The 56,330-nt window shown below is 72.4% G+C and carries 49 protein-coding genes, 1 tRNA gene, 1 pseudogene and 1 riboswitch (1 of these 52 running past the window's edge); of the genes and pseudogenes, 28 read left to right on the forward strand and 23 right to left on the reverse strand.

Going from position 1 to position 56,330, the window contains the following annotated elements:
- Window positions 1-308: 308 nt before the first annotated feature.
- The 10 genes from IF55_RS28295 (at window position 309) to IF55_RS28340 (ending at window position 12,386) form a co-directional block, all read left to right on the forward strand.
- Window positions 309-731 (forward strand): DUF6479 family protein, encoded by a 423-nt coding sequence (locus tag IF55_RS28295; protein WP_030892080.1) that lies wholly within the window; start codon window positions 309-311, stop codon window positions 729-731.
- 107 nt (window positions 732-838) lie between these two features.
- The gene (locus IF55_RS28300; protein WP_078645415.1) at window positions 839-2,290 is read left to right on the forward strand and encodes a cytochrome P450 family protein; all 1,452 of its coding nucleotides are present in this window, start codon (window positions 839-841) and stop codon (window positions 2,288-2,290) included.
- A gap of 82 nt (window positions 2,291-2,372) precedes the next feature.
- A complete protein-coding gene (locus tag IF55_RS41265; RefSeq protein WP_078645372.1) occupies window positions 2,373-3,584 on the forward strand; it encodes a LysM peptidoglycan-binding domain-containing protein in 1,212 nt (403 codons plus the stop codon).
- Between the two features lie 261 nt (window positions 3,585-3,845).
- Window positions 3,846-4,022, forward strand: a riboswitch (cyclic di-AMP (ydaO/yuaA leader).
- Window positions 4,023-4,024: 2 nt separating this feature from the next.
- Window positions 4,025-4,744, forward strand: coding sequence for a LysM peptidoglycan-binding domain-containing protein (locus IF55_RS28310; protein WP_030892070.1), 720 nt, complete (start codon window positions 4,025-4,027; stop codon window positions 4,742-4,744).
- A gap of 381 nt (window positions 4,745-5,125) precedes the next feature.
- Window positions 5,126-6,406 (forward strand): phosphopyruvate hydratase, encoded by a 1,281-nt coding sequence (gene eno, locus IF55_RS28315; RefSeq protein ID WP_030892065.1) that lies wholly within the window; start codon window positions 5,126-5,128, stop codon window positions 6,404-6,406.
- A gap of 157 nt (window positions 6,407-6,563) precedes the next feature.
- The gene (locus tag IF55_RS28320) at window positions 6,564-7,019 is read left to right on the forward strand and encodes an FtsB family cell division protein (protein WP_030892063.1); all 456 of its coding nucleotides are present in this window, start codon (window positions 6,564-6,566) and stop codon (window positions 7,017-7,019) included.
- A 332-nt stretch (window positions 7,020-7,351) separates the two neighbouring features.
- Complete coding sequence (locus IF55_RS28325; RefSeq protein WP_169767281.1) at window positions 7,352-7,987, forward strand: DUF501 domain-containing protein; 636 nt, start codon at window positions 7,352-7,354, stop codon at window positions 7,985-7,987.
- The gene (locus IF55_RS28330; RefSeq protein WP_030892057.1) at window positions 7,984-8,910 is read left to right on the forward strand and encodes a Ppx/GppA phosphatase family protein; all 927 of its coding nucleotides are present in this window, start codon (window positions 7,984-7,986) and stop codon (window positions 8,908-8,910) included. The genes IF55_RS28325 and IF55_RS28330 overlap by 4 nt, the downstream gene beginning before the upstream one ends.
- Before the next feature lie 464 nt (window positions 8,911-9,374).
- A complete protein-coding gene (locus tag IF55_RS28335; protein WP_030892053.1) occupies window positions 9,375-10,796 on the forward strand; it encodes an NAD(P)/FAD-dependent oxidoreductase in 1,422 nt (473 codons plus the stop codon).
- Between the two features lie 276 nt (window positions 10,797-11,072).
- Window positions 11,073-12,386, forward strand: a complete 1,314-nt coding sequence (locus tag IF55_RS28340; protein WP_030892050.1) for an SAM-dependent methyltransferase — start codon at window positions 11,073-11,075, stop codon at window positions 12,384-12,386.
- 79 nt (window positions 12,387-12,465) lie between these two features.
- On the opposite strand, the gene IF55_RS28345 is transcribed toward IF55_RS28340, so the two are convergent.
- Together IF55_RS28345 and IF55_RS28350 are read right to left on the reverse strand one after the other, a co-directional pair.
- Window positions 12,466-15,015 (reverse strand): ABC transporter permease, encoded by a 2,550-nt coding sequence (locus IF55_RS28345; RefSeq protein WP_030892049.1) that lies wholly within the window; start codon window positions 15,013-15,015, stop codon window positions 12,466-12,468.
- A gap of 151 nt (window positions 15,016-15,166) precedes the next feature.
- Complete coding sequence (locus tag IF55_RS28350) at window positions 15,167-15,949, reverse strand: ABC transporter ATP-binding protein (protein ID WP_030892046.1); 783 nt, start codon at window positions 15,947-15,949, stop codon at window positions 15,167-15,169.
- 422 nt (window positions 15,950-16,371) lie between these two features.
- On the opposite strand from IF55_RS28350, the gene IF55_RS28355 reads away from it, so the two are divergent.
- Both IF55_RS28355 and IF55_RS28360 read left to right on the forward strand, forming a co-directional pair.
- Window positions 16,372-16,453 (forward strand) — tRNA-Leu (locus IF55_RS28355).
- Between the two features lie 299 nt (window positions 16,454-16,752).
- On the forward strand, window positions 16,753-17,115 hold the full coding sequence (locus IF55_RS28360) for an MmcQ/YjbR family DNA-binding protein (RefSeq protein ID WP_030892043.1): 363 nt from the start codon (window positions 16,753-16,755) through the stop codon (window positions 17,113-17,115).
- Between the two features lie 30 nt (window positions 17,116-17,145).
- Here the strand turns inward: IF55_RS28360 and IF55_RS28365 are convergent, their stop codons facing one another.
- The 5 genes and pseudogenes from IF55_RS28365 to IF55_RS28380 all read right to left on the reverse strand — a co-directional run bounded on the left by IF55_RS28365 (window position 17,146) and on the right by IF55_RS28380 (window position 21,217).
- Window positions 17,146-17,787 (reverse strand): O-methyltransferase, encoded by a 642-nt coding sequence (locus IF55_RS28365; RefSeq protein WP_048832632.1) that lies wholly within the window; start codon window positions 17,785-17,787, stop codon window positions 17,146-17,148.
- A gap of 121 nt (window positions 17,788-17,908) precedes the next feature.
- A complete protein-coding gene (locus IF55_RS28370) occupies window positions 17,909-18,904 on the reverse strand; it encodes an FAD-dependent monooxygenase (protein WP_342668352.1) in 996 nt (331 codons plus the stop codon).
- Window positions 18,905-19,000: 96 nt separating this feature from the next.
- Window positions 19,001-19,144 (reverse strand): annotated as a pseudogene (locus IF55_RS41370) (NAD(P)-binding protein); the annotation flags it as partial.
- Window positions 19,145-19,278: 134 nt separating this feature from the next.
- Entirely contained in the window at window positions 19,279-19,956 is a 678-nt protein-coding gene (locus IF55_RS28375; RefSeq protein WP_030892038.1) for an ArsR/SmtB family transcription factor, read from the reverse strand.
- Between the two features lie 7 nt (window positions 19,957-19,963).
- On the reverse strand, window positions 19,964-21,217 hold the full coding sequence (locus tag IF55_RS28380) for an MFS transporter (RefSeq protein WP_157854595.1): 1,254 nt from the start codon (window positions 21,215-21,217) through the stop codon (window positions 19,964-19,966).
- Between the two features lie 458 nt (window positions 21,218-21,675).
- Here IF55_RS28380 and IF55_RS28385 point away from each other — a divergent pair, with 458 nt between their 5' ends.
- Window positions 21,676-22,350, forward strand: a complete 675-nt coding sequence (locus tag IF55_RS28385; protein WP_048832636.1) for a LuxR C-terminal-related transcriptional regulator — start codon at window positions 21,676-21,678, stop codon at window positions 22,348-22,350.
- A gap of 127 nt (window positions 22,351-22,477) precedes the next feature.
- Here the strand turns inward: IF55_RS28385 and IF55_RS28390 are convergent, their stop codons facing one another.
- The 6 genes from IF55_RS28390 to asnB are packed head-to-tail and all read right to left on the reverse strand — an operon-like array spanning window position 22,478 to window position 29,814.
- Entirely contained in the window at window positions 22,478-23,212 is a 735-nt protein-coding gene (locus IF55_RS28390) for a class I SAM-dependent methyltransferase (RefSeq protein WP_030892030.1), read from the reverse strand.
- Window positions 23,213-23,270: 58 nt separating this feature from the next.
- A complete protein-coding gene (locus tag IF55_RS28395) occupies window positions 23,271-24,425 on the reverse strand; it encodes an FAD-dependent monooxygenase (RefSeq protein ID WP_048832638.1) in 1,155 nt (384 codons plus the stop codon).
- Window positions 24,418-25,809 (reverse strand): dihydroorotase, encoded by a 1,392-nt coding sequence (locus IF55_RS28400; RefSeq protein WP_037967204.1) that lies wholly within the window; start codon window positions 25,807-25,809, stop codon window positions 24,418-24,420. The genes IF55_RS28395 and IF55_RS28400 overlap by 8 nt, the downstream gene beginning before the upstream one ends.
- On the reverse strand, window positions 25,797-26,984 hold the full coding sequence (locus IF55_RS28405) for an acyl-CoA dehydrogenase family protein (RefSeq protein ID WP_030892020.1): 1,188 nt from the start codon (window positions 26,982-26,984) through the stop codon (window positions 25,797-25,799). The genes IF55_RS28400 and IF55_RS28405 overlap by 13 nt, the downstream gene beginning before the upstream one ends.
- On the reverse strand, window positions 26,963-28,009 hold the full coding sequence (locus IF55_RS28410; RefSeq protein WP_030892018.1) for a PrpF domain-containing protein: 1,047 nt from the start codon (window positions 28,007-28,009) through the stop codon (window positions 26,963-26,965). The genes IF55_RS28405 and IF55_RS28410 overlap by 22 nt, the downstream gene beginning before the upstream one ends.
- Complete coding sequence (gene asnB / locus IF55_RS28415; RefSeq protein WP_030892015.1) at window positions 28,006-29,814, reverse strand: asparagine synthase (glutamine-hydrolyzing); 1,809 nt, start codon at window positions 29,812-29,814, stop codon at window positions 28,006-28,008. The genes IF55_RS28410 and asnB overlap by 4 nt, the downstream gene beginning before the upstream one ends.
- 337 nt (window positions 29,815-30,151) lie before the next feature.
- Between asnB and IF55_RS28420 the strand changes: the two genes are divergently transcribed.
- The 3 genes from IF55_RS28420 to IF55_RS28430 all read left to right on the forward strand — a co-directional run bounded on the left by IF55_RS28420 (window position 30,152) and on the right by IF55_RS28430 (window position 32,408).
- A complete protein-coding gene (locus IF55_RS28420; RefSeq protein ID WP_030892013.1) occupies window positions 30,152-31,174 on the forward strand; it encodes a ParB/RepB/Spo0J family partition protein in 1,023 nt (340 codons plus the stop codon).
- 107 nt (window positions 31,175-31,281) lie between these two features.
- Entirely contained in the window at window positions 31,282-31,467 is a 186-nt protein-coding gene (locus IF55_RS28425) for a tautomerase family protein (RefSeq protein ID WP_030892011.1), read from the forward strand.
- A 95-nt stretch (window positions 31,468-31,562) separates the two neighbouring features.
- Complete coding sequence (locus IF55_RS28430) at window positions 31,563-32,408, forward strand: class I SAM-dependent methyltransferase (protein ID WP_030892009.1); 846 nt, start codon at window positions 31,563-31,565, stop codon at window positions 32,406-32,408.
- A gap of 59 nt (window positions 32,409-32,467) precedes the next feature.
- Here the strand turns inward: IF55_RS28430 and IF55_RS28435 are convergent, their stop codons facing one another.
- The gene (locus IF55_RS28435; RefSeq protein WP_030892007.1) at window positions 32,468-33,325 is read right to left on the reverse strand and encodes a class I SAM-dependent methyltransferase; all 858 of its coding nucleotides are present in this window, start codon (window positions 33,323-33,325) and stop codon (window positions 32,468-32,470) included.
- A gap of 298 nt (window positions 33,326-33,623) precedes the next feature.
- Here IF55_RS28435 and IF55_RS28440 point away from each other — a divergent pair, with 298 nt between their 5' ends.
- A complete protein-coding gene (locus tag IF55_RS28440) occupies window positions 33,624-34,856 on the forward strand; it encodes a cytochrome P450 (protein WP_048832641.1) in 1,233 nt (410 codons plus the stop codon).
- Between the two features lie 80 nt (window positions 34,857-34,936).
- Here IF55_RS28440 and IF55_RS28445 read toward each other — a convergent pair whose 3' ends face one another.
- Window positions 34,937-35,968 (reverse strand): class I SAM-dependent methyltransferase, encoded by a 1,032-nt coding sequence (locus tag IF55_RS28445; protein ID WP_169767283.1) that lies wholly within the window; start codon window positions 35,966-35,968, stop codon window positions 34,937-34,939.
- A 249-nt stretch (window positions 35,969-36,217) separates the two neighbouring features.
- Here IF55_RS28445 and IF55_RS28450 point away from each other — a divergent pair, with 249 nt between their 5' ends.
- From IF55_RS28450 to IF55_RS28480, 7 genes are all read left to right on the forward strand, one after another.
- Window positions 36,218-36,391: a ribbon-helix-helix domain-containing protein gene (locus IF55_RS28450; RefSeq protein WP_037967197.1), complete on the forward strand. Its 174-nt coding sequence runs from the start codon at window positions 36,218-36,220 to the stop codon at window positions 36,389-36,391.
- Window positions 36,392-36,404: 13 nt separating this feature from the next.
- Window positions 36,405-36,749 (forward strand): glyoxalase/bleomycin resistance/dioxygenase family protein, encoded by a 345-nt coding sequence (locus tag IF55_RS28455; RefSeq protein WP_030891999.1) that lies wholly within the window; start codon window positions 36,405-36,407, stop codon window positions 36,747-36,749.
- Window positions 36,750-37,093: 344 nt separating this feature from the next.
- Window positions 37,094-38,578 carry an MFS transporter gene (locus IF55_RS28460; protein WP_245661473.1) on the forward strand — a complete coding sequence of 495 codons (1,485 nt, stop codon included), beginning with the start codon at window positions 37,094-37,096 and terminating at the stop codon, window positions 38,576-38,578.
- 127 nt (window positions 38,579-38,705) lie between these two features.
- The gene (locus IF55_RS28465) at window positions 38,706-39,323 is read left to right on the forward strand and encodes a response regulator (protein ID WP_157854591.1); all 618 of its coding nucleotides are present in this window, start codon (window positions 38,706-38,708) and stop codon (window positions 39,321-39,323) included.
- Window positions 39,324-39,502: 179 nt separating this feature from the next.
- Window positions 39,503-40,300: an FAD-binding oxidoreductase gene (locus IF55_RS28470; RefSeq protein WP_051776246.1), complete on the forward strand. Its 798-nt coding sequence runs from the start codon at window positions 39,503-39,505 to the stop codon at window positions 40,298-40,300.
- Between the two features lie 228 nt (window positions 40,301-40,528).
- Window positions 40,529-41,257, forward strand: coding sequence for an O-methyltransferase (locus IF55_RS28475; RefSeq protein WP_245661475.1), 729 nt, complete (start codon window positions 40,529-40,531; stop codon window positions 41,255-41,257).
- A gap of 73 nt (window positions 41,258-41,330) precedes the next feature.
- Entirely contained in the window at window positions 41,331-42,176 is an 846-nt protein-coding gene (locus IF55_RS28480; RefSeq protein WP_030891988.1) for a class I SAM-dependent methyltransferase, read from the forward strand.
- Window positions 42,177-42,298: 122 nt separating this feature from the next.
- Here IF55_RS28480 and IF55_RS28485 read toward each other — a convergent pair whose 3' ends face one another.
- The 8 genes from IF55_RS28485 to IF55_RS40160 all read right to left on the reverse strand — a co-directional run bounded on the left by IF55_RS28485 (window position 42,299) and on the right by IF55_RS40160 (window position 51,006).
- Window positions 42,299-42,763, reverse strand: a complete 465-nt coding sequence (locus IF55_RS28485) for a VOC family protein (protein ID WP_030891985.1) — start codon at window positions 42,761-42,763, stop codon at window positions 42,299-42,301.
- 37 nt (window positions 42,764-42,800) lie between these two features.
- Complete coding sequence (locus IF55_RS28490) at window positions 42,801-43,868, reverse strand: pyridoxal phosphate-dependent aminotransferase (RefSeq protein WP_030891982.1); 1,068 nt, start codon at window positions 43,866-43,868, stop codon at window positions 42,801-42,803.
- Between the two features lie 46 nt (window positions 43,869-43,914).
- A complete protein-coding gene (locus IF55_RS28495) occupies window positions 43,915-44,310 on the reverse strand; it encodes a cupin domain-containing protein (protein ID WP_030891980.1) in 396 nt (131 codons plus the stop codon).
- On the reverse strand, window positions 44,307-45,350 hold the full coding sequence (locus tag IF55_RS28500) for an SAM-dependent methyltransferase (RefSeq protein WP_030891978.1): 1,044 nt from the start codon (window positions 45,348-45,350) through the stop codon (window positions 44,307-44,309). Before IF55_RS28500 ends, IF55_RS28495 begins: the two co-directional genes overlap by 4 nt.
- A 138-nt stretch (window positions 45,351-45,488) precedes the next feature.
- Window positions 45,489-46,613, reverse strand: coding sequence for an NAD(P)/FAD-dependent oxidoreductase (locus IF55_RS28505; RefSeq protein ID WP_048832647.1), 1,125 nt, complete (start codon window positions 46,611-46,613; stop codon window positions 45,489-45,491).
- Window positions 46,606-47,565, reverse strand: coding sequence for a cucumopine synthase-related protein (locus IF55_RS28510; RefSeq protein ID WP_048832648.1), 960 nt, complete (start codon window positions 47,563-47,565; stop codon window positions 46,606-46,608). The genes IF55_RS28505 and IF55_RS28510 overlap by 8 nt, the downstream gene beginning before the upstream one ends.
- Before the next feature lie 226 nt (window positions 47,566-47,791).
- On the reverse strand, window positions 47,792-48,913 hold the full coding sequence (locus IF55_RS28515; RefSeq protein ID WP_078645382.1) for an NAD(P)/FAD-dependent oxidoreductase: 1,122 nt from the start codon (window positions 48,911-48,913) through the stop codon (window positions 47,792-47,794).
- A 71-nt stretch (window positions 48,914-48,984) separates the two neighbouring features.
- Window positions 48,985-51,006 carry an IS701 family transposase gene (locus IF55_RS40160; protein WP_048832650.1) on the reverse strand — a complete coding sequence of 674 codons (2,022 nt, stop codon included), beginning with the start codon at window positions 51,004-51,006 and terminating at the stop codon, window positions 48,985-48,987.
- A gap of 800 nt (window positions 51,007-51,806) precedes the next feature.
- On the opposite strand from IF55_RS40160, the gene IF55_RS28525 reads away from it, so the two are divergent.
- From IF55_RS28525 to IF55_RS28540, 4 genes are all read left to right on the forward strand, one after another.
- Entirely contained in the window at window positions 51,807-52,994 is a 1,188-nt protein-coding gene (locus IF55_RS28525; RefSeq protein WP_398245085.1) for a 3-deoxy-7-phosphoheptulonate synthase, read from the forward strand.
- A gap of 112 nt (window positions 52,995-53,106) precedes the next feature.
- A complete protein-coding gene (locus IF55_RS28530) occupies window positions 53,107-53,877 on the forward strand; it encodes a 2,3-dihydro-2,3-dihydroxybenzoate dehydrogenase (protein ID WP_030891962.1) in 771 nt (256 codons plus the stop codon).
- Between the two features lie 27 nt (window positions 53,878-53,904).
- Entirely contained in the window at window positions 53,905-54,528 is a 624-nt protein-coding gene (locus IF55_RS28535; RefSeq protein WP_030891960.1) for an isochorismatase family protein, read from the forward strand.
- On the forward strand, window positions 54,525-56,330 hold the 5' portion of the coding sequence (locus tag IF55_RS28540) for an anthranilate synthase family protein (RefSeq protein WP_030891958.1). The gene runs 141 nt beyond the window's last position; the window shows 1,806 of its 1,947 coding nt (coding positions 1-1,806); its start codon is at window positions 54,525-54,527; the stop codon falls past the right edge of the window. Before IF55_RS28535 ends, IF55_RS28540 begins: the two co-directional genes overlap by 4 nt.

Here is a 56,330-nt window from a genome sequence, read left to right on the forward strand (position 1 = left end):
GCCCCGGCCCGAGCGAGATCCCGCCCGACTGAGCCCCGCGGGCCCACCCGGCACCCGCCCCGGCTGAGCCCCGGCCCGACCGGGCCCCCACCCGACTGGGCCACCCCCTCGGTCGGGGCCCCGCCCCGAGCGAGACCTTGCCGACCGGGGCCGGTTTGGCGTCTGGGGTCGGCCCCCGTTCTGGTCGGGGGCGGGGGTGGTGTCGGTTTGGGGGTGGGGCTTTGGGGGGGGTGGTTCACTCGGACGTCCGTACACCCGTTCGGCGTAGGGGGCGACATGTCTGGGCGATCGGGGGGTACCCCAGTGCCATGCACTCAGAGATTTTCTATCTCGCCGCCGACAACGGGTTGCGGGGCGGTATCGCTCCGCTGGCCGTCGGGATCGTCGTCGTGGCCCTGTTGATCGGGGCCGTCGCTTACGGGCGCAGGCGGCGGGAGCGTGAGCCCGCGCCGCCGCAGGAGCCGCAGGAGCGTGCTGGTTCGTGGCAGACGCCGGAGGAGCAGAGCGGGCCCGTACCTTCTGATCATGGTCCCGGCCATGATGGGGAGCGGGACGCGCTCGGTTACGTCAAGGAGGGGCGGGCCTCTGATGAGCTGGCTCCGGACGGGCACCGCTATCTGCCGCACGAGCTGACGGACCCGGACAGCCACAGCGACCCGGAGCAGAAGCCGCGTAAGTGGAACGAAGGGGGAAGCGGCGGCTTCGGCAGCGGAGGCGGCGGGCATACGTAGGCAACACCTCAGGCCGGTCCTGGCGGGTCGGGCGCCGGTCCTCGGGCGGGGCCCAGGGAGCGGGCGCGCTCCTATAGCGTCGTGGGGTGCACGACAAGAACGCCGCCATGCCAGCCGACGGCCCCGCGCCAGCCGACGCCTCCGCCTCCGCGCCAGTCGACGCCTCCGCCTCCGGGTCAGTCGACGCCTCCGCCTCCGCGCCAGTCGACGCTCCCGTCTCCGCCCCAGCCGCGCCGGCCGGCCCCGCCACGCGTGGGGCGGACGAGGCGGTAGAGGCGGGAGAGGCGGTCGAAGGTTCTGGGCCCGTTCCCGCGTTGTTCGGGTGGGAGTTCGCCGCTGATCCCTATCCCGCGTACGCGTGGCTGCGGGAGAACGCGCCGGTGCGGCGTACCGAGCTGCCCAGCGGGGTCGAGGCATGGCTGGTGACGCGGTACGCGGACGCGCGGCAGGCGCTGGCCGACGGGCGGTTGTCGAAGAACCCCGTGCACCACTCCGAGGCCGCGCACGGGAAGGGCAAGATCGGCATTCCGGGGGAGCGCAGTGCCAACCTGATGACGCATCTGCTGAACATCGACCCGCCGGACCACACGCGGCTGCGGCGGCTGGTCTCGAAGGCGTTCACGCCGCGCCGGGTGGCGGAGTTCGCGCCGCGCGTACAAGAGCTGACGGACGGCCTCATCGACGGCTTCTGTGAGAAGGGGACGGCGGACCTCATCCACGAGTTCGCCTTTCCGCTCCCCATCTACGCGATCTGCGATCTGCTGGGAGTCCCCCGCGAGGACCAGGACGACCTCAGGGACTGGGCCGGCATGATGATCCGGCACGGGCAGGGGCCGCGCGGCGGGGTCGCCAGGGCGGTGAAGAAGATCCGCGGGTATCTCGCGGACCTCATCCACCGGAAGCGGCTGGGCGACGGCGACGATCTGATCTCCGGTCTCGTCCGCGCCTCCGACCACGGCGAGCACCTCACCGAGGAAGAGGTCGTGGCGATGTGCTTCGTGCTCCTGTTCGCCGGTTTCGAGACGACCATCAACCTGATCGGCAACGGTACGTACGCGCTGCTGCGCAATCCCGGCCAGCGGGAGCGGTTGCAGCGGGCCCTGGCGGCGGGGGACGAGACGCTGCTCACCACCGGCATCGAGGAGCTGCTGCGGTACGACGGGCCGGTGGAGCTGGCGACCTGGCGGTTCGCCACCGAGCCGATCACCCTGGGTGGGCAGCGGATCGGCACGGGCGACCCCGTGCTCGTCGTGCTGGCGGCCGCCGACCGCGACCCGGAGCGGTTCGCCGACCCGGACACCCTCGATCTGTCGCGCGGTGACAATCAGCACCTCGGGTACGGGCACGGCATCCACTACTGCATCGGCGCGCCGCTCGCCCGGCTGGAGGGCCGGGCCGCCCTCGCGACGCTGCTGCGCCGCCTGCCCGACCTGCGCCTCGCGGCACAACCGGAGGAGTTGCGGTGGCGCGGCGGCCTCATCATGCGCGGACTGCGCACGCTGCCTGTGGAGTTCACGGCCAGAAGTGACGAAGAGTCAAGCTACGTGACCTGCACGTGACCTCGGCTACATCGGCTTGTGACTGCCTGGGCGCGTCGCTATCTTCAACCGACAACTCAGCCGCCACACGAGAGGCAACCGCATGCGCACCGGGAACGGTCGACACCGCCGCCCCCGTCAGGTACCGGCCATCGTCGTAGCGGCGGGGGTGACGGGCGCCGGGATCGCCATGCCGCTGCTCGCGGCCACCGGTGCGAACGCGGCGGACACCGCCACCTGGGACCGCGTCGCCCAGTGCGAGAGCGGCGGGACGTGGAGCGCCAACACCGGCAACGACTTCTACGGCGGGCTCCAGATCTCGCAGCAGACGTGGGACCTGTACGGGGGGCGGGCGTACGCGCCGCGGCCCGACCTGGCCAGCCGAAGCCAGCAGATAGCCGTGGCCCAGAAGATCCTGGACGGTCAGGGCACCAATACCTGGTCGGGGTGTGCGGTCAGTTCGGGCCTCACGCGCGGCAGCGCGGCCCCGGGCGTCGACCCGGGCAGTACACAGGCCCCGCCCTCGGGGTCCTCCTCCCAGTCGCCCACGCCCTCGCACTCCGCCGAGCCGTCCCAGAGACCGTCGGATCGCGACCGTACGACGGATTCGAAGTCCGATCCGAAGTCAGGTCCGAAGTCAGATTCGGAGACGGGTTCGGAGACGGGTTCGAAGTCGGATGCGAAGAAGGGCGAGTCCGGGAAGGAGAACTCCGGAAAGGGCGACCCCGGCAGGGGCGGGTCGAGCGCCACGTCCGGCCAGGAGGGCACCGGCAACAAGAGCCCAGGCTCCAACGGCTCTGGCGGTGCCCACGGCTCCGGCTCGGCCGAGAGTCCCGCGGCCGGTGGGAGCCCCTCCAGCGACCCCACAGACCCCGTCACGGGCTCCTCGGCGTCCGGTGGGGGCCGGCACCGCGGCAGCGCGGATGAGGGGGAGCGCGGAAGTAAGGGGACTGGAGAGTCCACCGGGGGCACGGGAACCACAGGAGCCTCAGGAGCTACTGGGGCTCAGGGGAGTGGGGAGAGCGGCGGGAGCGGAGGCTCCGGTTCCGCGCAGGGCGGCGACAGCGGCACCGGGCGGAGCGGCGGCGGGCGGCATGCCTCGCGGGGCGGGGAGGCGCGGAGCGGAGATGCGTCCCGTACGTCCCAACAGGCCGCCCACGACTACACGGTGCGGTCGGGCGACAGCCTGTCAGTGATCGCGGAGGAGCACTCCGTCTCCGGCGGGTGGACCACGCTCTACGAACGCAACCACGGCACCGTAGGAAGCGACCCGGATCTCATTTTCCCTGGTCAGAAACTTGATCTCGGGAAGTGAGAGCGACGGTACGGGCGGTATGTCCGTTCCGAGGGAAAGTGAGACATGGGTCTCGTTGACAGTCTCGTGATCTCCCGTTGTCCGATCTCTCCCTACCGTCTCTCACCTGCGGAAATGCGCTGTTTCTGTGGGTAAGGAGGGGCAACTGCCGCCAGGAGGGGGGGTTTGAACCCTCCTGGGCAGTGTGTTTAACGTCTTCACCGCTCACCACCGTGAGCACCACGATCGCCACGCCGAATCCTGCCGGCGGTCGCTGGAATCGTCGCGAAAGCGCCGTAGGCAGGAGCGGGGGAACCAAGGTAGGCCGCCGGAACGGCCCGTCGACATCGACGGACCGGAACGGCTAGGGGTGAAGCCCCGTGTGCTCCGGCACACGAGGCCGGGCAGCTCACAGCCCGAACCCGACAGCTCACCTCGTAGGCGTCGGTGAGGAAACCAACATGCTTATCTCCAAGGGCAAGCACCGCCGTCCGTCCAAGGCCGTCCGCGTCGCCACGCTCGCCGGCGTCGCCGGTGCCGCGGTTGCCGTCCCGCTGATGGGCGCCACCTCCGCCTCCGCCGCCTCCGTCTCCACCTGGGACAAGGTCGCGCAGTGCGAGTCCGGCGGCAACTGGTCGATCAACACCGGCAACGGCTACTACGGCGGCCTGCAGTTCAACAATTCGAGCTGGGCCGCGGCCGGCGGCACCAAGTACGCCCCGCGCGCCGACCTGGCCACCAAGGGCCAGCAGATCGCCACCGCCGAGAAGCTGCTCGCCATGCAGGGCCCGGGCGCCTGGTCCTGCGCCGGCGCGGGCAACCTGTCCGCGGGCGGCCCCTCCGCCAACGTCAGCACCGGCGGTTCCTCGCACAGCAGCGGCTCGCAGCACGCCGACCGCAGCCAGCGCCAGGCCGCGCCGAAGCAGCAGGCCCCGAAGCACTACGCGCCGAAGAAGCAGGCCCCCAAGCAGGCCGCGCCCAAGGCCGCGCCGCAGCCCGTCGCGCCGAAGTCCATCCAGAAGGGCGACGGCGAGTACAAGGTCAAGTCCGGCGACACCCTCGGCAAGATCGCCAAGGAGCACGGCGTCAAGGGCGGCTGGCAGAAGCTGTACAACCTGAACAAGGGCATCGTCTCCGACGCCAACCTGATCTACCCGGGTCAGCAGCTCCACCTGAGCTGATCCGGCTCCCCGGGACGGCTTCATCACCGTCCCCGTCTCTCCGCTCATGAGAGACCGCCCCGCTGCGGCGCGCTATCCCCCCCGATCGCGCCGGAGCGGGGCACTCGCATGTCCGGGGGCGTACGCGCGGGGCGGCGCCGCCTGCCGCGTAGGACGGAGGGGCGGCTCGTGTCGCGTATGACGGGGCGTCGGTTCGTGGCGCCTCTGTCATGTCCAGTTCCCGCCCCCGTTCCCCGTGGGGCGAAAACGACCGCCATTCGTCCGCTGATCTGGCTCTTTAACCCATATTTCCGCCCAGAGTCCGGGCTGCGCGCGGGCGGAGGCCCCCCGGCCCGTTAGGCTCGGGGTGCAGAAACCAGTCACCCCATGAAGGAGACACTCGTGCCGTCCATCGACGTCGTCGTAGCTCGCGAGATCCTCGACTCGCGAGGCAACCCCACGGTCGAGGTCGAGGTCGGCCTCGACGACGGCTCCACGGGCCGTGCCGCCGTGCCGTCCGGCGCCTCCACCGGTGCCTTCGAGGCCCTGGAGCTGCGCGACGGCGACCGCAACCGCTACCAGGGCAAGGGCGTCGAGAAGGCCGTCCTCGCCGTCATCGAGCAGATCGGCCCGGAGCTCGTCGGCTACGACGCCACCGAGCAGCGCCTGATCGACCAGGCGATGTTCGACCTGGACGCCACCGCGGACAAGTCCTCGCTCGGCGCCAACGCCATCCTCGGCGTCTCCCTCGCCGTCGCGCACGCCGCCTCCGAGGCGTCGGACCTGCCGCTCTTCCGCTACCTCGGCGGCCCGAACGCGCACCTGCTCCCGGTGCCGATGATGAACATCCTCAACGGCGGCTCGCACGCCGACTCCAACGTGGACATTCAGGAGTTCATGATCGCGCCGATCGGCGCGGAGTCCTTCTCCGAGGCGCTGCGCTGGGGCGCCGAGGTGTACCACACGCTCAAGGCCGTCCTGAAGGAGCGCGGCCTGTCCACCGGCCTCGGCGACGAGGGCGGCTTCGCCCCGAACCTGGGCTCGAACCGCGAGGCGCTCGACCTGATCGTCGAGGCCATCAAGCAGGCCGGTTACGCGCCCGGCCAGGACATCGCGCTCGCGCTCGACGTCGCCGCCTCCGAGTTCTACAAGGACGGCGTCTACGCCTTCGAGGGCCAGGAGCGCTCCGCCGCGCAGATGACGGAGTACTACGAGGAGCTCGTCGCCGCGTACCCGCTGGTCTCCATCGAGGACCCGCTGTTCGAGGACGACTGGTCGGGCTGGAAGGTCCTCACCGACAAGCTGGGCGAGAAGGTCCAGATCGTCGGCGACGACCTGTTCGTCACCAACCCGGAGCGCCTCGGCCGCGGCATCGAGGAGGGCGCCGCCAACGCGCTGCTGGTCAAGGTCAACCAGATCGGTTCGCTGACCGAGACCCTCGACGCCGTCGAGCTGGCCCAGCGCAACGGCTTCAAGTGCATGATGTCCCACCGCTCCGGCGAGACCGAGGACGTCACCATCGCGGACCTGGCCGTCGCCACCAACTGCGGCCAGATCAAGACCGGCGCCCCGGCCCGTTCCGAGCGCGTCGCCAAGTACAACCAGCTCCTGCGCATCGAGGAGATCCTCGACGACGCCGCGGTCTACGCCGGCCGCTCGGCGTTCCCGCGCTTCAAGGGCTGACCCCGCCGGTCCGCGAGCCCGCGGAACACGGCCGAGCGCGTAAGCGAAGCGTCCCCGGCGACGGTCCCGTACCGTTGCCGGGGACGTGTACGTACGCGGGTCGCACGGGCGGCGCGGGGATACGGGCGACGAGGGCGACGAGACAGGGGAGGCGGCAGTGCCGGCGGATCGGTTCTCCACCGCGACCAGGCTCAAGGCGCTCGGCGAGCAGGCCGCGGCCCGCGTGTACCGGACCCGGCCCGTCCGCCGCAACCGCCTCACGGGCCGGGCCGCGCTGCTCGCCCTCGTCGTCTGCTCGCTGGTCGTCGCCCTCGCCTACCCGATGCGGCAGTTCATCACCCAGCGCTCGGACATCGGCGACCAGCAGCGGCAGTCACGGGAGGCGCGCGAGGAGGTCAAGCGGCTGCGCGAGGAGAAGGCGCGGCTGAAGGACCCGGCCTACATCGAGCAGCAGGCGCGCGAGCACCTGCACTACGTACGGCCGGGGGAGACCGGCTACAGCGTGGTGGGCGGCGGTCTCGACGCCGAGCGCCCCAAGGATCAGGGCGGCGCGGGCCGCTCCTGGTCCACCAACCTGTGGGACGGGGTGGACAAGGCCGACGACCGGCACTGAGACGGACGCCCTGCGGGGTGCCGGGGGCCGTACGGGCCCGGCCTCCGCCCCAGCCGCCCCTGGCCCGGCTGCCCTGGTGCGTACGATCCGGCGCGCACGACCCGGCGCGTACGGCTCAGCACGTACGACCCGATGCGTACGACCCGGCGCCTACGACCCGGAGTCCGGCCCGGCCCCGGCGCCGCCCGTACGATCGGGAGCCTCCAGTCCCGGAGAAGTCCCGACGAAGCCCCGAAGAAGTCCCGACGAAGCCACTGAAGAAGCCCGAAGAAGCCCGAACAAGCCCCGGCGAATCCCGAGAAGCCCCCGGAAGACCGAGTACGAGCGAGCCCATGGACACCCCTCCTCCGAAGACCGAGCCCACGACCCCGACGGACGCGGACATCGCCGCGTTCAAGGAGCAGTTGGGCCGCCCCCCGCGCGGCCTGCGCTCCATCGCGCACCGCTGCCCCTGCGGCAACCCCGACGTGGTCGAGACCGCGCCGCGCCTGGAGGACGGCACGCCGTTCCCGACGCTCTACTACCTGACCTGCCCCCGCGCGGCCTCCGCGATCGGGACGCTGGAGGCGGACGGCGTGATGAAGACGATGACGGCCCGGCTGGGCACCGACCCGGAGCTGGCCGCCGCGTACCGCGCCGCGCACGAGGACTACATCACCCGCCGCGACGCCATCGAGGTGCTCGAAGGCTTTCCGAGCGCGGGCGGCATGCCGGACCGCGTGAAGTGCCTGCACGTACTCGTCGGCCACTCGCTGGCGGCGGGGCCGGGCGTCAATCCGCTCGGCGACGAGGCCATCGCGATGCTGCCGGAGTGGTGGCGCAAGGGGCCGTGCGTCACGCCGTGCCAGTCGGCCGACGCCGGCCGGGCCGAGGACGCGGCGTCCTCCGGGGGAGACGCGGTGTCTTCCGGGGGAGACGCGGCGCGCTCCGAGGGAGACACGGCGTCCTCCGAGGGAGGCGCCAAGTGACGCGCGTCGCCGCCGTCGACTGCGGCACGAACTCCATCCGGCTGCTGGTCGCGGACGTCGACCCGGCCACGGGCGAGCTGGTCGACCTCGACCGCCGGATGACGATCGTCCGCCTCGGCCAGGGTGTGGACCGTACGGGCAGGCTCGCGCCCGAGGCGTTGGAGCGGACGTTCGCCGCGTGCCGCGAGTACGCCGCGGTGATCAAGGAGCACGGGGCGCGGAAGGTCCGCTTCGTGGCCACGTCGGCGTCGCGGGACGCCGAGAACCGGGACGAGTTCGTCCGGGGCGTGTTCGACATCCTGGGCGTCGAGCCGGAGGTGATCTCCGGCGACCAGGAGGCCGAGTACTCCTTCACCGGGGCGACGAAGGAACTGGCCGGGGACGGCGAGTACCTGGTCGTCGACATCGGCGGCGGCTCGACGGAGTTCGTGGTCGGCGGCGAGCGGGTGCGCGCCGCCCGTTCCGTGGACATCGGCTGCGTACGGATGTCGGAGCGGCACATCCGGCACGATCCGCCCAGCGCCGAGGAGGTCACGGCCATACGGGCCGACGTCGAGGCCGCGCTCGACCTCGCGGAGGAGACCGTTCCGATCCGCGAGCCGCGCACCCTTGTGGGGCTCGCTGGCTCCGTGACGACGGTCGCCGCGATCGAACTCGGCCTGGAGCAGTACGACTCCGCCGCCATCCACCGCTCGCGGATCTCCTACGAGCGCGTCAAGGAGGTCACCGAAACCCTCCTGTCCGCCACCCATGACGAGCGGGCCGCCATCCCCGCCATGCACCCGGGCCGCGTCGACGTCATCGGCGCCGGCGCCCTCGTACTCCAGTCGATCATGGAACGGACCGGCGCCGCCGAGGTCGTCGTCAGCGAGCACGACATCCTCGACGGCATAGCGTTCGCCATGGCCCTCGGCGACGGGTGAGCCCTCAGATGCCGCGATAGACGTCGCGCCGACGGCGCGCGGCGCGGCCACCGCCTGGCGCTCCAGGCCGCCCGGCGGCCCGGAGCTGCCGCGATTCCCACCCCTCCCGCGCGCCCCGCCGTGGCCCCCGCGAGAAAGTTCGTGAAGTTCTTCACAAGGAAAAGGGGCCTGGCGGGGGCGGGGGTGGGGGGTATGGCCGGGTTCGGCGGGGCGGGAGGGGGTGTTGGGTGTGTTACGGGGGGTTTCCGGGTGTGTGTGGTCCGTGTGAAATCTGGCAGTGGTCTAGTTGTGGTTCTGGACACAATGCCAGTTCAGTGGGGGTGAACAACGCGTTCCGGGGGGTCGTGGTTCCCTGGGCGGGCTATGGCGTCGGTCACGGTGGCGGCGAAGTGTAGCAGATAGGTGGGGCATCCTTGTGAAGGGGCTCACGAAGCCCGGCCATGCGGGTGCTGGATACTCGAATCATGAGCACCACGGAGCGTCCCAGGATCCTCGTTGTAGGCGGTGGGTACGTAGGCCTGTACGCGGCGCGCCGCATCCTCAAGAAGATGCGGTACGGCGAGGCGACCGTCACGGTCGTCGACCCGCGCTCGTACATGACGTACCAGCCCTTCCTCCCTGAAGCTGCGGCCGGCAGCATCTCTCCCCGTCATGTGGTGGTGCCGCTGCGGCGCGTGCTCCCCAAGGCGGAGGTCCTCACCGGCCGGGTCACCACGATCGACCAGGACCGCAAGGTCGCCACCGTCGCGCCGCTCGTCGGCGAGGCGTACGAGCTGCCCTTCGACTACCTGGTCATCGCCATGGGCGCCGTCTCCCGCACCTTCCCGATCCCCGGCCTCGCCGAGAACGGCATCGGTATGAAGGGCGTCGAGGAGGCCATCGGCCTGCGCAACCACGTCCTGGAGCAGCTCGACAAGGCGGACTCCACGACCGACGAGGAGATCCGGCGCAAGGCGCTGACCTTCGTCTTCATCGGCGGCGGCTTCGCGGGCGCGGAGACCGTCGGCGAGGTCGAGGACATGGCGCGCGACGCCGCCAAGTACTACCCCAACGTGAAGCGCGAGGACATGCGCTTCCTGCTGGTGGACGTGGCCGACAAGATCCTTCCCGAGGTCGGCCCGAAGCTGGGCACCTGGGGCAAGGAGCACCTGGAGAGCCGCGGCGTCGAGGTCTACCTCAAGACCGGCATGAACTCCTGCGTCGACGGCCACGTCGTGCTCAACAACGACCTTGAGGTCGACGCCAACACGATCGTGTGGACGGCGGGCGTCAAGCCCAACCCGGCCCTGTCCCGCTTCGGCCTGCCGCTCGGCCCGCGCGGCCACGTCGACACCGCCGCCACCCTCCAGGTGCAGGGCACCGACTACATCTGGGCCGCCGGCGACAACGCCCAGGTCCCGGACCTCATCGGCCGCAAGGCGGGCAACGAGAACGCCTGGTGCCCGCCGAACGCCCAGCACGCGCTGCGCCAGGCCAAGGTCCTCGGCGACAACGTCGTCTCCGGCATGCGGGGCTTCCCGCAGAAGGAGTACAGCCACGCCAACAAGGGTGCGGTCGCCGGTCTCGGCCTGCACAAGGGCGTCGCGATGATCGTCATGGGCAAGACGAAGATCAAGCTCAGGGGCCGTCTCGCCTGGTACATGCACCGCGCGTACCACGGCATGGCGATGCCGACGTTCAACCGCAAGATCCGCGTCTTCGCCGACTGGACGCTCGGCATGTTCCTCAAGCGCGAGGTCGTCTCCCTCGGCGCCATGGAGCACCCCCGCGAGGAGTTCTACGAGGCGGCCAAGCCCGCCCCGCAGGCCGCCGCTCCGACCGAGAAGAGCGACAAGACCGATGAGGCAGACAAGGCTGCCAAGGGCGAGAAGGCCAAGGCCTCCTGACCCTGGCCTGATCCGCTTCCCTTCCGGAGCTCTCCGAGGCCCGGCCCTCCGCTCCGCCGTCCCCGGCGGACGCGGTGGCCGGCCGCCCCGGCCGGAGGGGCCGCGACAACCGAAACCGAAGGACGTCCACCGAATCCGTGGGGTGGGCGTCCTTCGGCGTGCCGGGTTATTTTGCAGATTCCAGGCCCGTTTCGGGGATGGGTTGGAAGCCCTTCGGTGTTTACGTGGTCAGTGAACGTACTTTGTCTCTGATGCTCCACCACGGAGGTGTGCGACATGGCCGACGCCGCTCGACGGCTCACCGCGCTCGCGGAGGAGGTGCTGGGCGGCCCGCTCCCGGTCCGTATCCGCGCCTGGGACCACAGCGAGGCCGGCCCGCCAGGCGCCCCCGTGCTCGTGATACGCCACCGCAGAGCCCTGCGACGACTGCTCTACAAACCGGGCGAACTCGGCCTCGCCCGCGGCTGGGTGGCCGGCGACATCGACGTCGAGGGCGACCTCTACGAGGCCCTCGACCTGATGGCCGGCCTCATCTGGGAGCGCGGCACCCCGGCCAAGCGCCAGCCGGTGCTGGCCACCGCCCTCGCCGCCGTGCGCGACCCCCGGATGCGCGCCGCCGGCCGCGAACTCCTCGCCCTCGCCGGGGCGGGCCTGCCGCCCGCGCCGCCGCGGGAGGAAGCCCCCAAGAGCCACGGACCGCTGCACACCCTGCGCCGCGACAAGCAGGCCATCAGCCACCACTACGACGTCGGCAACGACTTCTACGAGCTGGTGCTGGGGCCCTCCATGGTCTACTCCTGCGCCTACTGGGAGTCCCCGGAGGCCACCCTGGAGCAGGCGCAGCACGACAAGCTCGACCTCGTCTGCCGCAAGCTCGGGCTGGAGCCCGGCCAGCGCCTGCTCGACGTCGGCTGCGGCTGGGGCTCGATGGTGCTGCACGCGGCGCGCGAGTACGGCGTGCACGCCGTGGGGATCACGCTCTCCGAGGAGCAGGCGGCGTACGGGCGCAAGCGCGTCGCCGACGCCGGGCTGAGCGACCGCGTCGAGATCCGGGTGCAGGACTACCGGCAGATCCACGACGGCCCCTACGACGCGATCTCCTCGATCGGCATGGCAGAGCACGTCGGGTCGGCGCTCTACGCCGAGTACGCGGCCGACCTCTACACCCTCCTCAAGCCGGGCGGCCGGCTGCTGAACCACCAGATCGCCCGCCGTCCGCTGCTCGACGAGGAGCACTACCAGGTCGACGAGTTCATCGACCGCTATGTCTTCCCCGACGGCGAGCTGGCCCCGGTCGGCCGTACCGTCGGCCAATTGGAGGAGGCCGGGTTCGAGGTCCGCGACGTGGAGGCGCTGCGCGAGCACTACGCGCTGACGCTGCGCCAGTGGGTCGCCAACCTGGAACGCAACTGGAAGGAAGCGGTCCGGCTGACCACGCCCGGCCGGGCCCGCGTCTGGCGGCTCTACATGGCCGCCTCCGCGCTGTCCTTCGAGCGCAACCGCATCGGCGTCAACCAGGTGCTCGCGGTCCGCACCCCGGAGAGCGGGGCCTCCGGCGCGCCGCTGCGCATGCGCACGTGGGGCGCCTGACCGGGAGCGTGAGCGGAAACGGGTCCGGCCCCGCGGTGGAGACCGCGGGGCCGGACCCGTTTCCTGGCGGGGGCCGGCGTCACTCCGCCTTGATCGCCGTCAGCATGTTCAGCCGGGCGGCCCGGCGAGCGGGCCACAGCGCGGCCAACACGCCGACCAGCGCGGACAGCAGCAGGAAGATGCCCATCCGGCCCCACGGCAGCACCAGCTCGTACGTGGCCAGGCTGGTGCCGATCAGCTCGCCGGCCGCCCAGCCGAAGAACACGCCGAGCACGAGGCCGAGCACGCCGCCGAAGACCGAGATGACCAGCGACTCCAGCCGCACCATCCGCTTGATGCCCTTGCGGTCCAGGCCGATGGCCCGCAGCATTCCGATCTCCTGGGAGCGCTCGAAGACCGACATGGCCAGGGTGTTGACGACGCCCAGCACGGCGACGATCACGGCCATGGCGAGCAGCCCGTAGAGCATGTTCAGCATCAGGTTCACCATCTGGGCGATCTCGTTGATGATGTCCTGCTTGTCGTTGATCTGGATGGCCGGGTTGTCGCCGAGCGACTTGCGCAGCGCTTCCTTGGAGCTCTTGCTCGCGCCGTCCTTGGTCTTGACGAGCACCTGCCGGTCGGTGGCGTCCTTCTGGTGCGGGTCGAGGGTGGCGTTGTCGACGAGGATGCCGCGCATCAGCTCGTTGCCCTTGTAGATGCCCGCGACCGTCATCCGGCTCTTCTTGCCGTCCTCGAACGTCGTGACGTAGGAGGAGCCCGTCCTCAGGCCGTGTTCCTTGGCGGAGTCCTCGTCCATGACGGTGTTGTGGCCGCCGACGTTCAGGGAGCCGGAGGCGAGGTCGAGCCGGGTGAGGTCGCCGAGGGCCTTGCCGTTGACGCCCGTCAGATAGCCGTCGTCGCCGTTGACGCGAGCGCCGGAGCTGCGCATCGGACTGGCGGCGGTGACGTTCGGGTCGGCGGCGATGTCCTTGCTGACCTGCGGGGAGAGCGGGCGCTTGCTCGCCATGGTGACGACGTAGTCGGCCTTGAGGGAGTCCGTGGCCATCTTGCCGACGGCCGTCTGGACACTGCCGGCGATGACGGTCAGGCCGGTGATCAGGGTCAGGCCGATCATCAGCGCGGAGGCCGTCGCGGCGGTGCGGCGCGGGTTGCGGACCGCGTTCTGCCGGGCGAGCTTGCCGGAGATCCCGAAGGCGCGCAGTACGGGCGCGGCGGCGGCGATCAGCGGCCGGGACAGCAGCGGGGTCAGGACGAACACGCCGATCAGCAGCAGCCCGGCGCCCAGGCCCAGGACGCCCTTGCCGCTGTCGCCCGCCATGCTGGTGGCCCCCAGCACGGCCGCGATGCCGGCGCCGGAGAAGAGCGCCCCGACGGTGTTGCGGATGACCAGGGAGCGGGTGGTGGCGACCGCGTGCACGCTGTTCATGGCGGCGATCGGCGGGATCTTCGCGGCGCGGCGGCCGGGCAGCCAGGCGGCGAGCATGGTCACCGCGATGCCGACGACGAGCGAGATCACGATGGTGGCGGGCTCGATGACGAGGGGGCCGTCGGGCACGGTGGCGCCGCCGCTGTTCATCAGGGTGCGCAGCAGGGTGCCGATGCCGATGCCCGCGAGCAGGCCGGTGACGGCGGCGATCGCGCCGACCACGAACGCCTCGATGAGCACGGAGCGGGTCACCTGGCGGCGGCTCGCGCCGACCGCGCGCATCAGCGCCAGCTCCTTGGTGCGCTGCGAGACCAGCATCGTGAAGGTGTTGGCGATGATGAAGATGCCGACGAAGAGCGCGATGCCCGCGAAGACCAGCAGGCCGGTCTTCATGCTGCTCATGCCGGCGGCGATCGTCTTGGCCTGGTCGTCGGCGAGCTTCTTGCCGGTGGTGGACTCGGCGGTCTTGGGCAGGATCTTGTCGATCGCGCTCTTCAGCGCGGTCTGGGAGGTGCCCGGCGCGGCCTTCACGTCGATCTCGGAGAACTCGCCGGGCTTGCTGTAGAGCTTCTGCGCGGTGCGGGTGTCGAAGAGCGCGAGGCTGCCGCCCGCGGCGACGTTGCCGTCGTCGGTGGTGAAGACGCCGACGACCTTCTGTCGCAGGACGGGCCCGTCGACGGACATCCGCACGGTGTCGCCGACCTTGGCGCCCGCCCGCTCGGCGGTCTTGGAGTCGAGGGCGATCTCGTCGGCCTGGTGGGGCGCGCGGCCGTCCTTGAGCGGGTACCGGATGTCGGCGCCGTTCTCGCCGGCGTAGTAGTTGCCGCCGGCGGAGGTGAAGCCGTTGCCGATGAGCTCGCCGTCCTTGCCGGCGACGGCGGCGAAGCCGCTGACGGTGCCGGTGACCTGGTCGACGCCGGGCGTCTTCGCGACCTTCTTCAGCAGGCTCTGGGGCAGCTCGTGCCAGTCGCTGGGCCCGTCGCCGTCCTTGTTGTGGTTGTTGGCGGAGGAGTCCGACGGGGTGATGGCGATGTCGGTGTTGGTGAAGCCCTTCTCCGAGCTCTTCTGGAGAGCGCTGCTGATGGTGGAGGTGAAGACCAGGGTGCCGGAGACGAAGGCGACGCCGAGCATGACGGCGAGCACGGTCATCAGCAGCCTGGCCTTGTGCGCGAGCACATTGCGCAAGGCGGTACGGAACATGGGTCAGTCCTGAGGGGAGGCTCCGCGTCCCCGGGCGGCCGGGCGCGGGGGCCGGGGCATGGGGCGGCGGGAATTCTGGGCGGGGCGGCGGGAAGTCCGGGTGGAGCGGCGGGAAGTCTGGGGGTGGGACGGCGGCTCGGCCGGGGCCGGCTCAGCTCGTGCGGCCCCGGGCGTCGAAGCGCTTCATCCGGTCGAGCACGGCGTCGGCGGTGGGCTCGCGCAGCTCGTCGACGAGCCGCCCGTCGGCGAGGAAGACGACGCGGTCGGCGTAGCCGGCGGCGACCGGGTCGTGGGTGACCATGACGACGGTCTGGCCGAGCTCGCGCACGGAGTTCCGCAGGAAGCCGAGGACCTCGGCGCCGGAGCGCGAGTCGAGGTTTCCGGTCGGCTCGTCGGCGAACATGATCTCGGGGCGGCCGGCGAGGGCGCGGGCGACGGCGACGCGCTGCTGCTGGCCGCCGGAGAGCTGGTTGGGCCGGTGCTTGAGCCGCCCGGAGAGGCCGACGGTGTCGACGACCATGTCCAGCCACTTCTTGTCGGGCTTGCGGCCGGCGATGTCCATGGGGAGCGTGATGTTCTCCAGGGCGTTGAGCGTGGGCAGCAGGTTGAACGCCTGGAAGATGAAGCCGATCTTGTCGCGTCGCAACTGGGTGAGCTTCTTGTCGCTGAGGGCGGTCAGCTCCGTGTCGCCTATCCGGGCCGAACCGCCGGAGACCGAGTCGAGGCCGGCCATGCAGTGCATCAGCGTCGACTTGCCGGAGCCGGAGGGCCCCATGATCGCGGTGAACTCCGCCTGGTGGAAGTCGAGGGAGACGGCGTCCAACGCGACCACCTGGGTCTCACCCTGTCCGTAGACCTTGGTGAGATCCGTGGCGCGGGCGGCCACCGCGGTGGCGCGGGCGGCGGTCTGGGCGCCGAATGGGGTGGTGGTCACGGCGGGGAACTCCTGTCGGAACGAGCTTTTCGGGGACTGACACCATCGTCCGTGCCGAAAGCCGCCCGGGGATCAGACCCTGCTCCGGTTCCCTGGGAGACCAGGGAGGTACCGCGGAGGGGGCGGGTCATCCTTTGGTAGGAGCATGACCCTGACACCCCGGGGCCGCGGCGGGGTCGGGCAGGGCGGCGAGATTGCGACAATTCCGTCTCCGGGCCCTGACGGGAGGGTGACCGGTCGGGAACAGCCCGTGGCATGTGCCGTTGGCGTCGGCCGGGTGCTGATGCTCCCTCAGTTGCCAATAAAATAAGACAACCTCGGGCCAACGTTCCGCTGTTCGGGGAGCCGCGCGGGGCTAGGCTCGTAATGCTCTCCAAGGGGAGGGCCGTGCGCCTCCCTGTACGCGCGGACCGAGAGCCCCTGCCCGGATGGTGGAATGCAGACACGGCGAGCTTAAACCTCGCTGGCCCTCGGGTCGTGCCGGTTCAAGTCCGGCTCCGGGCACAACTCAATAGCAATTCTTTCCGAAAATGTCGCCGAGCGCCAATTCATGTGCGATTTGTTGCCTTCGGGGCAAGGGGGAGCCGTGTGCCGGTGCGGCGGCGCGCGGAGTTCAAGGCTTCACGGGACAAGGGCGGTCCCGGGGCCCGCCGCCTATACTTCCCGATCGAACTGACGGTTGATCACCGGTGCGTACTCGCACGCACGGAAGCGACCGGAGCGCGGGTACGGCCGCGTCCCTGACTACCCGTCGGCGACCGGCCGGCGAAGGGGAAAACGAAGGGGAAGGGGCTGGGCGCGAGATGACCGAGGACGACGCGGAGGACCGGCTGCGCGCGCTCTGCCTGAGCCTGCCCGAGGTGGTCGAGGGGACCAACCACCACGGCGAGCCGGCGTGGCGGATCCGGCGGCGGACGCTGGTCCAGATCTCGGAACGGCACCCGGCCGGGCGCCGGAGCTTCTGGGTCCCGGCCCCCGCGGGAGCCAAGGAGGCGATGACCGCCGCCGAACCCGACCGGTTCTTCGCACCGCCCTACGGCGGCCGCGACTGGGTGGGCGTCTACCTCGACGTACCGGTCGACTGGGCGGAGGTGCGCGAACTCGTCGTCGACGGATACCGGCTCATCGCGCCCCGGAAACTGGTCGCCGAGCTGGAAGAGGAGTGACGCCCGCCGCCGGCGGCCGCCCGGCGGTCCTCAGACGCGGCGGATCAGCGTGACCCCGTCCCGCACGGTGAGCATCACGGACTCGCACCGGGGATCGGCCGCGACGGCCTCGTTGAACCGCCGCAGCGCCTGGACGTCGGGGTCGGTGCTGTCCGCGTCGATGATCTCCCCGCGCCACAGCGTGTTGTCGCAGACGATGAGCGCACGCGGGGCGAGCTTGGGCAGCGTCGCGGAGTAGTAGTTGTGGTAGTTCGGCTTGTCCGCGTCGATGAAGACCAGGTCCAGGGGCTCCTCGATCGCGGCGATCGTGTCGAGCGCGGGCCCGACCCGCACGCTGATGACATCCGCGTAGCCGGCCTCCGCGATGTGCTTACGGGCCACCTCCGCCCGCTCCGGATCGATCTCGCAACTGATCACCCGGGCGCCCTCGGGCAGGGCGACCGCCATCGACAGCGCCGAATAGCCGGTGAAGGTGCCGATGTCGAGGATCAGCTTCGGCTGGAGCGAGTGGATGATCATCCGCAGCAGCCCTCCCACGAGCTGCCCGCTGACCAAGTGGCCCATGCCCAGGTCGTTCCCGGCGACGCCGGCCAACTGGGCCGGGTCCGGGGCCGAGTGGGCCTCCGCGTACGCGTCGATGCCGGGCAGGGTGATGGGCGGCAGCGTGAACATGTCTTCCTCCTGAGGGGTGGTGGACGTCGTTCCTGAGGGCGTTTCCAAGGCCGTTCCGGGGGCGGCGCCGGGCCGCCGCTGGGGCGTTCCCGAGGGGGCGGTCCCCAGCCCGTACGCGATGTCAGGCCGGGTCGTACGCGCTCTGCCAGCCGTGCGTGTTCGCGTGCAGCCAGGACTCGAAGTCCGCGGGCGTCAGCGTGGACCAGTCCGGGGAGTCCTCGACGCGCATCCTCCCGAGGTGCTTGCCGAGCGCGGTGAGGGCGTTTCCGGCGTCGCGCCGCGCGGCGTCGAAGGCGGCCAGCGCCTCCGCCCACGTCTCGTGCTCCTGGCAGGCGCGTTCGAGGGCGCGGGCGTCCTGGATGGCCTTCACCGCGCCGGCGCCGGTGTGCGGGCGGGCGATCGCCCCGGCGTCCCCGGCCAGCAGCAGGGCGCCCTTGGCGTAGCGGGAGACCGTGGTGTCGTACATCGGATTGATGGACAGTTCGCGCCGCTCGGTGCGCCGCACCGCGTCGGCCCACGTGGGAGGCAGTTCGCGGGCGACCAGCGCGTCGAGGTAGGCGGCGGCGGTCTCGGTGACCCGCCCGCGGGGGACCGGGGCGGCGCCGTCCGGGTAGAGGTCGTACGGCACGCTGCCGTACAGCGCCCAGTTCTGCCGGAAGCCGCCGGCGGCGTCGGGGATGCGGTAGAAGACGGCGTGGCCGCCGCGGAAGCCGACCGCGGCGAAGTCGTCGAGCAGCGGGGACCGCGCGCCGTCCGCGCCCCGCTCGGCGGGGTAGTCGCCGCGCCACAGGCCGTACCCGGCGTACCGCACCTCGGCCTCCGGCGCGACGACGGGCCGCACCGCGGAGCGGTAGCCGTCGGCGCCGACGACGGCGGCGTACGTGCCGGCGGGACGGCCGTCGACCCAGAGCCCGACGCCGTCCTCCCGCTGCCGGACGTCGGTGACCGTCGCGCCCTCGTGGTAGTCGCGGTCCGGCACCTGGTCGCGCAGCCCGCGCCAGACCAGCGCCCAGCTCGCCATGATCGACGGGTACGGCTGGCGGCCGACCACCCGGCCGTCGGTCGACCGCTCCGCGCGGGTGAGCCAGATCAGCTCGGGGCGGCGCAGCACGCGCATGCCGGGGTCGAGGTATCCGGCGTCGACCAGTTCGTCGTGGAGCGAGGCCGGGAGCGTGATCCCGGCGCCGCGGTCGCGCAGGCCGCCCCGGCTGCGCTCGAACACGGTCACCTCGCAGCCGGCCCGCGCCAGGGCGACGGCCGCGGCGCAGCCGGCGATACTGCCGCCCACGACGGCGACCCGACTTCGGCGTATGAGCATGCTGGCCTTCCTCTCGATGGAACGGGCTGAGCGGGCTGTACGAGCTGAGCGAGCTGTACGGGTGGAACGAGCTGTACGGACTGGGCGCGCTGTACGGGCTGTACGGGCTCAGCCGGGCGGAGCGGGCCGGCCCGGCGTCACGGGCGGGCCCGGCGTCACGGGCGGGCCCGGCGTCACGGGCCGGCCTCGGTGTGCACGGGGTGTCCGGTGCGGTGCCAGCGGGTGAAGCCGCCGACGAGGTGGCGCGCGCGCCGGTGGTGCGCGCGGAGCAGGCGGACGCATTCGGCGGAGGTCACGCAGAACGGCCCGTGGCAGTAGGCGATGATCTCGGCGTCGTCCGGGAGTTCGTCGAGCCGGCCCAGCAGTTCCCTGGACGGGAGGGAGAAGGCGCCGGGCACGTGCCCCATCGCGTAGTCGTCGCTCGGGCGCACGTCGATGACCAGCGCCCCGTCGCCGACCCGGGTGGTCAGCTCGTCCGCCGTCACCGGCTCCAGCGCGCTGAGGTCGCCGAGCTGGACGTCGATGACGTTGCGGAGGTCGGCCAGCCGCCGCTCGGCGAACGCCTGGAACACGCCCAGGAACTCCGCCACTTCGTCGTCGGCCAGGCGGTAGAGCACGCTGGTGCCCTCCTTCCGGCTGCTGACCAGGTGGACCGAGCGGAGCTGCTGCAACTGGGCCGAGGTGTTCTTGAACGGGATGCCGGATTCCTGGGAGAGCTGCTCGACGGTGCGTTCGCGCCCGTCGAGCAGGTCGAGCAGGCGCAGCCGGAGCGGGTTGGCCAGCACCTTGCCGGCCCGTGCCAGCTCCGCGTAGATGGGGGCGCTCAGTTGCGGCGCGTTGAGTTCGGACATGATCGGCCTATCGTGTGGTGCCCGGCCCGGGGAGGGCCGGTTCGAGAACGTGACGGTTGCGTCCGGCGCCCACGCCCGCGATCAGCTCGCCGGCCGTGACGACCAGCAGCAGGACGAGCGCGGCCGTGAGGCCGGCGGAGGAGCTGAGCAGCATCCCGCCGCCCAGCGGGCCCAGGATGGCGATGAGGTAGCCGACGCCCTGGACCATGCCCGAGAGGCCGACGGCGGAGTCGGCGTCCTTGGCGCGCAGCCCGATGAGGGTCAGCCCCAGCGCGAACCCGGCGCCCTGGGACAGGCCCAGCAGTACCGCGGCGACCCAGGCGCCGACGGAGATCGGCGCCAGTACGAGCGCGATCAGCCCGCCCGCGTTGAGCAGAGCGACGATGACGGCGACGCCCCGCTGGTCGGGCAGGCGCCGGATCAGCGCCGGGACGCCGAGCGAGCCGGCCACCTGGATCAGCGAGGTGACCGCCTGTACGAGGCCGCCCTCGTCGAGCGTCATGCCCTGCTGGTGGCAGATGGTCGGCAGCCAGCCCAGGACGAAGTAGAAGGAGAGCCCCATACAGCCGAAGAAGGCGGTGACCTGCCAGGCCAGCCCGTCCCGCCAGAGTTCGGCGGGGATGCGCGCCCGCCCGCCGGCCGTGGCGCGCTGCCGCAGGGCGGGCAGCCAGATCGCGCAGGCGACGACGGCCACCGGGACGGTGATCCAGGCGAGGGAGGCCAGCCAGTGCGTGCCCCCGCTGCCGCCGAGCCGGGGGGCGAGCGCCGAGGCGCCCGCCGCGCCCAGCGTGAGGACGATCGTGTAGAGCGTCATCACGGGCGCGAGCCGACTGCTGAACTTCCGCTTGATCAGGCCGGGTACGGCCCCGTTGATCGCCCCGATCGCGGCGACGACCAGCAGCGTGCCGAGGAAGAGCGCGGCCGTGCTGTGCACCATGCGGACCAGGTCGCCGGCGAGCAGCACGATCACGCAGGCCGCCACCAGCCGTTCCTCGCCCAGCCGGCGGACCAGCGCGGGGCCGCTGAAGGCGAACAGGGCGAGGCAGACGGTGGGCAGCACGGTCAGCAGGGTCTTGCTGAAGCTGGACAGCCCCAGTCCGGACTCGATGGGGGTCAGGAGCGCCGCCACCGCCGAGATCGGGGCCCGCAGGTTGAGGGCGACCACGACGAGCGCGGCCAGCAGCCACCACGTTCGTCGGCGGGACGCGGGTTCGTCCAGTGCGGGTGCGGCAGGGGCCGAAGTGCGTGTTCGGGGCGCCACGTCACCACTCCTCATTTCCAAAGGACTTTAGAATATGGGAATTGTAGCCCTGAAAGGCGGGGCGGACGGGCCGTGGCGGATGGGTGCGCCCAAGTCCTCCTGGTAAGTAATGCTCTATTGCCATTTGCGACGGTGTCGGCTGGGTTGGCTGTGTTGGCTGCGTGGGGCGCCGACCGGGGGCAAAGCGGGTCGTGGCGGTGGGCTCGCGGCGGTGCCGAACGAACTCCGAAAAACTTTTTCCATCCTCTCGGAGCGCGCCACTCCTGTCGTGGGTCAGATGCCCATGGCGGGGTGGGATTTCTGTGAATGCGACGTTCCGGAAGATCGTTGAGTTCGAGGTCGAGTGCCTTGACAAGCTTTTGCGGTCGGGTTGAATTTATTTGCGGTGCTTCACGTTCTGTTTTGGTACTGTGATCGCCTGGCTGTGGGCTGCGCCCGGCCTCAGGGGGAGGAGTAGCATGCTCGATCAAGTGGCTATAAAGTCTGTTCGCGCAGATTCGGTCGCCGTGCTGATCGTAGGAGACCGGCCTGTATACAGGTCGAGTCTGCGGAGCCTGCTCGACGGGGCCGACGGAGTGGAAGTGGTCGGGGACGTCGACACGGGGCCCGAGGCCGCGACCGCGATTCACCAATTGCGCCCGGATGTGGTGCTGTTGCATGTGGCTCCGTCCAGCGCCCCCACCGTCGAAGTGATCACCTCCATTGCCGAACGGCGCCCCGATACGGCCGTGCTGATTGTGAGCATCGCCCATAACCAGGAGGCTTTTCTCGCGGCCATGCGCGCCGGGGTGCGCGGCTATCTCTCCCGCGGCGCGCCCTCCCAAGATCTTGTGCTGGCTATCAGGATTGTTCAGTCCGGGGGTTTGGTCTTCGATTCCAGTACCTCCGAGTGGGTTACCGACCATTTGTCCCAGTCCGTGGGGGCGGCCAAGCCCTTCCCCGAGTTGACCGACCGGGAATTGGAAGTGCTGGAACTCGTCGCGGACGGTCTGGGTACGGCGACGATCGCCCAACAGCTCGGCCTGTCCATCAAGACGGTGCGCAACTATTTGTCCCGGATATTCGCCAAACTGCACCTGGTCGACCGCGCCGAAGCCGCGGTTCGCGCCCGGCAGGCCGGCCTCGGCCACTGAGGTCAGCGGATGAAGCCCGCCTCGGCTACCGACGCCGGCCCGTAGCACGGCGTCGGCGCTGCCCCGAGGCCGGCCGGCGACGTGGTGGGTGCCTGCCGGCGCGGCACCCACCACCACGCCGAGCCCGTCAGGCCCCCTCGCGGGCCGCCCTCCTCGCCACGATCACCCGGTTGTACAGCTCGACGGGCTCGGTGGCGACGATCTCGGCCTCGTCGAAGCCCGCTTCGAGGAGATGGTCGCGCCAGAACTCCGGCGTCGTGAGGATCTCCCCGTCCTCCCGGAGGAACCGGGGCAGCAGATCGAGCTGGAGCAGCATCCGCTCGAAGCTCGCCTCCCGCAGGTAGTACTTGGCCTTGTCGGTCAGCAGCTCCAGGACGTCGGTCGCCCGCGGCCCGCTGCCGGCCGGCCCCATCACCCGGCAGAACTGGTCGGCGTTGATGAACACGCCGCCCGGGCGCAGCACCCGCCGCAGCTCCGCGGCGGCCTTCGGGTAGGTGTCGAGTTCGAGGTGGTGCAGCGCGAAGCTGCTGATGGCCACGTCGAAGCTCTCGTCGGGGAAGGCCGACAGGTCCTCGGCCACCCCGCTCTGGAACGAGGCGAGCGGGTCGTCGGCGAACTTGGCCACCGCCTCCTCGACCATCGCGGGGGCCGGGTCGACGCCGACGATCCTGGCCCCGGGCAGCGCCTCGCGGCACAGCGAGGTGAGCCGCCCGGTGCCCGAGCCGATGTCGAGGATGTCGCCGGCGCCCGCCGGGAGCTGGGCCACGGCCGCGGACAGCAACGCCACATTGGACGCGTCGGTCCTGAGCACCTTGTCGTAGTCGATCTCGATGTCGTTCCAGTGCGTCGTGTCCGATGCCATCGGTCCACCCTTCATTCGTCCGGTACGTGTCCGTGCCGATCCGGTGCGCTCGCCGCGCTCACTCGGCGGCGAGGTCGAACTCCGCGCGCCAACCGAACAGATCGGTCAGCTCGTGGTCGTGGGTGCTGAACTCGCCCCGCTCGCCGCGTACGACGTGGTCGCGGTGGCGTGACTGGTCCACGACGACGGCGGTCCGCGGCGCGCGGTACGCGGCGTAGCGGACCAGGGCCTCGGGGATGTCGGCGGCGCGGGCCAGCAGTCCGCCCAGTACGGCCGCGTCCTCCAGGGCCATGCCCGCGCCCTGCCCGGCGCCCGGCGACATGGGGTGCGCGGCGTCGCCGAGGAGGGTGATACGGCCCCGGCTCCAGTCGGCGACGGGCTCCCGGTCGTTGATGTCGGTGACGACGACCGGGGCATCGGCGTCGGTGCGCCGCACCACGTCCACGAGCGCCGGGTGCCAGCCGGCCATCAGGTCCAGCAGGTCGGCCCACGCCTCCTTCGGGGGCTTGGCCGTCCAGAGGCCGGCCGGGGCGGCGACCTTCGCCGTCCAGTACAGCCGCCCGGGCCCGATCGGGGCGGCGAAGACGCCGAGGCCGTCCGCGGTCACGATGAACCCGTGCGGGAACTCGGGCGGCGCGGGGGAGCGGCCCCGCAGGGTCGTGTATCCGCAGTAGCGGGGCGGCGCGGCGCCGAGCAGATGGCGGCGGACCACGGAGTGCAGCCCGTCGGCGCCGACGAGGGCCGCCGCCGTCAAGGAGTCCCCGTCGGACAGGGAGACCTCGACCTCGTCGCCCCGGTCGGCGCAGCCGGCCACGCCGAGCCCGTGCCGCATCCGCACCCCGGCCTCGGCGGCGTACTGGAGCAGCAGCGACTGCAACGCCGTGCGCAGCAGCGACACTTGCGGCGCCCCGTATCGTTCGGCCAGCTCGCCCACCCGGTCGATGGAGACGACCGCGCCGCCGGTGTCGACGATCGGACGGACCTCGGCCGCCGCCGGTACGTGCCCGGCGGCCCGTACCGCCGAGGCGAGCGAGGCGTCGATCCACGCCAGCGCGTGCAGCGCGTTCGGGTACAGCACGAGGCCGGCGCCCGCGTCGCGCAGGGTCGCGGTCCGTTCGATGAGCGTCACGGGCAGCCCCGTGCGGCGCAGGGCGATGCCGAGGGCGAGGCCGCCGATGCCGCCGCCCGCGATGGCCACGGTCCGTTCAGCCATTGCCGGTGTCTCCCGTCTCTCCGTCGAGCGGCGACAGCCACCGCCCCGCGGGGTCGCCGAATGTGCCCCGCTCCCGGTCGTAGGCGATCCGCCCGGACTTGACCGTCACCCGCACCTGGCCGGTGAACGTCCAGCCCTCGTAGGCGGACCAGCCGCACTTGGCCGCGACGTCGGAGGCGGACAGCATCCAGGGCCGGTCCGGATCGAAGACCACCAGGTCGGCGTCGGCCCCTGCGGCGAGCCGCCCCTTGCCGGCCAGGGCGAACAGTTCGGCCGGCCCCTCCGCCAGGTGGCGCACCAGCCGGCGGATGGCGGTGTCCGGGTCCTCGTCCGGCCAGCGGCGGCGCATCCCGGTCCACACCGCGGTGGCCAGCTCCTGCACGCCGGGCAGCCCCGGCGGGGCGTCGGCGACCGGGCGCTCCTTCTCCTCCTTGGTGTGCGGCGCGTGGTCGCTGCCCAAGGTGGCGGCCTCGCCCGCGCGCAGGGCCGCCCACAGCCGGTCCTGGTCCCGCGGGCCGCGGATCGCCGGGGCCAGCCGGGTCCGGGCGCCGCCGCGCGCGGTGTCGGCGTCGGTGAACGAGAGGTGGTGGGCGGTGAGTTCGAAGGTGACGGGCAGCCCGTCGGCGGCGGCCGCGGCGACCAGGTCCGCCTCCTCCGCGCTCGACAGGTGCAGGATGTGCGCCTTGGTGCCGTGGCGGCGGACCAGTTCCAGCACGTGGACGACGGCCGAGATGGGGCTGCTGCGGGGCCGCCACCGCTCGTAGTCCCGGTAGTCGCCGGGCGGGCCGCCGCGCCAGGCGTCCAGCAGGTCGTGCAGCCGCTGGTCCTCGGCGTGCAGGACGAGCAGGGTGCCGGAGGAGGCCGCGGCGGCGAACACCGCGTCGAGGGTCCGGGGGTCGCTGATGACGGTGGGCGCGGTGTGGTGCCCGGCCATGAACACCTTGGCGCTGCGGGCGATCGCCGGGTCGAGGCCGGCCAGGGCCTCGGGGCGCAGGGGGTCCGTGCCGATGTGGAAGGCGAAGTCGACCAGGGAACGGCCGCTGATCTGGCGTGCCTTGGCGACGACGGCCTCCGGGCGGAGGGTCGGGGGCACCGTGTTCGGCATGTCCATCACGGTCGTCACGCCGCCGGCGACCGCCGCCCGGCTGCCGTGTTCCCAGTCCTCCTTGTGCTCCAGTCCGGGGGTGCGGAAGTGGACGTGCGAGTCGATCAGCCCGGGGAGCACGTACCGGCCCGCCGCGTCCAGGACGCGGACGCCGTCGGGCGCCACGTCGGTGATGCCGGTGATCCGGCCGCCGGCGACGAGCACCGTGCCCGGCCGGACGCCCGTCGGGGTCACCAGCCGTCCGCCCACCACCGCCAGCTCCGCGTTCACCCCAGCCATGTCGAGCTCACCAGCTCCCGGCACAGATCGTTGGTCGGCCCCATGTGGGCGACCGCGCGGGCGTCGGCCATCAGCCCGTTGACGCGGTTGGCGACCGTATAGCCCGCGGAGCCCAGCAGCCGCGCGACCTCGACGCCCACCTGCTCCGCCGTCTCCGTGGCGAACAGCTTGCTGTGCAGGGTCGCGAGGCCCGGGTCGGCCGCGTCCCGCCGCCCGGACCGGTCGATGACGGCGTGCGCCGCCTCGATCCGGGTGGCCAGGTCGACGAGGCGGAAGCGGGTGACCTGGTCGGGCGGGCCCGGCCGCCGGTTGACCTGCTCGACCGCGAGGTCCAGCAGGGCCGAGGCGATGCCGAGGGAGACCGCGCCCAGCGTCGCCCCGGTGCGGCGGACCCCGGCGATGATGCGGGTGGCCTCGCCGAGCGGGCCGAGCCGGTCCTCGTCCCCGACGACGCAGCCGTGCAGGGAGACGAAGCCGGTGGCCGAGCCGCGCATGCCGATCAGGTCGAGGCTCTGGTCGGGGCGCAGCCCCTCGTCGTCGGCGGGCACGAGGAAGAACGTCTGGCCGCTCGCGCCATAGCCGCTGTCCCGCTCGTCGTTCGTGCTCCCGGCGGCCCCGGCGGCCCCGGCGGCCCCGGCGGCCCCGGCGGCCCCGGGGTCTTCGGCGGTCCGCGCGAGGATGAGATACAGCCCGGCCACACCGGCGCCGGTGGTGAAGGACTTGGTGCCGTCGAGCCGCCAGCGGCCGTCCGGCAGCCGCACGGCGGTGGTGTTCAGGCGCTTCTTCGCCGCGCCCGCGCCGGGTTCGCTCCACCCGGACGCGGCGAGCAGATCGCCCTTGGCCAGCGCGGGGAGCAGCCGCGCCCGCTGCGCCGCGTCGCCCCACTCCTCGACGCGCGCGCTGACCGCGTAGTGCTGGAACAGCATGATCGCGGCGGACGGGTTGACCCGGGCGACCTGGGCGACGACGTGGTTGATCAGCGTGGCGTCGCCGCCGAAGCCGCCGTACGCGGCGGGGACGGCCACGCCGAACAGGCCGGCCTCCCCCAGCTCGGCCAGCAGGGTCTCGTCCGGCCGGCCGGTGGCCGCGCTGCGCGCCGCCGCCGAGCCGAGGCGCTCGACGAGAGCGGCCGGCAGCGCGCCTTCGGGGGCCGTCACCGGGAACGCGACAGACATGCGGTGATCTCCTTCGACTGGATGCCGGCGAGGGGTTCGATCGGAAACGAGCCGAGGGCGGTGGTGCGCTTGCCGCGCACCGTGATCCAGGTGAGTTCCGGCTCGTACGCGCCGTCGCGCACCGTGGCCGTGACGCTGGAGCGCCCGCCGGCGGTGACGATGTCGACCGTGCCGTCGGGCACGCCCGCCTGGCGCGCGGCGGCCCAGGGCACGGTGCCCTCGATCCGTACGGCCGCGGCGACGCAGGCGGCCCCGGTCAGCGCGATCGTGGGGTGCCAGGTGGGCACCGAGACCGCGCGGACGGCGATCTGGCCGCTCTCCGCGGCCATCACCGCGGCCACCTTGGGGAAGGCGCCGGTGGTGGGCCAGCCGAGCAGGGCGGCGGCGGCCTCCCGGACGCGCACCAGCCGGTCGAACAGCCGCGGGTCGTCGGCGAACAGGTCCTCCGTGCGGGACAGCCCGAGCGTGGCGGCCGCCACGAAGGCGTAGGGGTTGCCCATGGACACCAGCGAGACCGGCACCGGCTCGCCCGCCACGTCGAGCGTCGTGGTGGCCGCGCCGGTCAGCAGCAGTTCGCTGAGCGGTTTCGGCGCCGGCTGGACGAAGTGGATGTCGAACAGCGCCGATTCGCGGCCCGCCTCGGCGATCTCGCACACGATGTGGTCGCCGTTGTTGCGGACCATGACGCGCACCCGCATCCCCGGGGTGAGCCGGGGCAGCGACCCCGACTCGGCGCAGGCGACGATGGACGCCAGGATGGAGTGGCCGCACGAGCCGCGCAGGTCGAACGCGGTCGGCCCCAGGGGCAGCGCCTGTACGAACCGGTAGTCCAGGTCGAACAGCGGGTGCTCGCAGGGCTCGACCAGCGCGATCTTCAGGACGTGGCCGGCGCCCGCGTCGTCGAGCCACTGCCGGGCCGAGGCGAGCCGGTCGAGCAGCGGCGCGTCGGCGCGCGGCAGCCGGCGGGCGTCGAGGACGAGGGTGGGGCACGGGCTCCCGTGCGCGTAGACGATGTGCCCGATCATGACGCCACGACCTCGGGTTCCTGGGGTGGTGCGACGGGCGGCGCGCCGCGGAACCGCTCGCGCCAGATCTCGTGGACCAGCAGGGCCCACAGGGCGAGTGCGGTGGCGTTGCCGGGCCGGGCGGCCTGGTGCGCGAAGAGCCGGTCCACCGCGCCGGGGCTGAGCTGCCCCGACCGCCGCAGCCGGTCGGCGGCCAGCAGGTCCCTGGCGTAGTCCCAGAGCGGCCAGCCGGGGGTCAGCATGTCGGCGATCGGCAGGGTGAACGGCTGCTTCTCGCGGGCCAGTACGGCGCCGGGCAGGAGGCCGCGCGCCGCCTCGTACAGGGCGCGCTTGACCGCGCCGCCGTGGACGCGGTCCCGGTCGGGCAGGCGCACCGCGTGCCGGACGACGCTCCGCTGGCAGAACGGCAGCCGGACCTCGACGGCGCTGGCCATGCTGAGGTGGTCGACCCGCCGCAGGTGGTAGGCGGGGAGCCGGTAGCCGATCTCGAACGCGGTGATCCGGTCGAGCACGGTGCCCGGCCCGGAGCGCAGGGCGCCGGTCGCCTCCTCGGGCAGGGCGGGCACGGAGCGGACGGCGGCGGCGTACTCCGGGGTGTAGAGCCGCCGGCGCCGGCCGGCGGGCAGGACGGCCAGCTCGTCGAGGTACGGCTCGTACCAGGGCTCGCCCGCCGCCGCGGCCTCCGCCGCCACGCGCATCCGCCGGTACCCGCCGAACATCTCGTCCGCGCCGTCGCCGGTCAGCGCCACGGTGAAGCCGGCCTCGCGCACCGCGGCGAACAGCGCGTAGCTGCTCACCGTGATCGGGTCGGCGTTGGGCTGGCCCAGGTGCCACACGACCCGCGGCAGCAGCTCGGGCAGCTCCTTGGGGTCGAGTTCGACCTGGTGGTACCGGGTGCCGACATGGTCGGAGACCTGGCGGGCGAAGTGCCGCTCATCGGCGGGCCACGAGCCGGTGTAGGCGATGTTGAACGTGTGCAGCCGGGGCGCCTTGCCGGTGGCCAGGGCCGTCACCAGGCTGGAGTCCAGGCCCCCGGAGGTGATCGAGGCGAGGGGCACGTCCGCCTCCAGCAGCGCGTCGACCTCCCCGTGCAGGAGGGTGCGCAGGTCGCCGCGGCGGCGGCCGGGCTCCGGCGCGGGCGGCGGCCGGCGGCGTACGCGCAGCCCGCCCGCCCGGTCGCAGACCGCCGTGACCGCCGGCGGCAGCGCCGAGACGTCCCGGAACATCGTCTGCTCGCCGAACGGCGTCTTGCTCGCCAGGTACGCCTCCAGCCCCGGCTCCCAGGCGTCGGCGGACACGTCGGGGAACGCGAGGAGCGCCGGGATCTCGGAGGAGAAGAACAGCGCGCCCCGGCGCTCGTCCCAGTGGTGGAACAACGGCTTCATGCCGAGGTGGTCGGTGACCAGCACCAGCCGCGGTTCGGCGCGCAGGTCCAGGACGGCGATGGCGTACATGCCGTCCAGATGGTCGACGAACGCGTCCCCGTACTCCTCGTAGAGCGCCGGGAGGATCGACCCGTCGCAGCGGTCGGCGAACCGGTGGCCCAACGCCCGCAGCCGCTCGCGGAGTTCGGCGTGGTTGTAGATCTCGCCGTTGAGGACGGCGTGCACGGCCCCGGACGCGGAGCGGTAGGGCTGGCGTCCGCCGGCCGGATCCATGACGGCGAGCCGGTTGCTCCCCAGCGACCAGTCGGGACCGGCCGAGCAGCCCTGCCAGTCGGGGCCGCCGTGCCGTTGCAGCTCACCGACGCGGGCCAAATGGTCCGACGGCACCACCGCGTTGAAATGGCCGTATATACGGCACATCCCGCTACCTCCTGTCCGGTAGGCACGGTCGTCATCGAACCCGCTGCGGTGCCGCGGTGTCGTGAGTCATCTGGCCCCGGCCGCATGGGAACTCCGGGCCGGCCACGAATCCCATAGCGGACGGGAAGGTTCGGGATATCTGACTCATAGCCCTAGGACCGCTCACCTGGCAGCGTTCGGGAGTCGGCGACGATCAGGCCACTCGTCGCCCCACGGGGGCGCGCTCGAACGGGGAGGTAAGGCGATTCAGCAGACGCAGCACGGCTCACCGGGCCAGGAAGTCCGCAGGACCAGCCGTATCGGCGGCGACAGCCGCAGCGAGCAGGAAGGCCGCAATGTGAACGCTCAGTCCGCAGCCCGCACGGTCGACGAGAGCGGCGCGGGGAGGCCCCCGACCCCGAGGGCCCTGACCCGGCTGCCGCTCACCGACATCGTGCAGCCCGACTCCCCCCGACTGTCCGGACTCGACGACGAACACGCCCACCTGCTGGCCGACTCCGAAGAAGCGCTGCCGCCCATCCTCGTCAACCGCCGCACGATGCGCGTCGTCGACGGCGCCCACCGCCTCCTCGCCGCGAAACTCCGCGGCCAGGACTCCATCGACGTCGACTTCTGCGACTGCGACAACGACGCGGCGTTCGTCCTCGCCGTCGAGAAGAACGTCATGCACGGCCTCCCGCTCTCCCGGGTCGAACGGACCGCGGCCACCGAGCGCATCCTCGGCGCCTATCCCGAGTGGTCCGACCGGGCGATCGCCGCCATCGTGGGGCTCTCGCACAAGACCGTCGGATCGGTCCGGCGCCGCTTCAGCAAGGACTCCGAGCCGATCACCCACCGTCGCGGCCGGGACGGCAGGCTGCGGCCGGTCGACGGCGCCGCGACCCGGGCCCGGGTGAGCAGCCTGCTCGCGGACCGCCAGGGCGCGTCGCTGCGCGAGATCGCCCGGGAGGCCGGGGTCAGCCCGGACACCGTACGGAACGTGCGCGACAACGCGTGCCACGCCGAGGCGGTGAAGGCGCCCGAACTGCGGGGCGTGCCCTGCCAGGACCGCGAGCGGCGCCCGGCGCCCAAGCGGAGCAGCGCCTGCGCCCGCATCCAGGCGACCGAACCGGCCGACCGCTCCGCGCTGCTGCGCAGCCTGCGCGGCGACCCCTCGCTGCGGTTCTCCGAATCGGGGCGCGTCCTGCTGCGGCTGCTGGACGTCTACACGCTGGACCCGGACGACTGGGCGCGGATCAGCGGGGACCTGCCGCCCCACCGGACGGCCGACATCGCGCGGCTGGCCCTGGAGTGCAGCCGGATCTGGCAGAACTTCGCGGCCGCGGTGGAGCAGCGCCAGCGGGAAGCGGTGGAGGCGTAGGGGGGCGACGCGGCCCCGTACGACACGGCCGTACGACTTGGCCCGTACCGAACAGACCGCACAGACCACACAGGCCGAACAGACCAGACAGAGAGAGGGACCGGAAAATGCCCCTGGTGCAGGTGAGTTGGTGGAAGGGCGCGGGCACGGACCAGCGCCGTCAGCTCGTCGAAGAGGTGACGGAGACGGTCGCGCGGATCGCGAAGTGCCCCGAGGCCGCCGTCACCGTGATCGTCAACGACGTCGAGACGGACCACTGGGGCCGCGGCGGGACGCTGGCCTCGGAACTCTGAGCGATCCGCTCCGGCGCGGGGGCCGCGCGTCCTCCCCGACGCGCGGCCCCCGCGCCGATCCGCACCCCACAGGAAACGACCGGGAGGACACCGCCATGACCAGCGAGCCCAGCAGTACCGCCGTGCGCACCGCCCTGTGGCGCGCGCTCCATCTGCACCACGACGCTCCGCCGGCGGTCTTCGAGGACGATCTCGGCCTCCGGCTGGCCGATCCGGGCGACGACTGGCGGCAGCGGCCCGACATGGACCCGGACGACAACCCGTTCGCCCGCGCGGCCGTGATCACCCGCGCGCGGTTCGCCGAGGACCTGGTGGCCGAGGAGTACGGGCGCGGGGTGCGCCAGTACGTCATCCTCGGCGCCGGTCTGGACACCTTCGCCCAGCGCCGTACGGAACTCGCCGCGTCGCTCGACATCTTCGAGGTCGACGCTCCGGGACCGCAGTCGTGGAAGCGACGGCGACTGGCGGAGCTGGGCCTCGGCCTCCCCGCCGGGCTGCGCTTCGTGCCGTACGACTTCGAGGCGGGCGGGTCCTGGTGGGACGCCGTGGTGGGGGCGGGCCTCGACGCGGGCCGGCCCGCCGTGGTCGCCTCGCTCGGCGTCAGCACCTACCTCGGCCGGGACGCCATCGTGGCCATGCTGCGGCAGGGCGCCGCCCTGGCCCCCGGCTCCACCTTCGCCACCACCTTCCAGCTCCCGCTCGCCATGGTCGAACCGGGCCCGCGGGAGCTGCGCGCGCGGGTGGAGGAGGCCGCGCGCGCCTTCGGCACGCCGTTCACCAGCTTCTTCGCCCCCGAGGAGATACTGGCGCTGGCCCGCGACGCGGGGTACCGCACGGTCGAGCACATCCCCGCCACCGCGCTGACCGACCGCTACTTCGCCGGCCGCGCCGACGGACTGCGCCCCTCCAACGCGGAGGAGTTGCTGGTCGTCACCGTGTGACGGGGGCGGTCGGTCGTACGGGCGCGGGGGCGGCGGCCGTACGGTGCGCGGGGCGGCCGTCAGGTGTGCGCCAGCATGAAGGGCTCGCCCGCCGCCGGCCGGAAGTCATCGGCGCGGCCGGCGAAGTAGCGCGCGGTGATCTCCTCGGTGGAGACGTACCGGGTCTCGCGGAATCCGGCCTTCCGGGCGAGGTCCTGGATCGCGTCGGGGGTGAAGTAGCTGCGGAAGTGCACCCGGGGGCCCGGTTTCGGCCGGCCCGCGGCGGCGTGCGCGACGGGGTCCGCCGGCTCGTCGAAGGCGGTGGGCAGGACGAAGGTCATCGCCAGCGTCGAGCCGGCGGCGGCCCGCGCGGCCTGGCGCAAGGTGTCGTGCACCGCCTCCTCGCTGAGGTACATGGTCACCCCGGCGCACGCCAGCACGGCGGGCCGGTCCGGGTCGAAGCCGTTCTCGATCAGCCGGTCCCACCACACCTCGCCGGTCTCGAAGTCGACCGGCACCCAGTGCAGCCACTTCGGTGCGCCATGGCCGAGTTCGGACAGCCGGCGCCGCTTCCACTCCTGCGTCGCGGGCTGGTCGATCTCGAACACCCGCAGCCGGCCGGCGAATTCCGGCCGCCGCTGGACGAAGGTGTCCAGCCCCGCGCCGAGGATCACGTACTGGCCCACGCCGGCGGCGCACCGCTCGCTCACCAGGTCCTCGACGAACCGGGCCCGGGCCACCACCCCGGCCCGGAACCCGCTCATCCCGTCCCCGGCCATGTCCGGACGCCGCCGCCAGTCCTCGCCGGGGGCGACCAGCCGCAGCCCGATCTCGTCCTCGACCACATGCGGAGCCGCGTCGGCCTGTACGTGCAGGGCCCGCCAGAGGGCCACCCGCACAGCGGTTTCGTCCGGTACCTTCGTTTTCTCGGCAGGCACGATGTATTCCTCTCGGATAATCGGCGGAGAATGCACGAGCGGGGCGGTGGCGCGAGCCCGGATTCGAGTTTCGAGACCCCGGATATACACGTCAAGCGGGTCGTGCCCCGGCCGGACGGCAGGCGGCGCGGCGACCGGCGGCCGACTGGGGAGTTTCCCCACTCGGACAGCCGGAAACCGCCCTGATCTGCCCTGTCCCGCCGGCTGCCGACGGTGCTACCTGTAACCGGCACGGACCCTGTGCCGTCGTCCGACGCGCTTTCGATGTGCCGCTTTCCGACAGACGGGATGAATTCCAATGGCCGACCGGCGAATACCAGCACAGCCGACGGGCGCTGCCGCGACCGCGCGGCCGTACGCTTTCGACCCCTTCGCGCCGGGGGTGTCCGACGACCCGTATCCGCACTTCGCGAAATTGCGCGCGACCAATCCGGTGTACGAGCACCCGGCGGGCTTCTGGATCGTCACCAGACACGCCGACGTGGTCGACCTGCTGCGGGCCGCGCACTCGGTCGAGGACGACAACGTCACCAAGAGCCGCATCCACGCCCTGTCGATGATGGACCAGGACCCGCCGGACCACACCCGGCTCCGCAGGCTGCTCACCAAGGTGTTCACCGAGCGCGCCATCAACGGGCTCGCCCCGCTGATCACCCGCCTCGTCGACGAGGCGCTGGACCGCGTCGAGCGCGCGGCGGCCGAGCACGGCCAGGCCGACCTGGTCACCGAACTCGCCTACCCGCTACCGCTGTTGGTCATCTGCGACATGCTGGGCATGGAGGCCGACTACCACTGGCTGCGCACCCGGGCCGAGGTCCTGGCGCACTCCCTGGAGCCGGTCGCCGAGCCGACCCCGGAACTCATCGAGGCGATCGTGACGGCCGAGACCGAACTGGTCGACCGCGTCGCCGCCGTGATCGAGGCCAAGCGCCGGGCCCCGGCGCCCGCGGAGCCGGACCTGCTGACCCAGTTGATCCGCGCCGAGGACGGCGGCGACGTGCTCAGCGACGAGGAGCTGATCGCGCAGGTCGTGCTGTTGTACCTGGCCGGCTACGCCACCACCATGAACCTGCTGGCCAACGGCGTGGTGGCGCTGCTCCGCCACCCCGAGCAGCTCCGCCTGCTGCGGGAGCGCCCGGACCTGGACGGCAACGCGGCCGACGAGCTGCTGCGGTACGACACCTCGGTGCAGTACTCGCGCCGCATCACCCTCGCGCCGCACGAGGCCGGCGGCACGGTGCTCCCCGCGGGGGCGACGGTGCTGGCCGGGCTGGCCTCGGCCAACCGCGACGAGGAGGTCTTCGGCCCCACCGCGGCCGAACTGCGGCTGGACCGGCCGAACGCCCGTAAGCACGTCTCCTTCGGCGGCGGGCCGCACCACTGCCTGGGCGCGGCGCTGGCCCGGCTGGAGACCCGGATAGCCGTCGGCCGGCTGGTGCGCCGCTTCGACCGGCTGGCGCTCGCCGACGACATCGTCTGGCAGCGGCTGATGATCACGCGGGGTCCGGTCGCCGTGCCGGTCACGGTGTGAGGCGGGCGGCCCCCGGAGCCCGCGGCACGTCGGTGGCCCGGCCTCCGTCCGCGCGGAGGCCGGGCCAGGGGGGTGGCAGATCACCGGGGCTTGTGGCCCGACTGGAGGTTGAGGCCGCCGCTGGCGGCGAGCCGCACCGGCTTGGCGGGCCGGAGCCCCGCCGCGCGCTGCCAGGAGGCGATCTGTGCCGGGGACCAGGTGCCGGACTCGCTGGCCAGCGCGAAGTAGAAGTCCCGCAACGCCGCGAGCTGCTGGGTCCTGCCCCCGCCGCTGGCGGCGGGGAACTCGGCGACGGTGTAGACCCCGCCGGGGCGCAGCGCCCGGGCCACCTTGGCGGTCAGTTCGCGGTTCTGCTCGTCGCTGAAGTGGTGCGCGACGCCGATGATCACCACCGCGTCGTAGCACGCCTCGCCGAAGTCATCGGTCAGCGCGTTGCCCGCCTGGTGGCGCACCCGGTCGCCCATGCCCTCCTCGGCCAGCAGCGGCGCGGCGTGCCGTACGGCGTCGGGCAGGTCGAAGACGACGGCGCGCAGCGCGGGGTGGCGGCGGCACAGCTCGACCGAGTAGGCCCCGTGCGAACCGCCGATGTCGAGCATGTCGGTGGCACCCTCGGGGACCGGGACGGCCTTGGCGACCATGCCGGTCTGGCCGGTGGTCAGGCATTTCATGCCGCGCTGATAGGAGTCCCACACGTCGTCGCTCATGCCGGTGTGGAAGTCCAGCGGTTTTCCGCTGCGCAGGTATTCGTCGGCCCGCTGCATCAGCCCCAGTTCGTAGAACTGGAGCAGCAGCTTGTCGTTCACCGCGTGCGGGCTCGTGGTGACCAGCCATTTGCGGGAGAGGGGGCTCAGCTCGTATTGGTCGCCCCTGGCGCGCAGGTATCCGGACGAGGCGAGCGCGGGCAGGAGTTTCGCGGTGCTGTCGGGGTGCGTGCCGCAGCCGGCCGCGATCTTTTCGGCGGTGGCGGGGCCGGCGGCCAGTGCATCGAACAGGCCGACCTTTACGGCCGCCATGATGACGTGGACGTACGTGCCCGCTACCTGGGTGTCGAGGACGGGCCGCGCGATCAAATTGAACTTGACCAGCAGCCATTCAAGAGGATTGCTTGCCATTAAGCCGAATCGCATTGGCCGAGCATAACGCCCGGCACCCGGTCCGGGTAACTCTTCGGATCGTTCAAGTTCCGGTGCGTGCCGGGCACTTCGGGCCATCAATTCTTTCCGGCCGGGAATTCCCGTGCGGTGCGGGAAAGCGCCGCGGGCGGGCCGGTCGTACGGTCCGGGGCCGCGTCGCCGATACCGGGTGAACCGGTGGATGTCCGGATGCTTGGCAGTCCGTCCCACGTCTGCTAGCATGCTAGCATGACTGCTGAGGATGTCAGGCAGTTCAACGTCTATCTGCCGGTCGATTTGATCCGGCAGGTGAAGCATCACGCCATCGACCGCGAACTGTCGCTGTCGGCGCTGGTCGCCGAGGCGCTGCGTTCCTATCTCGCCGAGCGCCCAGGGGACGAGCAAGAAGGATCTGTTTCGTGAGAGGAGTCCAGTTATGACGACCCGGGGTGTCGAAGGCGTTTACGTCGAGACCCATAGCTGGGGGAAGACGGCCAAGTTCCTGGAGTCGCTGGGCTTCAAGGTCGAATTCGCCACCGAGCACGGTTCCGGGATGCTCAAGAACGACGAAGGCCCGTACTTCGTCGTCGGTGAGATCCCCGAGGACCGTGAACCGCAGGTGCAGCTCGTCCTCCGCGTCGCCGACGCGGAGACCTTCAAGCCCGACCCCGTCGTCGAGGTGGTCTCCCCGTTCGAGGAGACCCACTACGGCACCCAGCGCATGGTGGTGCGCGACCCGGACGGTCGGGAGTGGAGCATCGAGGCCCCGCTCAAGAGCTGAGCGGCCACCGCGAGGCGGGCGTGCGCGGCAGGCCACCGGGCTCCGGTAGCGACCCCCGTCACGCCGCGCGCGCCGGCCTCGCCGAATACCCCCGACTCTTTCCGGAGTCGGGGGTATTTCCGTTTCCGCGCGGGCGGCCGCGGCCGAATGGCGGCGGACCCGGTGAATATGCCGCGAATATCGGCCCATACGCGCGGTACCCCCTTCCGGGCCCCTTTCGTGCCCCTTCCGGCCGGCCCCTTCCGGTCGGCGGCCTTTTTAACGCGATCCCTGTCCTGTTTACGCGATCCCCGTCTTGCGCGATCCTCTCTGTGCGAGCATGCTAGCAAGCTAGAGTAGTCGTCATGAAGAAGGATGCGGGGTTACCGATGGTCAGCGAAGAAATCCCAACCCGGGCGCCGGACGCCTCGGCGTCCTCCGCACCCCCACGGCGCGGCCTCGGCATGTTCGTCGTGATGATCGGTGTGCTCATCTCCGCGGTCGACGGCACGATCGTCGTCCTCGCCCTCCCGGCGATCGAGGAGGACCTGCACGTCACCCTGGCCGCCGTCACGTGGGTGGTCGTCGGCTACCTCCTCGTGGTCACCGTGCTCTCCACGCAACTGGGCCGGTTCGGCGACATGTTCGGCCGGGTGCGCATGTACAAGGCCGGCTTCCTGATCTTCACCATCGGCTCGGTGCTCTGCGCGCTGGCCTGGAACGCGCCGACCATCATCGGCTTCCGGCTCGTCCAGGGCGTCGGCGCCGCGCTGATCGCGGCCAACAGCGGCGCCATCATCTCGGAGCTCTACCCGCCCGAGGAGCGCGGCCGCGCCTACGGCTTCAACGCCTTCGGCTTCTCGTTCGGCTCGGTCCTCGGCGTCCTGCTCGGCGGCGTCATGGTGACCTATGTGTCGTGGCAGTGGATCTTCTGGATCAACGTGCCGATCGGCGTCCTCGCGCTGGTGCTCGCGCAGCGGGTGCTGCGCGACCGCAGCGAGCGGCAGCGCCGGCGGTTCGACTTCGCCGGCATGATCACGCTGGGCCTGGGCCTCTTCGGGGTGCTCTGGGCGATGACCGGGCTGGCGTCCGGCCCGCTGGACGGGACCATGATCGGATTCCTGGCCGGCGGCATCGTGCTCCTGGTGGTGTTCGTCTTCGTCGAGCTGAAGCAGAAGGAGCCGACCCTCGACCTGTCCCTGTTCCGCATCCCGACGATGGCGCCGTCGCTGCTGGCCTCGCTCCTCCAGGGCGTCGGCAGCTTCGCGGTGCTCTTCCTGGTCATCATGTACCTCCAGGGCACCCGCGGGATGGACCCGATCGACGCCTCGCTGCTGCTCGTACCGGGCTATGTGATCGGCGCGGTGGTGGGGCCCTACGCGGGGCGGCTCACCGACAAGATCGGGTCGGTCATCCCCGCGACCATGGGGCTCGGCATCTCGGTCGTCGCCATGGTGATCTTCGCCCAGATGACCGCGACGAGCAGCCTGTGGCTGGCCGCGATCGGCAACGTCGTGATCATGATCGGCGGCAGCTTCTTCTTCCCGGCCAACAGCACCGCGGTGATGAAGGCGTCGCCGCCGGACCGGCTGGGGATCGCCTCCGGCGTGCTGCGCACCTTCTCCAGCATCGGCATGGTCTTCTCCTTCACCACCGCCATGCTCGTGGCCTCGCACTCGATCCCGCGGAACCTGGCGTTCGCCATCTTCGTCGGCACCGACAAGCTGGACGGCCGGCCCGCGATCGCCTTCGCCGAGGGCCTGAAGGCCGCCTTCTACACCATGACGGCGATCATGGTCCTCGCGGCGATCTTCTCCGCCCTCCGCGGCACGAGCCGCAAGAAGCTCTAGCGCCGTGACCGGCAGCTAGCGCGCCTCCCGCGCCGCGGGACACCGCCGCCCGGCCGCACACCGGGTCCGGCGCCCCGCGGCCGCGGGCAGCACAGCAACCGTCGACCGACTAGTTCGCGGGGGAATCGTGATCAGGACAGCGACGTTGGACTCACCCGGCATCACGCGCACCACCGTGCTGGTCGCGGGTGACCATCCGATCTACCGATCCGGGTTGCACATCCTGCTCGACGGCGTGGAGTCCTTCCGCGTCGTCGGCGAGTCCGGGACGGGGTCGGACGCGGTGGTCATGGCGCACACCCTGCGCCCCCAGGTCGTGGTGATGGACATCGTGCAGCCGGGCCAGGACATCGCCGAGGCGGTCAGCCCGATCACCGGCTGCTGTCCGGGGACCGCCGTCCTCATCATCAGCCCGCTCGACGACCGGGAGGCCCTGCTCTCCGCGATGGGCGCCGGCGCCCGCGGCTATCTGCTCAACGGCACGAGCTGGCAGGACCTGGTGCTCGCGGTGAAGATGGTGCGCGCGGGCGGGCTGGTCTTCGACAGCAGTGCCTCGAAGTGGGTGCTGGACTACCTCAGCCGGCCGCTGCCGCCCGGGGCGCGCTGCCCCGAGCCGAAGAGCGGCCGGTACGACCGGCTCCGGCTGGTCGAACGGGAAGGGCCGGACGGGTCCGCGCCGGGCAGAGTTCCCGGCAAGCGCCGCACGCCCAAGATGATCGGGTCCCGGCCCATCACCCGGATCTGACGAGCGGTACGGGCGCGCGACCGGCGGTACGGGCGGACAGGCCGGAAAGAAGAAACCGAGCACGGAATTCGGGTGTCCGACTGGGGAAAATCCCCAGTCGGGCACGCATACGCCGCCCGCGGGCCGCACGGTAGCGTTGCAGGAGCTTTCTCGTCGTATTCCACGGAGCGGGGGCGGTGATGAACCAGCGTTTCCACGCGTTACGGGTGGCCGATGTGATCATCGAGACCGAGGACGCCCGATCGCTGGTGTTCGACATTCCCGGCGAACTCGCCGAGGAATTCCGTTACCGCCCGGGGCAGTTCCTCACCCTCCGCATACCCGGCGCCGAACAGGGACCGGTCACCCGCTGCTATTCGCTGTCGAGTTCACCGCACACCGCGGAACCGCTGACGGTGACGGTGAAGCGGACGCCGGCCGGCCGGGGCTCCGACTGGCTGCTGGGCGGCGTACGGGTCGGCAGCGTGGTGCACGTCCAGCCGCCCGCGGGCCGGTTCACCCCCGCCTCGCTCGACGGCGACTTCCTCTTCCTGGCCGCCGGCAGCGGCATCACCCCGGTGATGTCGATCCTCAAGTCGGCGCTGGCCGCCGGTTCGGGCCGGGTCGCCCTGATCTACGCCAACCGCGACGAGCGTTCGGTGATCTTCGGGAAGCGGCTCGACGGCCTGGCGGCCGACCACCCCGACCGGCTCACCGTCCGGCACTGGCTGGAGTCCCGGCGCGGGCTGCCCGCCGCGGCCGGACTGCGGGCGCTGGCCGCGCCCTTCCGGGACCGCGACGCGTATGTGTGCGGCCCGGAGCCGTTCGTGGCCGGCGCGGTCGACGCGCTGGCCGCGCTGGAGGTGCCGAGCGAGCGCACGCACCTGGAGCGGTTCCGGCCGCCGGGCCCCGCCCCGGGCCCGGACCCACGGCCCGGCGCCGACTCGCCGGCGCGGGCGCCGCGGAGCGTCAACGGCCTCCAACTGGTGCTGCCTTGACGCCCAGGGCCGCCCGCCGACACGGCACGGGCCGCCGCGTACCGGGCGGGCGGCGGAGCGGGCGGGAGGGGACGCACCGCTCCGCCGCCGAACGGCACTTCCCCCTATGACCCTATGAGCGGACCCTGAGCGGCCCCTGAGCGGCCCCTGAGCGGGCCCCTGAGCGGACTACGAGCGGACCCGGATCGGAGACCGGTGATGGCGAAACGGCTGCGCATGCTGATGCGCATGAGAAACCTGACCCGGACGGGCCAGGTCGGGGACGGCCGGGAGGAGGCGCTCGCCGCGTACGTGCTCGCGCACGCGGCGCCCGGCGACGTCGACGACGCGATCCGGGTCATCGACGAGTACGCCTACCGGCAGGCCACGCTGATCAACGTCGGCGACGAGAAGGGGCTGCTCCTGGACGCCGCGGTGCGGCGGGCCGAGCCCCGGCTGCTGCTGGAACTCGGCACGTACTGCGGCTACGGCGCGCTGCGGATGGCCCGCGCGATGCCGCCGGAGGCCCGGCTCCGCTCGATCGAGTTCAGCGACGCCAACGCCTCCGTCGCCCGGCGCATCTGGGACCACGCCGGGCTGGGGGACCGCGTCAGCGTGCTGCACGGCACCCTCGGCGACGGCGGCCGCACCATCGGCCGGCTCGTCGCCGAGCACGGCTTCGGGCCCGGCCGGCTCGACTTCGTCTTCGTCGACCACATCGCCCCGGCCTACCTGCCGGACCTGCGACGCATCCTCGACCAGGGGTGGCTGCACCCCGGCTCCATCGTGCTGGCCGACAACATGAAGGTGCCGGGCGCGCCGCACTACCGCGCGTACCTCCGCGAGCGCGAGGGCACGGAATGGCGCACCCGCGAGCACCACGCCCACGTCGAGTACCAGTCGTGGGTCAAGGACCTGGTGCTGGAATCCGAGTACCTGCCCGCCGCGTCCGGCGGCGCCGGCCCCGTACCCGCGTGAGCGACCCCTCCCGGCCGGGCCCGGGAGCCCACCACCACGAGGCCCACGAGGGCCCGACGGAAAGGAACCACCAGTGACGGCGACGGCCGACAAGACCGCGATCCGCACCGCCCTGTGGCGGGCCCTGCACCTCCACGCCGACCCCGGGCCACACGTGTTCGAGGACGAACTCGGCGCGCGGCTGGCCGCGCCGGACGGCGACTGGCGCTCCCGGCCGGACATGGACCCGGTGCGCAGCGCCCGGGCGCGGGCGTCCATCGTGGCGCGGGCCCGCTGCACCGAGGACCTGGTCGTCGAGCAGGCCGCCCGGGGCGTCGACCAGTACGTCATCCTCGGCGCCGGCCTCGACACCTTCGCGCAGCGGCGGCCCGAAGGCGCCCGGAACGTGCGGGTGTTCGAGGTGGACCAGCCGGAGACGCAGGCGTGGAAGCGGGCGCGGCTGGACGAGCTGGGCTACGGGGTCCCCGAGGGGCTGCGGCTGGTCCCCGTCGACTTCGAGGCGGACGACGACTGGTGGCAGCGGCTCACGGAGAACGGCTTCGACCCCGGCCGCCCGGCGGTCCTGGCCTGCTCCGGCGTCACCATGTACCTCACCCGGGACGCGGTCGCCGCGACCCTCCGCAAGGCCGCGGGCCTCGCCGAGGGTTCCACCCTGGCCATGACGTTCATGCAGCCGGTCGACCTCGTGGACCCGGAGGAGCGGGCCGCCCGGGAAGGGGTGGAGCGCGCGGCCCGCGCCGACGGCACGCCGTTCCGCAGCTTCTTCGGCCCGGACGACATCCTGGCGATGGTCAAGGAAGCCGGGTTCCGGCACGCCGAGCACCTCTCCGCGGGCGACCTCGCCGAGCGCTACTTCGCCGGCCGGGAGGACGGGCTCCGGCCGTCGACCATCGAGGAACTGGTGCTCGCCACCGTCTGAACCGCACGGCCCGTACGGTGCCGCGGTTCCGTACGGCCGTACGCCCAGCCGAGAAGCCCACGCGCCCCGTCCGACGACGGGCCGCGTGGGCTCGGCGCTGTCACGGCGCCGGGCCGGAGGTTTCAGCTCCTGCCCTGGACGTACGCGTCGGCGCGGCGCTCGAACTCCTCCGGGCTCACGTCCTCGACACGGGTGGCGAGCGTCCAGCGGTGCCCGAACGGGTCGATGAGCTGCCCGGTCCGTTCCCCGAAGAACTGGTTCCGGACCGGCCGCTTCTCCGTCGCCCCGGCCCGTACGGCCTGGGCGAAGGCGGCGTCCACGTCCGCCACGAACAGATACAGGGTGACCGGCGTGCCGCCGAGGGCCTTCGGGCCGGGCAGCCCGGCCGCGGGGGACTCGTCGGACAGCATCACGATGGTGCCGCCGATCTGGATCTGGGCGTGCGGCACCGTGCCGTCGGGCGCGGTGTACCGCTGGAGCTCCTTCGCCCCGAAGGCCCGGGTGTAGAAGGCGATCGCCTGGTCCGCGTCGGCCACGGACAGGTACGCCGTCAGCTCGGCGTAGCCGTCCGGAATCGGGTTGGGCACGGTTGACCTCCAATGGTGCGTCGGATGCGGGGCGCGGCTACCGCGCGCCGGCGGTGATCTGGTCGAGCGCGTCGAGGAACGTCCGCAGCTCCTCCTCGCTGCCGAGGGAGACGCGCAGATGGCCGGGGAAGCCGAACACGCCGGTGTCGCGCACGAGGATGCCGTGGTCCCGGGCCAGGACGGTCTGCGCGTCGCCGGAGGCGGCGACCGCGATGGTCACGAAGTTGGTGACCGAGGGCAGCCGGCGGTATCCGCGGCGGTCCAGCTCGGCGCAGAACCAGCGGCGCCGCTCCGCGCTCTCCCGCCGGACCCGGTCCAGGAACGCCTGGTCCGCGAGGGCCGCCACCGCCGCGGCCTGCGCGGCGCGGTTCACGCTGAACGGCAGGACGGCCAGCGTCCGGCGCACCTCGGCGATCAGCTCGGCGGGGCCGAGCGCGTAGCCGATCCGCAGGGCCGCCAGCCCGTACGCCTTGGAGAAGGTGCGCAGGACGAGCACCGGGGCGCCGTCCCCCGGCCGGATCTTGGCGCGCGGCTGCTCCGGGGGGCCGAACTCGTGGTACGCCTCGTCGAAGACGAGGGGCGTGGAGCTGTCACGCGCCGCGGCGGTCAGCGTGTCGAGGGCCGGGCCCGGCAGCGCGGTGCCGCACGGGTTGTGCGGGTTGCACACATAGCCGATGCCGCACTCGGGCAGCCGCTCCGCGAACGCCGCCGGATCGACCCGGGGGCCGTCGAGCGGCACGTGGACGGCGCCCCGTCCGATGCGCTCCAGCGCCGCCAGGTAGCCGGGGAAGGTGCCGGCGGTGACGAGGCCGGGGCGGTCCAGGTCGCCGAGGGTCAGGGCGGTGGCCAGCACCAGCTCGTCGCTGCCGTTGGCCACCGCGATCTGCTCCTGGGGCACCTCCCAGTGCCGGCTCAGGCGCTGGACCAGCTCCTCGCGTTCCGGGGCCGGGTAGCGGTTGATCCGGTCCAGCTCCCCGGTCACCGCCGCGACCGCCGCGGGGCTCGCGCCGAACGGGCTCTCGCTGAGGTGCAGCCGCACCAGCGAATCCGCCGACGGCATGCTGGTGTTGTAGGTCTGGGCCGCTGGCCGGGCCGGGGCGCTCATGGGCGGCGCCTCCCGTCCCGGCGGCGCGCCGGCCGGCTCGGGGAACTCACAGCCGGTCTCCCACCAGGATGCCGAAGCAGTAACTCCCCACCGCCGCCTCCAGGGTGAGGAAGCAGTGCTCGCTGCCCGCCGGAATCCGCATCACCGCCGGTGACACCAGCTCGTGGCGGGCCCCGTCGAGGCGGACCTCGATACGGGCCTGGCCCGGTTCGGGCGAGACGAGGAGGTACAGCTCGTCGACGTCGTGCGTGTGCGGGGCGGCGACGGGCTTGCCCACGAGCCCGCTGAGTTCGCCGCCGGCGAGCTGCACCGGCAGCCCGCCGAACATGTCCGCCGTGAGGTAGAACGGCGCGGGCTGGTGGTGCCCGGCGACCGCGAGCGGGACGGGCAGCGCGGTGATGATCTCCGCGTCCGCCCCGGTCGCCCGGGCCCGCGCCGTCACGCCGCCTCCAGGACGAACAGATACGTGTGCGGGGCGCCGAACGGCACCGTGCGGCGCAGCCGCATCCCGCCCCGCTCGAAGAGCCGCTCGTACGCCTCGCGGGTGTGGATCGGCACGCCCATCAGCGCGTGGGCGAGTTCGAAGCCGCTGGAGAAGACCGGCAGCCGGGAGTCCTCGCCCTCCCCGCGCGGCCGGATCGTGGTGTCGCCGAGCAGGAAGGTGTGCGCCTGCGGGAAGGCCTTGCGCAGCCGGGGGACGACCTCCTCGCGGCGCCGGGGATCGGCCAGCAGGTCGTGCAGGAACATGAAGCTCATCACGACGTCCGCCGTGTCGCCGCCGTCGACCTCGTGGTCCTTGAAGAGGATGTCGAGCACGTCCGCGCAGACCGGCTGTACGACGCCGGCGAGGCCGTGCCCGGCGACCGTCTCGTGCGCGAGCTCGGTGGCGGGCCGGCTGATGTCGACGCCGATGCCGCGGCTGCCGGGCCGGTCCTTGACCAGCCGGGAGACCCGCTCGCTGATGCCCGCGCCGAGGTCGACGAGGGTGTGGAAGTCGATGCGGGCGATCTCCTCGTCGAGGATGTGGCGCATCAGCGCGGTGTCCGCCTGCGCGGAGCCGAGCGCGACCATGGCCTCGTCGCGGTGCAGGTCGGCGCCGAACCGGCGGTCGCCGCGGGCGAGCGGCGCCGCGTTGGCGAAGACATCGTGGTAACCGCCGACGCCCCAGGTGAAGAAGCCCAGGGCCCGGACGGCGTCCTCGCCGACGGCGGTCGCCCGGACCTGGCCGCCGTGGACATCGAGGTACCCGAAGGAGTCCGCGGCCCGTACGAGCGCCTGGAAGACGGCGGGGTCCAGCGCGTGCTGCTCGCAGTACGCGGAGATGTCGAGCGTGTGCTCCGCCGCCAACCGCTGGAAGACGCCCAGCCTCTCCAGCGCGTGCAGGACGTTGGCGCAGATGTAGCCGTTGAAGGCGGTGTCCGGATTCAGCGGGGCCAGTGCCTGGCCCCGCCACTGTGCGGGGAGTGCGTGTGCCGACGACAATTCACACCTCTCAGATCTTTCACCGCGGGTACCGGGGGCACCGGCGGGGCGATGGCGAGGACCGCCCCGGCCGGCGCCGTCCCGCGGCTGGGGGAGCGGCGGGCGGCCGTCAGCGGCCGCCCGGCGCGGGGAACGTGCTCAGGCCGGCATCAGCGCCAGGTTGGTGGCGAGGGAGAAGGGGGTGAGGTCGATCTCCGGCGCGACGCCGCGGTGCAGATCGCGGATGACGCGGCCGGCGGTCGGCGCGTGGGCCAGGCCGTGGCCGGTGAAGCCGGCCGCGAAGAGGATCCGCTCGTGCTCGCCGTCGCCCCGGCCGAGCAGCCCCGACTTGGTGGGGGTGACGTCCAGCGTCCCGGTCCAGGCGCTGTGCAGCTTGGCGCCCGCCGCCTTCGGATACCACTTCGGCAGCTCCTCGACGGCCGCCTCGAACCAGACGTCCCGCAGGCCCTCCTGCTTGGAGATGCGCTCCAGGCCGACCAGGAAGCCCTTGCCGCGCCCCATCGTCTTCAGGCCGGAGACCGGGTGGAAGGTGAAGGGCATGTCGGTGTCGGCCTCGCGCTCGGCGAGCGGGTCGGTGTAGAGCAGCTCGGCGAACTGGCCCCACACCGGCAGCTCCATGCCGGCGAGCTTGGCGACCTCACCGCCCCACGGCCCGGCCGCGATGACGATCGAGTCCGCGGTGAACTCGCCCACGGTGGTGGACACGGCCCCGGTGCCGGCGTCGATGCCGGTCACCTCGGCGCCGGTCAGCAGCCGGGCGCCGAGCTTCGCCGCCGCGTCCGCGTACCCCTTGACCATCGCCTCCGGCTTGACGCGGTAGCACTCCGGGGACCAGACCGCCGCCTCGATGGTGGCGGCGTCCAGCCAGGGGTTGTACTCGACGGCCTGGGCGGCGGTGAGCAGCTTGACATCGGCGCCCGCCGCGCGGTGGGCCGGCAGCAGCGCCTCGATCTCCGCCGTCTGCTCGGGGCTGGTCAGTATCGTCAGCAGGCCGAGGTGCTTGAGTCCGAGGTCGGTGTTCATCGTGGCCGCGAACGAGTTGAACTCGGTCAGGCCCCGGACCGCCAGCTCGCTGTCGTGCGGCTTCTTCGGGAAGTAGGTGCGGAACGCCCGCGCGGTCTGCGACGTGGTGGCCGTGCCGAACTGGTCCTTCTCCAGCAGGAGTACGTCGATGCCGGCCTTGGCGCAGTGGTAGGCGATCGACACGCCGACCACGCCGCCGCCGATGATCAGCAGCTCGGTGGAGTTCTTACGGTCAGGCATGCGCGCTCCTCGTGATGTTCGGGCGGAACGTCCAGGTGTCGCCCTCCAGCTCCCATGGGAAGAGCTGGAGGTTCCAGGCACCGAGGGCGTTGGTGTAGGTGGCCATGTGGGAGAGCAGCGCGATGAAGTCCTCCTTGGAGGAGGTCTCCCCGATGGCGGCGACCACCTCCTGGGTGAGGTCCCACAGCGTGTTCAGCCCGCAATAGCCGAGGAATTCGGTGGGCTTGACGAGCAGGATCTTGGCCAGCTCGACCAGCGCGGAGAGCGGCACGTCGGTCAGCCGGGCGGCCCGTACCAGCCCGGTGTGGGACACGTAACCCAGCGGCCGCGTCTCGCCGTTGATGCACACGAGCGTGGTCAGCACCGAGCCCTTGGTGCCGGCCCCGGTGTCGAAGCGGCCCTCGTGCGCGGCGATCAGCTCGTCGGTCGGCTCGATCAGGACCCGCTCGGTCTCCGCGGCGATCCGCTCGATCAGGTCGCGGGCCCGCGCGGACTCCGCCGGCATCCGCCGCACCCCATGGCCGGCCTCGCCGTCCACCCGGCGCACCTGCGCGAGGATCGGGGCGCCATCGCCGTGCACGGCGTCCCAGACCATCTGGCCGACCTTCGGCAGCACGTCGAGGTCTTCCGGGACGACGGAGCCGATCGGCGCGGTGGGCATCGGCTCGGTCAGCTCGCCGTATTTGATGGTGAGGTGCTGCACCGCGGAACAGAACACGGTGCCGTCGGGCTGGATCTTGCGGTCGACCTTGTGGTCCGGCACCGCGTGGAGGAGGTCGTGGGCCGGCGGAACGTGATAAATGCAGTCACCGGCCACGAGCGCATGCCCCTGCAATGTCTGATAAGGCAGCGACGCCCAGAGCGGTTCGACGAGTTGGGCATTGCGGCGTTCGTCGAGAGTGATGCGCACCTTGGCGCCGATCGACGGCCAGGCGATCTCGATTTGACGCATTATTCCTACCCCGTTCTACGGTTCGGAGGGCCGGTTGGACAGCGACATCGGGAAGCTATCAGCGGCCGTAATCGCACGGTAGGGAAATTTGCTCCGGCCCCCGGAAAGGCCGCTTACTTTGTCACGTCGATATCCCGGTGATAAAGCTGGTGTTTGTCAGTTCGGCGGGCGCCGCCGGGCCTTTTTTGGTATTTCGGGGCCCGACTTGACACAGCCGGGGGCCGGTTTATTCCCCGGCTCGGGAATTCTCAGCGGTGAGTGCGAACGGCGTGAGATCGACGCCGGGGGAGCGGCCGAGGTACAGATCGCGGATGATCCGGCCGGTGGCGGGCGCCTGGCCGAGATCCTGACCGGTGTACCCGGCCGCGACGAAGATCCGCTCGTACGCGCCGCCCGCCCGGCCGATGCACGCCGTACGCGCCGGGGTCACGTCCACCGTCCCCGTCCAGGCGCTGTGCAGTCCTGCGCCCCGGAGCCTCGGGTACCGCGTGGCCAGCTCCTCGGCGGCCTCCTTGAACCACACGTCCCGCAGCCCCTCCTCCCGGGAGACGCGCTCCAGGCCGACGAGGAAGGACCGGCCGGCGCCCAGCGTCTTCAGCCCGGAGGCCGGGTGCACGGTGAAGGGGACGTCCAGCGCGCCGCCCTCGGAGGCGATCGGATCGGTGCGGAACAGCTCGGCGGTCTGCGCCCACAGCGGCAGCTCCAGCCCGGCCGACGCCGCGAGTTCGCCGCTGCCCGCCTCCGCCGCGAGGACCACGGCCTCCGCGGCGAACTCCCCGCGGGTCGTCGCGACGCGCCCGCTCCCCGCGTCCAGCCCGGTCACCGTTTGGCCGGTCAGCAGCCGGGCGCCGTGCTCCCGCGCGCCCGCGGCGTAACCCCGTACCACCGTGTCCACGTCGAGGAGGTACGACTGCGGGCACCAGAACGCGGTCCCGGCGCCGGCCGGGTCCAGCCAGGGGTGGCGCGCGCGGGCCTGGTCCGGGGTCAGCGGTTCCAGCGCCACGCCGGCGGCGCGCTGGTCCGCCGCCTCCCGCTCCAGCTCCGCGGCCTCCGCCGGGCCGGTCGGCACCACCAGCCATCCGACGTCCGAGACCACCAGGTCGGCGCCCCCGGCCGGTTCGAACGCGCGGTACTCCGCGAGGCCACGCACCGTCAGCTCGGAGTTGTGGACCTTGCCCGGCTGGTACGTGCGGACCGGGCGGGGGGCCGGCGCCGCGGCGGCCCCGGCGGCGCTCGGATCGAGCAGGACGGCGTCGATGCCCGCCCGCGCGCAGTGATAGGCGATCGACAGCGCCGTCACGCCGCCGCCGATGATCAGCATGTCCGTGGTGTTCCGTCGGCCGGGCATGAGCCCCCCTGTCGATGAGGATTTCGGGTATCGGGAATTCAGGTGTCGGGAATTCAGAAGAGGCGGCGGTGTCACGCGTGGACGGACCGGTAGTCGGTCCGGGCCAGCAGCCGTACGAGATGCGCGATGGACGCGAGCGTGACGTGCCGGTGCCAGCCCGGAAAGGACCGGCCGCTGAAATCCCAGATGCCGACGTTCCGGGAAACCGATTCCAGATCCCGGTCCACCCGGCGTACCAGCGTCGCCAATTTCAGTACGGTCGCGGCCGACACCGTCGTCAGCGTCGTCAGCCACAGCTCCTCGCACACGTTCTCGCCCGCCGGGCTGACCGCGATCAGCCGCAGCGGGGCCGCCGCCCCCGGATGCCGCTGGTCGGCGCCGGCGGGCCACTGGACGTCGACGGTGGTGATCAAGTGGCCCCGCTCGACCGCGGGACCGGGGCCGCCGACCGGCCGGCGGCGGAACCGGGCCGCCTCCGCGATCCGGCGCGCGGACAGCGGCCCGGGTATCCGGTGCCCGGCCAGCGCCGGGTCCTTGACCCGTAACGGCAGGGTCGCCGAGACCCGTACGAGCAGGGGCACTTCGGCGGCGTACAGCGGCCACAGGAGCTGGGCGCTCTCCATGTCGCGCCCGTCGAGCACCACCGGCCGGTCGGGGCCCCCGGCGCGGGCCGAGACGCGCAGCAGGGCCTGGGTCGTGCACTCGCCGAGGGACTCGCCGCCGATGCCCTCGGGCATCCCCGCCCGCGCGCGGCGGTGCGCGTCCTCGACCCACTCCCTGGGCACCTGGAGGCGCCAGCTCACCGGGGTGCCGGCGGTTTCGGAGACCGCGAGGACGCCGACCGCCTGCTGGCCGTTGACGGCCTTGCCCCGCGTCGGGCAGAACCGCCGGCTCACCGCCACGGCCTGCCGGCCCGCCTTGGGGATCAGCACCGGGCGGATCACCCACGCCTCGGGCTCCATGGTCCGCGCCACGTACCGGGTGAGCGCGGTGCGGACCGGTTCCCAGTCCCAGGTGGAGTCGCTGATGAAGTGGTGCAGCCGCTGGTCGATGCCGGGGGCGTCGGCGAAGGCCGCGATGTTCCGGATGGTCTTGCGGCCGGGGGTGTCCAGCAGGCCCCGCAGATACTGGCGGGCCCTCAGCCGCTGGTCGCGCCGGGTGAGCGTGGCGAACAGCTCGTCGCAGACCCGGTCGAGTACCAGCTCCGTCGCGTCCGCCGCCTCGGCCCGCGCCCGCCGGGGCGCGAGGTCGCCGGGGGCGCGCGGCGCCGGGACCGCCGGGCCCCCGGGCGCCGGGACGGCCGAAGCGGGCGTCGGGACCGCCGGGACCGCCGGCGGCGGGGCGGCCGAAGCGGGCGGCGCCGCTGCCGGGCTCCGCGGGCCGCTGCCGTACGGAACGCCGGGCAGCTCCGGCAGGCCCCGGCGGAGCCGGTTCAGCACGTCGACGACGGCACGCGGATCGAGTTGGAACTCCCGCGCCACCTGGTGGACCGGCGCGCTGGGCAGCGGCGCCGGGGCCCTGCCGGGGAGCGCGGGGCGCACCGGCGGCGCGGCCGGGCGGGGGCGCTCCAGCGGGACCAGATTGGCCGGCGGCGCGTCGGGAACGCCCAGGCCGCCGCGGAGCGCGCGTACGGTCCTCGGGTCGAGTCCGGTCACCGAGGCGATCGTGCGGTCCGGCCAGTGCGGGCGGGAACCGAGGATGCGGGTGGCCGCCACGGTGCGGTCGTCGAACGAGAGGGGCATGCCGTGCCGGGCGTTGGACGCCACCGCGGCGACGAACGCGTCCTCCTCGTCCCCGTCGAAGAAGACGACCTCGATCGACTGGTCGCCGCGGAGCTTCGCGGCCTTCAGCCGGTGCATTCCGTCCAGAATCCGCATCGTCTCGCGGTGTACGGAGATGGGCGGGAGGTCGAACGGCGACTGGGCGAGCGTGGTGACGTATTCCTGGTCTTCGCCGTGCGCCCGGAGGTTTTCCCCGCGCCGCAGAATGCGGATGGGAATCGTATAGGTCCGCGGGGGCGTCGGCGGCTCCGGCGGAGAAACGGCCCCGCTCGCGCTCTCGGCGTGAGTGACCGCAGCTTGATCCCAGCGCATCGGTGTCCCCTCATCCAGTGAGTCCGTAACGGTGTGCCTGGAGAACGCGAAAAGGTGGGGTGGCCGGGACGGTTGAGCCGCACGCCCGACGCGTGAGGGAACTCCGCCACGCGGAGCGGACTCCGCCACGCGGGTACTGGATTTCGAGAGATTCCCCCGCGAATCCCCGGTTCCTGCTGAATTGGCCGATCTTGTCTCAGGTTATACAGGCCCTCGACGGACAACAAGTGCGAAATGACCACCGCGCCGACCGGGCCGCGAATTCCCTCTTCCCAGTCGGACGGGGCCAGTTGAACGGTCCAGTTGAACGAACCACGTGAACGGGCCGGGCGAGCGGACCAGTTGAACGGACCAGTCGGACGGGGCGGCCTCCGAATGCCCAGTCGGACAGAAGACGTCGAAACCGCGGAATGCAAGGCCGCGGCCGGCAGCCGTTCCGGACGCTACGTCGCGCCGACACCGCCCGCAACCAAGTGGTGCGGCCACCCAACCGCTCGGCAGCATTACCGGAACCGCCGGAGAGGCGGCCCGCCGGCCACCGGATTTCCCTTCCGGGGCGCCCCGGACACGCGCCCCGCGGCGGACCTGATGTGGAAGCACCTCACCTGACACAGACCCCGACGGACATTGGCCCCGCCGCGCGACGGCCATAAGACTGAAGCGCAATCAGCCGACCACTCGACCGATGAGGCCCGACCGCGCCGTTCCGCCGCCGCGCCGGCTTTCGCCGACGGCCCATGCCGCCGAATCCCGGCGATCCGCGCGGCCGGACATCCGTCGGGCAAGTCCGGGAGATCACCGTGCTCACTCGTTCATCGCTCAAGGACGCATCGGCCGCCGATCCCCTCGACCTGGAGCCGGGGCCGGCGGGACAGCAGCCCCAGTGGCCCGACGCGGCACTGGCCCGGCGGGTACGCGGCCAACTCGCCACCCTCCCGGGGCTGCTCGACATCGACGAGGTGCTCGCGCTGCGCACCCGGCTCGCCGCGGTCGCCGCCGGCGCCGCCCTGGTGATCCAGGCGGGCGACTGCGCGGAGGACCCCGCCGACTGCACCCCGGACGGCGTCGCCCGCAAGGCCGCGCTGCTGGCGCTCCTCGCGGACCGGATGGCGGAGAACACCGACCGGCCGGTGCTGCGGGTCGGCCGGCTGGCCGGGCAGTTCGCCAAGCCCCGCTCCGCGCCGACCGAACGCGTCGGCGGTCTCGAACTCCCCGCCTACCGCGGGTACATGGTGAACGCCCACGAACCCGACCCGGAGCGCCGGCGCCCCGACCCGGCCCGTATCCTCTCCGGCTACCGGCTCGCCGGCACCGTCCTGCGCCACTTGGGCCGGCCCGGCCGCGGCGGGCACCCGCCTACCGCGCCCGAGGTGTGGACCAGCCACGAGGCCCTGCTGCTCGACTACGAGCTGCCGATGGTGCGCCGCTCGGCGTCCGGCCGGGCCTGGCTGTCGTCCACCCACTGGCCGTGGATCGGCGAGCGCACCCGGCAGGCCGACGGCGCCCATGTCGCCCTGCTCGCCCAGGTCGTCAACCCCGTGGCCTGCAAGGTCGGCCCCGGCATGACGCCGGGTGAGCTGCTGGCCCTGTGCGAACGGCTCGACCCGCGCCGGGAGCCGGGCCGGCTCACCCTGATCACCCGCATGGGGGCCGACGAGATCGGCGGCCGGCTGCCCGCCCTCGTCGCGGCGGTACGGGCCGCCGGGCATCCGGTGATCTGGCTGTGCGACCCGATGCACGGCAACACCGTCACCACCCCGGACGGGCTCAAGACCCGGCTGCTGCCCCGGATCGTGCGGGAGGTGACCCGCTTCCAGGACGTCGTCGCGGGCGGCGGGCTGCACCTGGAGGCCACCCCCGACGACGTCACGGAATGCGCCTCGGTCTGGGCGGACGTACCGCACGTCGGGGACCGGTACACCAGCCTCTGCGACCCGCGCCTCAACCCGGACCAGGCCGCCGCGGTCGTCTCGGCGTGGCGGGCCTGACCACCGGCCGGCCCGGGCCCGGCGCGCAGGACCCGTAGGACCTGTAGGGCCGGCAGGACCCGAGGACCCGCAGGAACTTCCCGTAGCACAACCAGCGATGGAGGTCTGAACCATGGAGAACGCAGTCGCCCTGGTCACCGGGGCAGCGGGCGGCATCGGAGCGGCCGTGGCCCGCGCGCTCGGCGGGCGGGGCACCCGGGTGGCCGCGGTGGACCGGGACGCCGGACGGCTGACCGACGTGGTGGGGAAGATGGCCGCCGACGGCCTGCCCGTCCACGCGTTCCCCGCCGACGTCACCCGCGCCGCCGAGGTCGACGACCTGGTGGACGGCGTGGAGAACGCGCTCGGGCCGGTGGACTACCTGGTCAACGCCGCCGGCGTGCTGCGGCTCGGCCCGGTGCGCCGGCAGACCGACGAGGACTGGGCCGCGACCTTCGCCGTCAACACCACCGGCGTGATGCGGGTCTCCCGCGCGGTGGTCGACCGCATGGTGCCCCGCTCCCGCGGGGCGATCGTCACCGTGGCGTCCAACGCGGCCGGCACGCCCCGCGTGGGGATGGCGGCCTACGCCGCGTCGAAGGCCGCGGCGACGATGTTCACCAAGTGCCTGGCCCTGGAGGTCGCCCGGCACGGCATCCGCTGCAACGTCGTCGCCCCCGGCTCCACCGACACCGCGATGCTCCGGTCCATGTGGCAGGACGACACCGGCCCGCGGGCGACGATCGACGGGCTGCCCGAGGTCTACAAGGTGGGCATCCCGCTCGGCAAGCTGGCCCGGCCCGCGGACATCGCGGACGCCGTGGTCTTCCTGCTCTCCGAACAGGCCGGGCACATCACCATGCACGACCTGACCGTTGACGGCGGCGCCACCTTGGGCGTGTGAGGAGCCTTGGGCGTGAAGGAGATGGCCATGGCAGGGATACCCACCATCGAGCCCTACCCGATGCCGGCCGCGGGCGACCTGCCCGAGAACGTCGCCGGGTGGAAGGCCGACCCCGCGCGGGCGGTGCTGCTCGTCCACGACATGCAGCGCTACTTCCTGCGCCCGTTCCCGGACCCCGTCCGCCGCCGACTCGTGCGCAACACGGCGCGGCTCCGGGAACACTGCGCGGGACTCGGCGTCCCCGTCGCGTACACCGCCCAGCCGGGCGGGATGACCGACGAGGACCGCGGCCTGCTCAAGGACTTCTGGGGGCCCGGCATGCAGGTCGACCCCGCCGACCGCCGGATCGTCGACGAACTCGCGCCGGCCCCGGACGACTGGCACTTCACCAAGTGGCGCTACAGCGCGTTCTTCCGCTCCGACCTGCGCGAGCGCATGGCCCGGCACGGCCGCGACCAGCTCGTCGTCTGCGGCGTCTACGGGCACGTCGGGGTGCTGGCCACCGCGGTCGAGGCGTTCACCCACGACCTCCAGACGTTCCTCGTCGCCGACGCGATCGGCGACTTCTCCGCGGACCACCACCGCCTGACCCTCGCCTACGCCGCCCAGCGCTGCGCGGTCGTCACCACGGTCGAGGGGCTCGGCGCATGAGGGGACCCACGAGGCCCAGGACACTGGTGGCGCCGGACCCGCTCGACCTGGTCCTCTCCCCGCGGCCCCCGGCGTTCGCGCTGATCCACCGCCCGGAGCGGGCCGGCGGCGGGGGCGGCGGGGTGTTGGACGTGCTCGTCGGCGAGGTGTCCGCGGTGAACGCCCTGGCCGACATCCCGCTGCCCGAACCGGCCGGCGGCGCGGGCCACGACGTGCTGGTGCTGGTGCCGTTCCGGCAGCTCGCCGAGCGCGGTTTCGCCTGCGCCGACGACGGCGAACCGCTGCTGGCGATGACCGTCGCCGCACAGGCCGAGGTGGGCTGCCACGAGGCCCTGGGGCGCCTGCCCGACCTGCCGACCCCGCTCCGCGGCGAGCACTTCGACCTCTCCGACGACGCCTACGCGGACCTGGTGCGTACGGTCGTCGCCGAGGAGATCGGCCGGGGCGAGGGCGGCAACTTCGTCCTCAAGCGCTCCTACGTCGCCCGGATCACGGACTACACGCCCCGGCACGGCCTGTCGCTGTTCCGCCGGCTGCTCCAGCGGGAGGCGGGCGCGTACTGGACGTTCATCGTGCACACCGGCGACCGCACGTTCGTCGGCGCCACCCCGGAGCGGCACATCAGCGTGCACGGCGGCGCCGCCGTGATGAACCCGGTCAGCGGCACCTACCGCTACCCGCCGGGCGGCCCGGACCTCCCGGAGCTGCTGGCCTTCCTCGACGACCGCAAGGAGACCGACGAGCTGTACATGGTCCTCGACGAGGAGCTCAAGATGATGGCCGGGATCTGCGCCGGCGGGGGCCGCGTCGTCGGCCCGTACCTCAAGGAGATGGCCCGGCTCGCGCACACCGAGTACCTCATCGAGGGGCGCACCGACCGCGACCCGCGCGAGATCCTGCGGCGGACGATGTTCGCCCCCACCGTGACCGGGAGCCCGCTGGAGAACGCCTGCCGGGTCATCAGCCGGTACGAACCGGGGGGCCGCGGCTACTACAGCGGGGCTCTCGCGCTGATCGGCCGCGACGGTGGCGGCGGCCGCACGCTGGACTCCGCCATCCTGATCCGCACCGCCGACATCGACCGGGGCGGCCGGCTCCGGATCGGGGTCGGGGCGACCCTGGTACGCCACTCCGACCCGGCGTCCGAGGCCGCCGAGACGCGGGCCAAGGCCGCGGGGCTGCTCGCCGCGCTCCAGACCGACCGGCCCGCGCGCCTCGCCGACGACGAGCGCGTCCAGACCGCGCGCCTCGCCGACGACCGGCGCGCCCAGGCCGCGCTCGCCCGCCGCAACACCGGCATCGCCGACTTCTGGCTGGCCCCCGTGGACCGGCGACGGTCCCCTCGCCGCGCGCTGGACGGACGCCGGGTGCTGGTCGTGGACGCCGAGGACACCTTCACCGCCATGCTGTACCACCAACTCCGTTCACTGGGCCTGGAGGTGACGCTGCGTCGGTTCGACGAGCCGTACGGCCGCGACGGGCACGATGGGTACGACCTGGTCGTCATGGGCCCGGGGCCGGGCGACCCGCTGGACGTCGCACACCCCAAGATCGCCCATCTGCACGCCGCGATCGGCCAACTCCTCGCGGAGCGGCGCCCGTTCCTCGCCGTGTGCCTCAGCCACCAGGTGCTCAGCGCCCGGCTCGGGCTGGAGGTGGCCCGCAAGGACGTGCCGAACCAGGGGCTCCAGCGGGGCATCGACCTGTTCGGCCGCCCGGAACGGGTCGGCTTCTACAACTCCTTCGCCGCCCGCAGCGACGACGACAAGATCGAACTGCCGGAAGGCGGCGTGGTGGAGATC

It is taken from the genome of Streptomyces varsoviensis (genome assembly GCF_000718635.1).
Classification (GTDB): Bacteria; Actinomycetota; Actinomycetes; order Streptomycetales; family Streptomycetaceae; genus Streptomyces; species Streptomyces varsoviensis.

Excerpts from the sequence above, each read along its gene's own strand:
- IF55_RS28385 (WP_048832636.1), top strand. The coding sequence starts at position 21,676 with ATGCTCGATCAAGTGGCTATAAAGTCTGTTCGCGCAGATTCGGTCGCC.
- asnB (WP_030892015.1), bottom strand. The coding sequence starts at position 29,814 with ATGTGCCGTATATACGGCCATTTCAACGCGGTGGTGCCGTCGGACCAT.
- IF55_RS28470 (WP_051776246.1), top strand. The coding sequence starts at position 39,503 with ATGAACCAGCGTTTCCACGCGTTACGGGTGGCCGATGTGATCATCGAG.
- IF55_RS28455 (WP_030891999.1), top strand. The coding sequence starts at position 36,405 with ATGACGACCCGGGGTGTCGAAGGCGTTTACGTCGAGACCCATAGCTGG.
- IF55_RS28510 (WP_048832648.1), bottom strand. The coding sequence starts at position 47,565 with ATGCGTCAAATCGAGATCGCCTGGCCGTCGATCGGCGCCAAGGTGCGC.
- IF55_RS40160 (WP_048832650.1), bottom strand. The coding sequence starts at position 51,006 with ATGCGCTGGGATCAAGCTGCGGTCACTCACGCCGAGAGCGCGAGCGGG.
- IF55_RS28530 (WP_030891962.1), top strand. The coding sequence starts at position 53,107 with ATGGAGAACGCAGTCGCCCTGGTCACCGGGGCAGCGGGCGGCATCGGA.
- IF55_RS28375 (WP_030892038.1), bottom strand. The coding sequence starts at position 19,956 with ATGTCCGAACTCAACGCGCCGCAACTGAGCGCCCCCATCTACGCGGAG.
- IF55_RS28310 (WP_030892070.1), top strand. The coding sequence starts at position 4,025 with ATGCTTATCTCCAAGGGCAAGCACCGCCGTCCGTCCAAGGCCGTCCGC.
- IF55_RS28445 (WP_169767283.1), bottom strand. The coding sequence starts at position 35,968 with ATGGCAAGCAATCCTCTTGAATGGCTGCTGGTCAAGTTCAATTTGATC.
- IF55_RS28395 (WP_048832638.1), bottom strand. The coding sequence starts at position 24,425 with ATGGCTGAACGGACCGTGGCCATCGCGGGCGGCGGCATCGGCGGCCTC.
- IF55_RS28440 (WP_048832641.1), top strand. The coding sequence starts at position 33,624 with ATGGCCGACCGGCGAATACCAGCACAGCCGACGGGCGCTGCCGCGACC.
- IF55_RS28460 (WP_245661473.1), top strand. The coding sequence starts at position 37,094 with ATGAAGAAGGATGCGGGGTTACCGATGGTCAGCGAAGAAATCCCAACC.
- IF55_RS28340 (WP_030892050.1), top strand. The coding sequence starts at position 11,073 with ATGGCCGACGCCGCTCGACGGCTCACCGCGCTCGCGGAGGAGGTGCTG.
- IF55_RS28345 (WP_030892049.1), bottom strand. The coding sequence starts at position 15,015 with ATGTTCCGTACCGCCTTGCGCAATGTGCTCGCGCACAAGGCCAGGCTG.
- IF55_RS28505 (WP_048832647.1), bottom strand. The coding sequence starts at position 46,613 with ATGCCTGACCGTAAGAACTCCACCGAGCTGCTGATCATCGGCGGCGGC.
- IF55_RS28360 (WP_030892043.1), top strand. The coding sequence starts at position 16,753 with ATGACCGAGGACGACGCGGAGGACCGGCTGCGCGCGCTCTGCCTGAGC.
- IF55_RS41265 (WP_078645372.1), top strand. The coding sequence starts at position 2,373 with ATGCGCACCGGGAACGGTCGACACCGCCGCCCCCGTCAGGTACCGGCC.
- IF55_RS28430 (WP_030892009.1), top strand. The coding sequence starts at position 31,563 with ATGACCAGCGAGCCCAGCAGTACCGCCGTGCGCACCGCCCTGTGGCGC.
- IF55_RS28490 (WP_030891982.1), bottom strand. The coding sequence starts at position 43,868 with ATGAGCGCCCCGGCCCGGCCAGCGGCCCAGACCTACAACACCAGCATG.
- IF55_RS28390 (WP_030892030.1), bottom strand. The coding sequence starts at position 23,212 with ATGGCATCGGACACGACGCACTGGAACGACATCGAGATCGACTACGAC.
- IF55_RS28425 (WP_030892011.1), top strand. The coding sequence starts at position 31,282 with ATGCCCCTGGTGCAGGTGAGTTGGTGGAAGGGCGCGGGCACGGACCAG.
- IF55_RS28405 (WP_030892020.1), bottom strand. The coding sequence starts at position 26,984 with ATGTCTGTCGCGTTCCCGGTGACGGCCCCCGAAGGCGCGCTGCCGGCC.
- IF55_RS28295 (WP_030892080.1), top strand. The coding sequence starts at position 309 with ATGCACTCAGAGATTTTCTATCTCGCCGCCGACAACGGGTTGCGGGGC.
- IF55_RS28300 (WP_078645415.1), top strand. The coding sequence starts at position 839 with ATGCCAGCCGACGGCCCCGCGCCAGCCGACGCCTCCGCCTCCGCGCCA.
- IF55_RS28410 (WP_030892018.1), bottom strand. The coding sequence starts at position 28,009 with ATGATCGGGCACATCGTCTACGCGCACGGGAGCCCGTGCCCCACCCTC.
- IF55_RS28535 (WP_030891960.1), top strand. The coding sequence starts at position 53,905 with ATGGCAGGGATACCCACCATCGAGCCCTACCCGATGCCGGCCGCGGGC.
- IF55_RS28335 (WP_030892053.1), top strand. The coding sequence starts at position 9,375 with ATGAGCACCACGGAGCGTCCCAGGATCCTCGTTGTAGGCGGTGGGTAC.
- IF55_RS28400 (WP_037967204.1), bottom strand. The coding sequence starts at position 25,809 with ATGGCTGGGGTGAACGCGGAGCTGGCGGTGGTGGGCGGACGGCTGGTG.
- IF55_RS28450 (WP_037967197.1), top strand. The coding sequence starts at position 36,218 with ATGACTGCTGAGGATGTCAGGCAGTTCAACGTCTATCTGCCGGTCGAT.
- IF55_RS28475 (WP_245661475.1), top strand. The coding sequence starts at position 40,529 with ATGAGAAACCTGACCCGGACGGGCCAGGTCGGGGACGGCCGGGAGGAG.
- IF55_RS28365 (WP_048832632.1), bottom strand. The coding sequence starts at position 17,787 with ATGTTCACGCTGCCGCCCATCACCCTGCCCGGCATCGACGCGTACGCG.
- IF55_RS28370 (WP_342668352.1), bottom strand. The coding sequence starts at position 18,904 with ATGCGCGTGCTGCGCCGCCCCGAGCTGATCTGGCTCACCCGCGCGGAG.
- IF55_RS28325 (WP_169767281.1), top strand. The coding sequence starts at position 7,352 with ATGGACACCCCTCCTCCGAAGACCGAGCCCACGACCCCGACGGACGCG.
- IF55_RS28515 (WP_078645382.1), bottom strand. The coding sequence starts at position 48,913 with ATGCCCGGCCGACGGAACACCACGGACATGCTGATCATCGGCGGCGGC.